At 51.1% G+C, this 57,671-nt stretch carries 40 protein-coding genes and 1 pseudogene (1 of these 41 only partly in view); 28 read left to right on the plus strand and 13 right to left on the minus strand.

Annotation, left to right across the window (positions count from 1 at the left end; genetic code table 11):
* The first annotated feature begins 129 nt into the window (after positions 1 to 129).
* From M977_RS21305 to M977_RS21330, 6 genes are all read left to right on the plus strand, one after another.
* The gene (locus M977_RS21305) at positions 130 to 2,772 is read left to right on the plus strand and encodes a YdbH family protein (RefSeq protein ID WP_064518748.1); all 2,643 of its coding nucleotides are present in this window, start codon (positions 130 to 132) and stop codon (positions 2,770 to 2,772) included.
* The gene (locus tag M977_RS21310; protein ID WP_064518749.1) at positions 2,769 to 2,969 is read left to right on the plus strand and encodes a YnbE family lipoprotein; all 201 of its coding nucleotides are present in this window, start codon (positions 2,769 to 2,771) and stop codon (positions 2,967 to 2,969) included. Before M977_RS21305 ends, M977_RS21310 begins: the two co-directional genes overlap by 4 nt.
* 5 nt (positions 2,970 to 2,974) lie before the next feature.
* On the plus strand, positions 2,975 to 3,298 hold the full coding sequence (locus M977_RS21315) for a YdbL family probable chaperone protein (RefSeq protein WP_064518750.1): 324 nt from the start codon (positions 2,975 to 2,977) through the stop codon (positions 3,296 to 3,298).
* A 190-nt stretch (positions 3,299 to 3,488) separates the two neighbouring features.
* Positions 3,489 to 3,788, plus strand: coding sequence for a hypothetical protein (locus M977_RS21320; protein ID WP_064518751.1), 300 nt, complete (start codon positions 3,489 to 3,491; stop codon positions 3,786 to 3,788).
* A 626-nt stretch (positions 3,789 to 4,414) separates the two neighbouring features.
* Positions 4,415 to 5,800, plus strand: a complete 1,386-nt coding sequence (locus M977_RS21325) for a diaminobutyrate--2-oxoglutarate transaminase (RefSeq protein ID WP_064518752.1) — start codon at positions 4,415 to 4,417, stop codon at positions 5,798 to 5,800.
* 18 nt (positions 5,801 to 5,818) lie between these two features.
* Positions 5,819 to 7,288, plus strand: a complete 1,470-nt coding sequence (locus M977_RS21330; RefSeq protein ID WP_064518892.1) for a pyridoxal phosphate-dependent decarboxylase family protein — start codon at positions 5,819 to 5,821, stop codon at positions 7,286 to 7,288.
* Between the two features lie 515 nt (positions 7,289 to 7,803).
* On the opposite strand, the gene M977_RS21340 is transcribed toward M977_RS21330, so the two are convergent.
* Complete coding sequence (locus tag M977_RS21340) at positions 7,804 to 9,138, minus strand: aminotransferase-like domain-containing protein (RefSeq protein ID WP_064518754.1); 1,335 nt, start codon at positions 9,136 to 9,138, stop codon at positions 7,804 to 7,806.
* A 114-nt stretch (positions 9,139 to 9,252) separates the two neighbouring features.
* Between M977_RS21340 and M977_RS21345 the strand changes: the two genes are divergently transcribed.
* Entirely contained in the window at positions 9,253 to 10,143 is an 891-nt protein-coding gene (locus tag M977_RS21345; protein WP_064518755.1) for a DMT family transporter, read from the plus strand.
* Positions 10,107 to 10,781, plus strand: a complete 675-nt coding sequence (locus M977_RS21350) for a dihydrodipicolinate synthase family protein (protein ID WP_074392092.1) — start codon at positions 10,107 to 10,109, stop codon at positions 10,779 to 10,781. Before M977_RS21345 ends, M977_RS21350 begins: the two co-directional genes overlap by 37 nt.
* A gap of 157 nt (positions 10,782 to 10,938) precedes the next feature.
* Here M977_RS21350 and azoR read toward each other — a convergent pair whose 3' ends face one another.
* Positions 10,939 to 11,544: an FMN-dependent NADH-azoreductase gene (gene azoR, locus M977_RS21355; RefSeq protein ID WP_064518757.1), complete on the minus strand. Its 606-nt coding sequence runs from the start codon at positions 11,542 to 11,544 to the stop codon at positions 10,939 to 10,941.
* Positions 11,545 to 11,751: 207 nt separating this feature from the next.
* Between azoR and hrpA the strand changes: the two genes are divergently transcribed.
* The gene (gene hrpA / locus M977_RS21360; protein ID WP_064518758.1) at positions 11,752 to 15,651 is read left to right on the plus strand and encodes an ATP-dependent RNA helicase HrpA; all 3,900 of its coding nucleotides are present in this window, start codon (positions 11,752 to 11,754) and stop codon (positions 15,649 to 15,651) included.
* Between the two features lie 63 nt (positions 15,652 to 15,714).
* Positions 15,715 to 16,479: an SDR family oxidoreductase gene (locus M977_RS21365; RefSeq protein WP_064518759.1), complete on the plus strand. Its 765-nt coding sequence runs from the start codon at positions 15,715 to 15,717 to the stop codon at positions 16,477 to 16,479.
* Between the two features lie 63 nt (positions 16,480 to 16,542).
* Here M977_RS21365 and pepT read toward each other — a convergent pair whose 3' ends face one another.
* A complete protein-coding gene (pepT, locus tag M977_RS21370) occupies positions 16,543 to 17,772 on the minus strand; it encodes a peptidase T (RefSeq protein ID WP_064518760.1) in 1,230 nt (409 codons plus the stop codon).
* Positions 17,773 to 17,886: 114 nt separating this feature from the next.
* On the opposite strand from pepT, the gene M977_RS21375 reads away from it, so the two are divergent.
* Entirely contained in the window at positions 17,887 to 19,491 is a 1,605-nt protein-coding gene (locus M977_RS21375; protein WP_157092105.1) for an ABC transporter substrate-binding protein, read from the plus strand.
* Between the two features lie 38 nt (positions 19,492 to 19,529).
* On the opposite strand, the gene M977_RS21380 is transcribed toward M977_RS21375, so the two are convergent.
* Entirely contained in the window at positions 19,530 to 21,920 is a 2,391-nt protein-coding gene (locus tag M977_RS21380; RefSeq protein ID WP_064518761.1) for a glucose/quinate/shikimate family membrane-bound PQQ-dependent dehydrogenase, read from the minus strand.
* A gap of 305 nt (positions 21,921 to 22,225) precedes the next feature.
* On the minus strand, positions 22,226 to 24,523 hold the full coding sequence (locus M977_RS21385; protein ID WP_064518762.1) for an FdhF/YdeP family oxidoreductase: 2,298 nt from the start codon (positions 24,521 to 24,523) through the stop codon (positions 22,226 to 22,228).
* A 247-nt stretch (positions 24,524 to 24,770) separates the two neighbouring features.
* On the opposite strand from M977_RS21385, the gene M977_RS21390 reads away from it, so the two are divergent.
* Positions 24,771 to 26,462 carry a methyl-accepting chemotaxis protein gene (locus tag M977_RS21390; RefSeq protein WP_064518763.1) on the plus strand — a complete coding sequence of 564 codons (1,692 nt, stop codon included), beginning with the start codon at positions 24,771 to 24,773 and terminating at the stop codon, positions 26,460 to 26,462.
* 154 nt (positions 26,463 to 26,616) lie between these two features.
* Here M977_RS21390 and M977_RS21395 read toward each other — a convergent pair whose 3' ends face one another.
* The gene (locus M977_RS21395) at positions 26,617 to 28,347 is read right to left on the minus strand and encodes an ABC-F family ATP-binding cassette domain-containing protein (protein WP_064518764.1); all 1,731 of its coding nucleotides are present in this window, start codon (positions 28,345 to 28,347) and stop codon (positions 26,617 to 26,619) included.
* A gap of 395 nt (positions 28,348 to 28,742) precedes the next feature.
* On the opposite strand from M977_RS21395, the gene M977_RS21400 reads away from it, so the two are divergent.
* Together M977_RS21400 and M977_RS24665 are read left to right on the plus strand one after the other, a co-directional pair.
* Entirely contained in the window at positions 28,743 to 29,999 is a 1,257-nt protein-coding gene (locus M977_RS21400) for a putative acyl-CoA thioester hydrolase (protein ID WP_064518765.1), read from the plus strand.
* Between the two features lie 32 nt (positions 30,000 to 30,031).
* Positions 30,032 to 30,184, plus strand: a pseudogene (locus M977_RS24665) (helix-turn-helix domain-containing protein); the annotation flags it as partial.
* Between the two features lie 28 nt (positions 30,185 to 30,212).
* On the opposite strand, the gene M977_RS21405 reads toward M977_RS24665, so the two are convergent.
* On the minus strand, positions 30,213 to 31,679 hold the full coding sequence (locus M977_RS21405; protein WP_064518766.1) for an aldehyde dehydrogenase: 1,467 nt from the start codon (positions 31,677 to 31,679) through the stop codon (positions 30,213 to 30,215).
* A gap of 83 nt (positions 31,680 to 31,762) precedes the next feature.
* Positions 31,763 to 32,665, minus strand: coding sequence for a LysR family transcriptional regulator (locus tag M977_RS21410; RefSeq protein ID WP_064518767.1), 903 nt, complete (start codon positions 32,663 to 32,665; stop codon positions 31,763 to 31,765).
* Between the two features lie 97 nt (positions 32,666 to 32,762).
* On the opposite strand from M977_RS21410, the gene M977_RS21415 reads away from it, so the two are divergent.
* Positions 32,763 to 33,728 carry an NmrA/HSCARG family protein gene (locus M977_RS21415; protein WP_064518768.1) on the plus strand — a complete coding sequence of 322 codons (966 nt, stop codon included), beginning with the start codon at positions 32,763 to 32,765 and terminating at the stop codon, positions 33,726 to 33,728.
* On the opposite strand, the gene M977_RS21420 is transcribed toward M977_RS21415, so the two are convergent.
* A complete protein-coding gene (locus M977_RS21420; RefSeq protein WP_064518769.1) occupies positions 33,718 to 34,605 on the minus strand; it encodes a LysR substrate-binding domain-containing protein in 888 nt (295 codons plus the stop codon). The two genes, M977_RS21415 and M977_RS21420, sit on opposite strands and share 11 nt — an antisense overlap.
* A 100-nt stretch (positions 34,606 to 34,705) precedes the next feature.
* Between M977_RS21420 and M977_RS21425 the strand changes: the two genes are divergently transcribed.
* Together M977_RS21425 and M977_RS21430 are read left to right on the plus strand one after the other, a co-directional pair.
* Positions 34,706 to 35,014: a carboxymuconolactone decarboxylase family protein gene (locus M977_RS21425; protein WP_064518770.1), complete on the plus strand. Its 309-nt coding sequence runs from the start codon at positions 34,706 to 34,708 to the stop codon at positions 35,012 to 35,014.
* Positions 35,014 to 35,397: a tautomerase family protein gene (locus tag M977_RS21430; protein WP_064518771.1), complete on the plus strand. Its 384-nt coding sequence runs from the start codon at positions 35,014 to 35,016 to the stop codon at positions 35,395 to 35,397. Before M977_RS21425 ends, M977_RS21430 begins: the two co-directional genes overlap by 1 nt.
* Before the next feature lie 48 nt (positions 35,398 to 35,445).
* Here M977_RS21430 and M977_RS21435 read toward each other — a convergent pair whose 3' ends face one another.
* The 3 genes from M977_RS21435 to M977_RS21445 are packed head-to-tail and all read right to left on the minus strand — an operon-like array spanning position 35,446 to position 41,882.
* A complete protein-coding gene (locus M977_RS21435) occupies positions 35,446 to 37,581 on the minus strand; it encodes a virulence factor SrfC family protein (protein WP_064518772.1) in 2,136 nt (711 codons plus the stop codon).
* A complete protein-coding gene (locus tag M977_RS21440) occupies positions 37,578 to 40,550 on the minus strand; it encodes a virulence factor SrfB (protein WP_064518773.1) in 2,973 nt (990 codons plus the stop codon). The genes M977_RS21435 and M977_RS21440 overlap by 4 nt, the downstream gene beginning before the upstream one ends.
* Before the next feature lie 3 nt (positions 40,551 to 40,553).
* A complete protein-coding gene (locus M977_RS21445) occupies positions 40,554 to 41,882 on the minus strand; it encodes an SrfA family protein (protein WP_064518774.1) in 1,329 nt (442 codons plus the stop codon).
* Positions 41,883 to 42,079: 197 nt separating this feature from the next.
* Between M977_RS21445 and M977_RS21450 the strand changes: the two genes are divergently transcribed.
* The 5 genes from M977_RS21450 to M977_RS21470 all read left to right on the plus strand — a co-directional run bounded on the left by M977_RS21450 (position 42,080) and on the right by M977_RS21470 (position 45,689).
* Positions 42,080 to 42,793 carry a glutamine amidotransferase gene (locus tag M977_RS21450; protein WP_064518775.1) on the plus strand — a complete coding sequence of 238 codons (714 nt, stop codon included), beginning with the start codon at positions 42,080 to 42,082 and terminating at the stop codon, positions 42,791 to 42,793.
* A 172-nt stretch (positions 42,794 to 42,965) separates the two neighbouring features.
* The gene (locus M977_RS21455; protein ID WP_064518776.1) at positions 42,966 to 44,564 is read left to right on the plus strand and encodes an ABC transporter substrate-binding protein; all 1,599 of its coding nucleotides are present in this window, start codon (positions 42,966 to 42,968) and stop codon (positions 44,562 to 44,564) included.
* Between the two features lie 72 nt (positions 44,565 to 44,636).
* On the plus strand, positions 44,637 to 45,137 hold the full coding sequence (locus M977_RS21460) for a GNAT family N-acetyltransferase (protein WP_064518777.1): 501 nt from the start codon (positions 44,637 to 44,639) through the stop codon (positions 45,135 to 45,137).
* 4 nt (positions 45,138 to 45,141) lie between these two features.
* Complete coding sequence (locus M977_RS21465) at positions 45,142 to 45,333, plus strand: hypothetical protein (protein ID WP_064518778.1); 192 nt, start codon at positions 45,142 to 45,144, stop codon at positions 45,331 to 45,333.
* Between the two features lie 122 nt (positions 45,334 to 45,455).
* Positions 45,456 to 45,689 (plus strand): DUF2526 family protein, encoded by a 234-nt coding sequence (locus M977_RS21470; RefSeq protein ID WP_064518779.1) that lies wholly within the window; start codon positions 45,456 to 45,458, stop codon positions 45,687 to 45,689.
* A 68-nt stretch (positions 45,690 to 45,757) separates the two neighbouring features.
* On the opposite strand, the gene dtpB is transcribed toward M977_RS21470, so the two are convergent.
* On the minus strand, positions 45,758 to 47,236 hold the full coding sequence (gene dtpB, locus M977_RS21475; protein ID WP_064518780.1) for a dipeptide/tripeptide permease DtpB: 1,479 nt from the start codon (positions 47,234 to 47,236) through the stop codon (positions 45,758 to 45,760).
* 449 nt (positions 47,237 to 47,685) lie between these two features.
* On the opposite strand from dtpB, the gene atzF reads away from it, so the two are divergent.
* The 6 genes from atzF to urtC all read left to right on the plus strand — a co-directional run.
* On the plus strand, positions 47,686 to 49,482 hold the full coding sequence (gene atzF / locus M977_RS21480; RefSeq protein WP_064518781.1) for an allophanate hydrolase: 1,797 nt from the start codon (positions 47,686 to 47,688) through the stop codon (positions 49,480 to 49,482).
* Between the two features lie 10 nt (positions 49,483 to 49,492).
* Positions 49,493 to 53,113, plus strand: a complete 3,621-nt coding sequence (gene uca / locus M977_RS21485; RefSeq protein WP_064518782.1) for an urea carboxylase — start codon at positions 49,493 to 49,495, stop codon at positions 53,111 to 53,113.
* Positions 53,110 to 53,790: a GntR family transcriptional regulator gene (locus M977_RS21490; protein WP_083962978.1), complete on the plus strand. Its 681-nt coding sequence runs from the start codon at positions 53,110 to 53,112 to the stop codon at positions 53,788 to 53,790. Before uca ends, M977_RS21490 begins: the two co-directional genes overlap by 4 nt.
* Before the next feature lie 28 nt (positions 53,791 to 53,818).
* On the plus strand, positions 53,819 to 55,090 hold the full coding sequence (gene urtA, locus M977_RS21495) for an urea ABC transporter substrate-binding protein (RefSeq protein WP_064518784.1): 1,272 nt from the start codon (positions 53,819 to 53,821) through the stop codon (positions 55,088 to 55,090).
* A gap of 104 nt (positions 55,091 to 55,194) precedes the next feature.
* Entirely contained in the window at positions 55,195 to 56,760 is a 1,566-nt protein-coding gene (gene urtB, locus M977_RS21500) for an urea ABC transporter permease subunit UrtB (RefSeq protein ID WP_064518785.1), read from the plus strand.
* Positions 56,760 to 57,671: the 5' portion of an urea ABC transporter permease subunit UrtC gene (gene urtC / locus M977_RS21505; protein WP_064518786.1), read on the plus strand. It continues 162 nt past the right edge of the window; the window shows 912 of its 1,074 coding nt (coding positions 1-912); its start codon is at positions 56,760 to 56,762; its stop codon lies off the right edge, out of view. The genes urtB and urtC overlap by 1 nt, the downstream gene beginning before the upstream one ends.

Genomic DNA, 57,671 nt, shown 5'->3' on the forward strand with positions numbered 1-57,671 from the left:
TGCTAACTCAAGGTTGGCTACGCTTATACCAGGCACGACCTTCACGCCCGGTCCAAATAATGCAAGAATGATCGCATATGTTGTTTAAATGGGCACATAATTGTCGCAGAATCAGGATATTAACCACCCATGAAGGGTAAATACAAAGCCATTATTGCGTTGGTACTAATACTCATTCTGCTGCCGTTAACGCTTCTGATGACTATAGCCCATTGGCTGCCAACGCTTGCCGGTATCTGGCTGCCGCAAGGGACACGCATTGCTATGGAAGCCAGCCCACGATTTACGCGTGGTGCGATAATCGTTCCTGATTTGCGTTATCTTGCCGGAGATTGCGAACTGGCGACGATAAAAGATGCCACTCTTAGCCACCCCAAACGCTGGCGCATTCACCTTGATACGCTCAATCTTAACGTTGATTGCCTGAGTAAAATTCCTCTCGACGAATCTGGCCCAGCCGCACCGCGCACTTTGGCCGAGTGGCAATCACTGCTGCCTGAAAGCCTGCTTACTATAGATAGGGTCAATGTAACGCCCTTTCAACAGTTCTCGGGGGGGTTACGTTTAACGTTAACGCCGCAGCGGCAAACGGTTCATTACCAAGGCCCATCGCTCAGCGTTGATGCTCAGCTAAACGGTCAAATGCTCGATCTGCAAAAGTTGAAAATTCAGGCGTTTGCGGGCATGGACCCGCTGGAACTTGTCGGCACCGTTACCTTACCTCCACTTACCGATGAACTGCCTGAACAGGGCCATCTCGCGACTAAATTACGCATTCCACAAGAGCCAGAATTAGTCGATGTCATTCTGAACTGGAACGATGATCAGGGTACATTCTCACTGAAGAACCCAGCTGCACCTGAGGCATTAATGACGCTGCCATGGACCATCAGTGAGAACATTTTTGAAGTCAATGGTGGGCAGTGGTTCTGGCCCTATGCTGGGTTCCCGCTGCGTGGTGGCATTGCTTTACGGATTGATGACTGGAAGCAAGGGCTGGAAAAGGCCTTAATCAGCGGGCGTATGAACGTCGTCACGCAAGGTAGCGCCGGGAAAGCTAACGCGGTGCTAAATATTGGTCCCGGTAAGCTCAGCTTGATCAACAGCTCCTTGCCGATGCAATTAACCGGTGAAGCAAAACAAGATGGCATGGTGTTTTACGCAGTGCTGCCGGGTGAAATTAGCGGGGCGATTGCCGATCCTAAATTATTGTTCCGTCCAGGCGCTCTACTGCGTTCGCGTGGGCGTGTCATCGACTCTATCGATGTTGACGAAATTCGTTGGCCACTGGCGGGAGTCAGTGTCACGCAACGCGGTGTTGATGGGCGGTTGCAGGCGATAGTTCGCGCACACGAAAACCAAAGGGGTAATTTCGTGTTGCATCTGGATGGCAAAGCGAATGACTTTTTGCCAGATGCTGGGTTATGGCGGTGGAAGTATTGGGGCAAGGGTGAGTTTACCCCGATGCAGGCAAAGTGGGATGTGCGTGGGCAAGGAGAGTGGCGCGACAGCGTGATTGAACTTAGCTCGCTTTCTACCGGCTTTGATAAGCTTGAGTATGGCTCATTGCTGGTCACTGAACCACGTTTGAAACTGGAGAGGCCTTTACACTGGCAGCGTGCGCAAACAGCTCCTACTTTTGACGGCGCGTTTATCCTCAATGCGGGAGAAACGACTTTCAGCGGTGGCAGTACGTTACCGCCGTCAACATTAACCTTTAGCGTCACGGGCAAAGATCCTTCTTCATTCCAGTATAAAGGTGACCTGCACGCAGGGAGTATTGGCCCGGTACGTGTGAGTGGTCGCTGGGATGGTGTGCGCCTGCGCGGTAATGCGTGGTGGCCACAGCAAGGACTGACAGTATTCCAGCCGCTTATCCCCGCTGACTGGAAAATGACTTTAAAAGATGGCTCGCTCTATTCACAGGTGGCCTTTTCCGCAGCCGCAGGGCAAGGGTTTGAAGCCGGTGGCCATGGCGTGGTGAAAAGTGGCAGCGTCTGGATGCCGGATAACCAAATTAACGGTGTCGACTTTGTGCTGCCATTCCGCTTTGGCAACAGCACATGGCAACTGGGAACAGACGGCCCGGTGACCTTGCGTATCGCGGAAGTTAAAAACCAGGTGACCTCGTCGAATATCACTGCTGACCTCGAAGGCTGGTATCCGTGGAGTGACACGCAGCCGTTGACGCTCAGTAACGTGAATGTCGATATTCTGGGCGGCAAAATGCGTGTGCAACAATTACGCCTGCCGCAACGCGATGCAGCCTTGCTACGCTTAGAAAATATCTCGTCGAGCGAATTGATTACTGCGGTCAATCCCAAGCAGTTCACTATGTCCGGGCGTGTGAATGGTGCCTTGCCGCTGTGGCTTAACCATCCACAATGGATCATTAAAGATGGCTGGCTGACAAACCCGGGGCCACTGACATTGCGGCTGGATAAAGATATGGCTGATGCCATTGTTGAGAACAATATTGCTGCAGGTGTTGCAGTTAACTGGCTGCGTTATATGGAGATTTCTCATTCCTGGACAGATATCAATTTAGATAATCTTGGCGTGCTAACTTTGCGGGCGAATGTGCGGGGCACAAGCCAGGTTGAAGGGAAAAGGAATGAAGTGCGGCTGAACTACAGCCATCAGGAAAACCTCTTTACGCTTTGGCGCAGCCTGCGTTTTGGGGACAATTTGCAATCCTGGCTTGAGCAACATACCGAACTGCCGGATGTGCGCTGCCAGACTCGCGATAAAGCTTGTGAGGAAACACAATGAAAATCGTCATCGCTATGCTCCTGGTGCCAGGGATTGCTGGGTTAACGGGATGCACGCCGCGTATTGAAGTCGCGGCGCCAAAAGAACCTATCACCATTAATATGAACGTGAAAATCGAGCATGAGATTCATATTAAAGTAGATAAAGACGTTGAAACGTTGCTTAAAAACCGCAGCGATTTGTTTGGCCAGGAGTGAAGCTCATGAGCAAAATCGTTAAGAGTGTTTTACTGGCAAGCATCTTATTTAGCCAACAGACATTGGCATTAACCCTGTCGGAAGCACGCCAGCAAGGGCGAGTGGGAGAGACATTAAGCGGTTATGTTGCGCCAATCAAACAAGATAAAGAGACGCTGGCGTTGGTGAAAAGCATTAATGAAGCGCGGGCGGAAAATTATCAGAAACTGGCAGACAGCAACAATATCTCAGCAAACCAGGTCGCAGAATTGGCCGGGCAGAAGCTGGTGGCAAGAGCACAACCGGGTGAGTACGTGCGCGGCATTAACGGTCAATGGATGAAAAAATAACCCGTGACACAAGGCGCTGGGCTACACTGAAGTTGCTTTGATGACATGGATTGTACACGCATGTATTAGCTATCCCGTTGTTCTGAAATCCGCTCATTTACCTGTATGCGTGAAATAGTATAGGGACAAAAAGCCACTCTTTTATTCCGTACTATGGATACAACTAAGGGTACTGGATGAGGAACAACTGATGAAAAAGATTATTTTGACCGTAGTGCTATCTCTGGTTACCACAGCGGCGTTCGCGCAATTAACGATGAATTCTGGCGCAAGTAATACGAGTTCAGGCAGTTCATCGAGCAGTAGCCAGCAAACAGGCACAGTCGACTTGCTCGGCAGTGATACGGTTGCCGGCCTTGGGACTAGCGATACCGTGGCTGGTCTTAGTGGGAGCGATTCGCAAACTATCAACCCTACATCTTCATCCTCGCCAATGCCGGCTTTTGGGCACACGGGCAACCTCAGGCAACCTGGTTCAATCCGTCATTAAGGAAAAAGTGGATCAGCTGTTGTAGAGCATCAAACGGTTACCAACCAGTGTCTTACGAGAAAGGATGAATGCTGGATATTAACGTAAGGTTGTAACCGTCATACTTTTGAATGTAGGTCTCGTTTAGACGCTATTAACGTATATTTATATAGCATCTGAAATAAAAAGCTTATTTTCTCAGCAGGTTAATTTAAAACCAGTGATTGGTTTTTATTCTATTTAAAATATTCACCCTATATTTTTTAAGTACATTTTCAATTAAGAAAAAAGGCCCTCATAAAGTGTCATATCCGTTAAGTAGGATTTACGTGACAGTACCTGTTTGCATCTCATACTGAAAGTGCGCGCATTGAATCATTTGGCTGTAAAAATGTAAATATGCGAAGTTAATGACCACTCAAAAGCAAATATACAGCACAAGTGGCTGTAGTGTAGATAACGCACTGATTTTCATAAAATAAGTACAAGATAAAAACATTAGGGCAACATACAGACATTCACAAAATAAAATATTGAGTAGAGAGTAAAAAGAACCTATATTGACGGCGTTTTTTACATGGTGCTCAGTTTTTCTACATTCATTAATTCAACTGCCAAATTAACGAACCGGCAGCTGTGGGAGAGATATGATGACGGATAAAGTCCGTATTGATAGTTTAGGTGCAAATTCATTCAATGGTAACAATGAAACCTATTTGGCGCGTCAAGCTGAATTTGAATCGAATGTCAGAAGTTATCCACGTAAATTGCCTTTAGCAATTGCGCAGGCCAACGGTGTTTGGATCACTGATGTTGAGAATAATCAATATCTTGATTGCTTGGCCGGTGCGGGTACGCTTGCTCTTGGGCATAACCATCCTGACGTGCTGCAAAGCATCCAAAATGTCATTACCAGCGGCTTGCCGTTACATACACTGGATCTTACAACTCCGTTGAAAGATCAGTTTTCTGAATATCTTCTCTCTTTATTGCCTGGTCAGGGTAAAGAATATTGCCTGCAATTCACCGGTCCATCCGGTGCGGATGCAGTTGAAGCGGCACTGAAACTGGCTAAGAAAGTTACCGGTCGTTCAGGCATCATCAGCTTCTCCGGCGGCTATCACGGCATGACTCATGGCGCACTTTCCGTAACAGGTAACCTGTCACCGAAAGAAGCGGTTGATGGCATGATGCCTGAAGTTCAGTTTATGCCTTATCCGCACCTGTACCGCTGCCCGCTGGGTATTGGCGGTGAAGCTGGCGTGAAAGCATTAACTTACTACTTCGAAAACCTGATCAACGACGTTGAGAGTGGCGTGCGCAAACCTGCGGCAGTCATTCTGGAAGCGGTTCAGGGTGAAGGTGGCGTGAATCCGGCGCCTGTTGAGTGGCTGCAACGTATTCGCAAAGTCACCAAAGAACACGGTATTCTGCTGATCATCGATGAAGTTCAGGCTGGCTTCTGCCGTACTGGTAAATTGTTCGCCTTCGAACATGCTGGTATCGAGCCGGACATCATTGTTATGTCTAAAGCGGTTGGTGGTGGTTTACCACTGGCTGTTCTGGGTATTAAGAAAGAGTTTGATGCATGGTCACCTGGCCACCACACCGGTACTTTCCGTGGTAACCAACTGGCGATGGCAACCGGTCTGACAACTCTGAAGCATCTGACCGAAAACAAGATTGCTGACAAAGTTGCAGCACAGGGCGAGTGGCTGAAAGGCCAACTGGCTGAGCTGCAAAAACGTTACCCGGTCATTGGCCAGGTTCGTGGTCTGGGCTTGATGATCGGTATTGAGATCGTTAAACCAAACGAAGCCAAAGATCATATGGGTTGCTACCCAGCTGATGCTGAGTTGTCCGCATTGCTGCAGAAAAACTGCTTCAAAGCAGGGCTGATTCTGGAGCGTGGTGGCCGTAATGGCGTCGTGCTGCGTCTGCTACCATCTTTGCTTATCACTAATGATGAGCTGGCTATTTTCCTCGATAAGTTTGAGCAGGCGCTGTTAGCGGCTGGCATCAAGCCTGTTTGAGTGGAGTTAATGACCTCGATGTCTGAATTAAATCCTATCCTGGCAGGCTCAGCGCAAAGCACTGAAGCCTACCAGCAGGCCATTGCACAGACCAGCGCGGCTGTTGTGCAATGGTTGCAGCAACCTGAGATGTATCAGGGTAAATCTGTTGCTGAACTGCGTGAACGCATTCAACTGGATTTTAATCCTCAGGGCCTGGGCAACCAGGTCGCTATTGAGCGTGCGATCGAATACTTCTTAAAAGACAGCCTGTCGGTGCATCACCCGCAGTGTGTCGCGCACTTGCATTGCCCAAGTCTGGTTATCAGCCAGGCTGCAGAAGTGTTGATCAACGCCACTAACCAGAGCATGGACTCATGGGACCAAAGCCCGTCTGCGACCATCATTGAGATGAAGCTGATCGAATGGCTGCGTGCTCAAGTGGGTTATCAGGCAGGCGATGCTGGCGTGTTCACCAGTGGTGGCACCCAGAGCAACCTGATGGGCCTGATGCTGGCTCGTGACGCGTTCTTTGCGCGCCAGGGCCACTCCATCCAGCAAGATGGCCTGGTCGGCAACCTGAAAAAGATTAAAGTCCTGTGTTCTGAAAACGCGCACTTCTCAGTGCAGAAGAACATGGCTTTAATGGGCCTCGGTTACCAGTCAGTGACGTTGGTGAAAACTGACGAATTCGCGCGTATGGATATTAACGATCTGCGCGAGAAACTGGCGCAGGCTCAGGCTAACGACGAACAGATCCTGGCGATTGTTGCAACAGCGGGTACTACCGATGCTGGCGCAATTGATCCGTTGCGTGAAATCGCCACCCTGGCAGCAGAGCACCAGATTTGGGTGCATGTTGATGCAGCGTGGGGCGGTGCGTTGTTGATGTCCGAGAAATATCGCGACTATCTGGACGGTATTGAGTTAGTGGACTCCATCACCCTGGACTTCCACAAACAATACTTCCAGACCATCAGTTGCGGTGCTTTCTTGCTTAAAGAAGCGCGCCACTACGAGTTGATGCGCTATCAGGCGGCTTATCTGAACTCCGAGTTCGATGAAGCCGCTGGCGTGCCAAACCTGGTATCTAAATCTTTGCAGACGACGCGCCGTTTCGACGCACTGAAACTGTGGATGGGTCTTGAAGCCTTAGGTCAGAAGCAATACGCCGCGATCATCGATCATGGTGTGACACTTGCACAAGAAGTTGCGCAGTACGTTACTGACGAGCCGTCTCTGGAACTGGTGATGAAACCACAACTGGCGAGCGTTCTGTTCCGTTTCCGTCCTGAGCAAATGGCTTCTAATAGCGACGCAGAAATAGCACTGCTGAACCAGAAAATTGGTGATGCGTTGCTGGACTCCGGCCGTGCAAACGTAGGTGTGACTGAGCATAACGGCGTGACTTGCCTGAAGCTGACTCTGCTGAATCCGACCGTTACGCTTGAGGATATTAAAGTCCTGCTGGCGTTGGTGGAGAAAACAGCACAGCCGTTAATTGGCTAAGTCGTTGGCTGAAGTGTAAGAAAATGGGCGGTGTGATACCGCCCATTTTATTTTTAACTCCCTTATAAAACCCGCATAGATAATCTGATTTCCATATATATAAATGTAATTACATTCATCAAAATTATTGGTTGTATTCGGGTAAACCCTAACCTATTGATAAGCGTTGATTGTTTTTATTAAATCGCACTAATTGCAAAAGAATATCCATAGGGTTAATATTGCCATTCATTTATTCCTGGACGGAATGAGATTTAACTTATCTCATTTATTGAGAGTGCCTGCGTTTCACGGATGATAACGTTATGATTATTCTTACAACGATCACTATTTTTATTTTGAAGATTTGCTATCCGCAATATGACTGGAATGGTTTGCGTAAACGTATTTTCTTTTGGTGGGCGATGAACTGCCTATTTGCATTTGCATTAGTGTATACAGAATGGTTTGGGCTTTCTTTTTTGGTTTCTTCTTTTTTATTAATATTTATGCTGCTGTAATTATTCTGTTTTTGTTCAGCGATATTGTTCATATTCAATGGTTTCACGCACGGTAATTAACGCTTGGCGAAGATTTTCTTCGCTCACTGAACCCAGAGCCAATCGAATGGCATGTGGCACGTTTTGTGAGGTGCTAAAAGGCTCTGCGGTGGAAATTGAAATATTTTTATCCAGCAGTCTGCGTACCACACTTTCTGCACGCACTTCTTCTGCCAGCGGCAGCCAAATAAAATAGGAGGCTGGATGACTGATGTACGCTAGCGGTGCAAGCAGCTCACGAGCCATGCTCTGACGTTTTTGGGCATCCTCCCGTTTTAGTGATTCCAGTCTGCTGACCGTACCTTCCTTTATCCAGCCACAAACAATACTCGTCATCAGCAATGGCGTGTTCCAGGTCGTGGCACGAATCGCACGTTCCAGGCTCGCATGGTAGCGGGGAGGGCAAACCACCGTTCCTACACGCAGCCCCGTTGCAATGTTTTTGGAAAAACCCGTGATGTAAATCGTCCGTTCCGGTGCAAAGCAGGCTAATGGTCGGGGTGCGTGGCTGACAAGGTAAGCGTAGGCAGCATCTTCCAGCAGCAGAAAGTCATATTCTCGGGCAATGTCGGCCAGATCCTGGCGCTGCACATCATCAAGAACCCAACCTAAAGGGTTATGCAAAGTGGGCATAGTATAAAGCGCTCGCACACGCCTGCGCTGGCACAATTTCCTTAATGCATTCAGGTCAGGCCCATGGGCTGAAACAGGAATCGCTTCCAGTTCGAGGTTAAACGTTACCGCAAGCGTTTTAAATCCTGAGTAAGTCAACGCATCGACAGCCACGACATCACCTGGCTTGAGAAGCCCCATGATGCTTACGGCCAGGCCATGCTGGGCGCCGTTTACAATCAGGATATCAGCGGCATCAGGCGTCATTCCTGTGCCTGCGAGATGTGTCGCTATTGCTTCCCGGTCGCTGTGTCTGCCCGCATGTGGCTGGTAACGAAGCAACGCTTCGAGGTCACCAGAAGTCGTAAGCTGGCGCAGCGCCTCGCGCAGCAGTTCAGTCTGTTCAGGAAGTGCGGGGTAGTTAAAGTTGAGATCAAGCATATCTGTTGCAATGCCTTGCTGATCAATACCGTGGCCGGTTGGCAACGATATTTCCCTGACAAAAGTCCCGCGCCCCGTTTCGCCACTGACCAGCCCCATGGACTCCAGTTCTGCATAAACCCGTGTTGCCGTCGCGAGCGATATGCGCTTTTCAGTCGATAACGCCCGGTGTGTAGGCAGACGTGTTCCCGCCGGTAATGTGCCTGACCGAATCGCCGTTGCGTATTCATCAACCAGCGCTTTATATCGTGCTTTCATTGAATGTATCCATGACAATATTTTGATTGTCATGGATTGTGGCGATTATCATCCACTCTGTCTATGAAACAAGAATCGTTGTTTCTCTTTTCTCCTGAGAGCATGAGGGTAAGTGTGGTCAATTCAGCAATGAGTAAAGCAAGGTCCGGAGCATTATCAGGATGGCTACACGGCCTGATTGGGGTAATTATTTTCAGCGGTTCTCTCCCTGCAACTCGTCTGGCCGTGATGGATATCAATCCATTTTTCCTGACCTTTATCAGAGCCTCTATCGCGGGCATGTTGGCGCTAATCCTTATTTTGATCTGCCGGGAAAAGCGTCCTCAGAGAGCACAGATTTTTTCATTGGTCATTGTCGCATTTGGCGTAGTTATCGGTTTCCCACTGCTGACAGCCGTGGCACTTCAATATGTAACATCTGCTCACTCCATCGTTTTTCTTGGCCTTTTGCCACTGGCTACGGCCATCTTTGGTGTTATTCGTGGTCATGAACGCCCACAGCTGGCGTTTTGGGTTTTTTCCATCATGGGGAGTCTGATGGTGGCGGGCTTTGCCCTTTATCAGAATGCCTCCCTGTCGATAACGGGGGATTTATTAATGCTGGCTTCTGTACTGGTGTGTGGGCTTGGTTATGCGGAAGGGGCGATGCTTTCGAGGGAATTGGGGGGCCGGCAAGTTATCAGCTGGGCTTTAGTTATTTCGCTTCCCTTTATGCTGATAGCGTCAATCATGACGATGCCGGACACGTTTAGTACTATTGGTGCTCAGGCCTGGATGGGGCTCGGTTACGTGTCTGTTTTTAGCATGTTGATTGGTTTTATCTTCTGGTACAAAGGGCTGGCAATCGGCGGTATCGCGGCGGTTGGACAGCTACAATTGCTACAGCCATTCTTTGGCCTGGCGCTTTCGGCGACACTGCTTCATGAGACAGTGAGTCAGCAAATGGTGATGGTGACTTTTGGAGTCATTTGCTGCGTGATAGGCTCTCGAAAATTCGCGCGTTAGCTATCGATACTGTGCAAAAGGCTGGAGTGAGTGGTGTGTTGCTGGCTCCATTGTCTTACCAGCCACTCAATGGCGACGAAGTTTACGAACTGTACCATCGCGTAACCCGTGAATTATCCATTCCACTTTGTGTTTATGACAACCCAGCGACCACCGGGTTTTCGTTTACCCTTGAACTGCTGATATCCATCGCCAGCATGCCGAAAGTAGGTTCGATAAATCTCGGGAATTTGCCGGGCGAATATGACGGTGCAACCAGGCAGATAGCCACAATACGCAGTAAAATTCCCGCCAGTGTAACGATTGGGATAAGTGGCGATGCTCATTCTGCTCGCGGCTTGCTTTGCGGTTGTGAAGTTTGGTATTCCGTTTGGGCCGGGCTATTCCCGCAATATTCACGCCTGATTACCTGTGCGGCTCAGGCAGGTGATGAAGTCAGAGTGAAGCAGCTTGATAGCGCACTTGAAGCACTGTGGGGTTTTTATCGCCGTTACGGAAGTTTGCGCGTGATAGCTACTGTTGCCGAACTACAGGGGCGTGTACAAACGCCATGCTTGCCTTTTCCACTGCGAACAATACAAGGTGAGGAAAGGGTGTTGCTTGAACAAAAATTGCTTGAGTTGAATTTTCTGGCATAAAGATTAAAAGCGGAAGTTGCTGACAAGGGATATTAAAGCGGTATTGAAAGGTGGATTAGCGTGAGCAAAATCCACCTTTTGTGGCTATGGCGTCGGATGTCGCTGGCGCGAGTCCGACTGACAACAAATGATTGCCATCAGCCTCGTTGTTTCGAAATCAGGCAGTAACAATACTATCAATTGCCGCTTTCGCGTCAGTTTGCGCTTTAGTCGCCACTTCTGGGCCGTAAGCAATACCTTCAGCAAATACATAGTTCACATCGGTAATACCGATGAAGCCCAGGAACAGGTTCAGATACGGAACCAACAGATCGGTTGGGGTATCTTTGTGAATACCGCCACGGCTGGTCAGAACCACAGCACGTTTGCCGGTTACCAAACCTTCTGGGCCTTTTTCGGTGTAACGGAAAGTCACGCCAGCACGGGCTACTAGGTCGAAATAGTTCTTCAACTGTGTTGGAATGTTGAAGTTGTACATTGGTGCATTGATAACAATCACGTCGTGAGCTTTCAGCTCAGCGATCAGTTCGTCAGACAGCGCCAGAGCTTCTTGCTGACGTGGTGACAGTGGCGCATCACTTGGGCGCAACGCACCGACCAACTCGCCATCCAGTACTGGAATTGGGTTAGCAGCCAGATCACGCACGGTAATCTCATCTGCGCTATGCTCTTCACGCCATTGCTCTACAAAATAGTCAGACAGCTGATTTGACTGTGAGTAACCTGCCAGGATGCTGGACTTCAGGACTAATACTTTGCTCATGGGTGATTCCTTTGTTGTGTTCATTCGGGACTGATTGCCCGTTCGCTGTGAAGTACTTTATTCACAATCCGATTGCAGTGATAGCGCAATATATCGAACTCAATGTTCGATTTTATTGAACAAGGCGTCAAAAGGCGTGATGTGCTAATCTAGCGCTAATTGACGATACAGACTTACCAGGCAGTGCGCTGCCGTGATGATTACGTAATGGAAAACATAAAACCCTCACTGTCCTCATTATTCTCTCGCCTCGATGGCTTAATGCTACGCGACAGACAACGCTTCTCGCGCCGTTTACATGGTGCGAAGAAGGTGAAAAATCCTGAATCGCAGCAAGCTGTGCTTGATTCACTGGCGCAAGAGATTGACTCCGCCGCCGGTAAGGTTCTGCTGCGTGAAGCTTCGCGCCCAAAAATCACCTACCCAGAAAACCTGCCTGTAAGCCAGAAAAAACAGGACATTTTCGACGCTATCCGTGACCACCAGGTTGTTATCGTGGCGGGTGAAACCGGTTCGGGTAAAACTACGCAGCTGCCAAAAATCTGCATGGAACTGGGGCGTGGCGTTAAAGGGCTGATCGGCCATACGCAGCCTCGCCGCCTTGCAGCGCGAACTGTTGCCAACCGTATTGCCGAAGAGTTGCAAACAGAGCCGGGCGGCTGTGTTGGTTATAAGGTGCGTTTTACTGACCACGTCAGTGAAAACACCATGGTCAAACTGATGACCGACGGCATTCTCCTGGCGGAAATTCAGCAAGATCGCCTGCTGATGCAGTACGACACCATCATCATCGATGAAGCGCACGAACGTAGTCTGAACATCGATTTCCTGCTGGGTTATTTGCGTGAGTTATTACCGCGTCGCCCGGATCTGAAAATCATCATCACTTCTGCGACCATCGACCCGCAGCGCTTCTCGCGCCATTTCAACAACGCGCCAATCATCGAAGTGTCTGGCCGTACTTATCCGGTGGAAGTGCGTTATCGCCCGATAGTTGAAGATGCTGACGATACCGATCGCGACCAGTTGCAGGCTATTTTCGACGCAGTTGATGAACTCGGCCACGAAAGTGCCGGAGATATTCTGATTTTCATGAGCGGCGAGCGCGAAATTCGTGACACCGCTGATGCATTAAACAAGCTGAATTTGCCGCACACCGAAGTGCTGCCGTTGTATGCACGTTTGTCGAACAGTGAGCAAAACCGCGTCTTCCAGTCGCACGTCGGGCGGCGTATTGTGCTGGCGACCAACGTCGCGGAAACCTCGCTGACGGTGCCTGGCATTAAATACGTTATCGACCCGGGTACCGCGCGTATCAGTCGTTACAGCTACCGTACCAAAGTGCAGCGCTTGCCAATTGAGCCGGTTTCGCAAGCTTCGGCCAACCAGCGTAAAGGCCGCTGTGGACGTGTTTCTGACGGGATCTGTATTCGTCTGTATTCAGAAGACGATTTCCTGTCACGCCCGGAATTCACCGACCCGGAAATTCTGCGTACTAACCTTGCGTCCGTTATCTTACAGATGACGTCGCTTGGCCTTGGCGATATTGCCGCGTTCCCGTTTGTGGAAGCGCCGGATAAACGCAATATTCAGGACGGTGTGCGCCTGCTTGAAGAACTTGGCGCGATTACCAGCGAAGCCGATCTCAGCGTCTACAAGTTGACGCCTTCTGGCCGTCAGCTTGCACAACTGCCCGTCGACCCGCGTCTTGCGCGTATGGTGCTGGAAGCGCAGAAATTTGGCTGTGTGCGTGAAGTGATGATCATCACCGCTGGCCTGTCGATTCAGGACCCGCGTGAACGCCCGATGGACAAACAGCAGGCGTCGGATGAAAAACACCGCCGCTTCCAGGACAAAGAGTCTGATTTCCTTAGCTTTGTGAACCTGTGGAATTATCTTGGCGAGCAGCAAAAAGAGCTGTCGTCGAACCAGTTCCGTCGCCAGTGCAAACTCGATTATCTGAACTACCTGCGTGTGCGTGAATGGCAGGATATTTACACCCAATTGCGCCAGGTGGTGAAAGAGCTGGGCTTGCCGATTAACAGCGAACCTGCGGATTTCCGTTCCGTTCACTGTGCCTTGCTGACCGGTTTGCTTTCCCATATCGGCCAGAAAGATGCCGATAAACAGGAATACACCGGGGCGCGTAACGCCCGTTTCTCTATCTTCCCTGGCTCCGGTTTATTCAAGAAACCGCCAAAATGGACAATGGTCGCCGAACTAGTAGAAACCAGCCGCCTATGGGGGCGCATCGCCGCCCGCATCGACCCGGAATGGGTAGAGCCGCTGGCGCAACATTTATTAAAACGTTCATACAGCGAACCGCACTGGGAGAAATCGCAGGGCGCGGTGATGGCAACCGAAAAAGTCACACTCTACGGTTTGCCAATTGTTGCGGCGCGCAGCGTCAATTACAGCCAGATTGACCCGGCACTGTGTCGCGAGCTGTTTATTCGCCATGCGCTGGTGGAAGGTGACTGGCAGACGCGCCACGCGTTCTTCCGCGACAATCTTAAGCTGCGCAATGAAATTGAAGAGCTTGAGCATAAATCCCGTCGCCGCGACATTCTGGTCGACGACGACACGATGTTTGAGTTTTACGATCAACGCATTTCGCATGACGTCATTTCTGCACGTCATTTCGATAACTGGTGGAAACAGGCCAGCAAAGAAACGCCGGATCTGCTCAATTTCGAAAAGAGCATGTTGATCAAAGAGGGTGCAGAGCAAGTCAGCAAGCTCGACTATCCGAACTTCTGGCATCAGGGCAATCTCAAGCTACGCCTGACATACCAGTTTGAACCAGGTGCTGACGCCGATGGTGTGACGGTGCATATCCCGCTGCCGTTGTTAAACCAGGTCGAAGAGGCCGGTTTTGAGTGGCAAATTCCAGGTGTGCGCCGTGAACTGGTGATTGCGCTGATTAAATCGCTGCCAAAACCGATACGCCGCAATTTTGTGCCGGCGCCGAACTACGCCGAAGCCTTTTTAGGCCGCGCCACACCGCTGGAATTGCCGCTGCTGGAAAGTTTAGAGCGTGAATTCCGCCGCATGTCGGGCATTACTATCGACCGCGAAGACTGGCATTGGGATCAGGTGCCCGATCACCTGAAAATGACGTTCCGCATCGTCGATGAGCACAATAAAAAGCTCAAAGAGGGTAAAGACCTCACCGAGTTAAAAGGCGGCCTGAAAGATAAAGTCCAGCAAACGCTCTCGGCGGTTGCCGATGACGGTATTGAACAAAGCGGCCTGCATATCTGGAGCTTTGGTAAGCTTCCGGAAAGCTACGAGCAGAAACGCGGCAATTACCGCATGAAGGCATTCCCGGCGCTGGTGGATGAAAAAGAGAGCGTAGCAATCAAGTTGTTTGATAACCCGCTCGAACAGCAGCAGGCGATGTGGCGTGGTTTGCGCCGTTTACTGCTGCTGAACATTCCATCGCCGATTAAATACCTGCATGAAAAACTGCCGAATAAAGCCAAACTCGGGCTGTACTTCAACCCGTACGGCAAAGTCATGGATTTGATCGATGACTGCATTTATTGCGGTGTGGACAAGCTGATTGCGAAAGCGGGCGGCCCGGTCTGGAGCGAAGAGGGCTTTGCGGCTTTGCATGAGCAAGTGCGTGCAGAACTCAACGAAACCGTGGTGGAAATTGCCAAACAGGTCGAGCAGATCCTGACGGCTGTTTTCAATATCAACAAGCGGCTGAAAGGGCGCGTGGATATGACCATGGCGCTGGGTCTGTCGGATGTGAAAGCGCAGATGAGCGGCCTGGTTTATCGCGGTTTTGTTACCGGAAACGGCTACAAACGCCTTGGTGATACGCTGCGTTATCTGAATGCTATTGAGAAGCGCCTCGAGAAAATGGCCGTCGATCCACACCGCGACCGTGTGCAAATGTTGAAAGTTGAGCATGTGCAGCAAACCTGGCAGCAGTGGCTGAATAAATTGCCGCCAGCGCGCCGGGTTGACGAAGACGTGCAGGAGATCCGCTGGATGATTGAGGAGTTGCGCGTCAGCTTCTTTGCTCAACAGCTGGGTACGCCTTATCCGATTTCTGATAAGCGAATTTTGCAGGCGATGGATCAGATTACGGCGTAAGCCCAACTCCGCTTCTATACTCCATGAGCGGTCAAATTCTGACCGCTCCACTGGGGTCCTCTCATGAAACGATTAGCCGATAAAGTTGCCATTGTTACCGGAGCCAGTTCTGGCATCGGATATGTCACCGCCAAACTGTTCGCCGCTGAAGGTGCAAAAGTGGTCGTCGGTGCCAGACGAGAAGCCGAACTGGCTCAGCTGGTTGATGAAATCAAGGCTGCCGGTGGTGACGCCGTTGCAGTTAGCGGTGATGTGCGCGAAGAAGCGTACGCCAAAGCATTGGTAGCGAAAGCGGTGGAAACGTGGGGGCGACTCGATATTGCCTTCAACAATGCGGGGACGTTAGGTGAAAATGGCCCGAGCACTGAAGTCTCAGCGGAAGGGTTTGCCAATGCGGTTGCCATCAACCTAACTGGATCTTTCCTCGGAGCTAAACACCAGATTGCCGAAATGCTCAAACACGGCGGTGGCTCAGTGATCTTTACGTCTACGTTCGTCGGCTATTCCTTCGCATTCCCACAAGTCGCCTCATATGCCGCCAGCAAAGCCGGGTTAATTGGGTTGACGCAGGCATTAGCTTCCGAATATGGCCCGCAAAATATTCGCGTTAATTCAGTTTTACCGGGCGCGGTGGATACCGATATGTATCGCGATATGAATGATACGGCGGAATCGCAGGCATTCATTACCGGGTTGCACGCGCTCAAACGGGTAGGGAAACCAGAAGAAATAGCGCGAGCGGTATTATGGCTCGCGTCTGATGAATCTTCCTTTGTGACGGGCACCGCGTCCTTAGTGGACGGAGGGGCATCGATTAACGGCGTATAGCCATTATTCTTTTCGTAAGGTGGATGAATGCGGATTCATCCACCGTGTTGCCAAAGATCAGACTTATTTAGCCGCTAACAAACACAACTTCAGCGCCACGTTATAAGAAGCTTCAAATGCGCGTAGTGATAAAAACTCGAATTTAGAATGGAAATTATGCGCGCCGGTAAAGAAGTTTGGCGTTAATAACCCTTTTGCAGAAAGGGCAGCGCCGTCGGTGCCTCCACGCATTGGAATGATCTTAGGTTCGATATTCAACTCTTTCATGGCGTCAAAAATTAAATCAATTGCCCGACGGTCGTCTTTGATGGCATTACTGATATTGCTGTAGGTATCGCTGATTGATACATCTACTTTTGCGGTTGGATGTTGCGCGGCAATTTTTTCGGCTACATCGCGTAATTGCTGTTTACGCGCTTCAAAATTCTGAGTATCAAAATCACGAATATTGGCTTTCAGTATGGCGTCATTTTGCGTGGTGTTCATGCCGTTAAACCAAATATATCCTTCGCGGCCTTCGGTATTTTCCGGCGTTTGTTGGCGGTCAAAATGGCTGATGAAATCATGCGCCATTAATAGCGGGTTCACCAGGACGCCTTTTGCAGACATCGGATGCGCGGTCACACCTGTAAAACGAATTTCAGCATGTGCGGCATTAAAGTTTTCATATACCACTTCACCTAATTCGCAACAGTCGATAGTCCAGGCAAAATCAACGTCAAAACGGGCCAAATCTAAGGCTTTTGCGCCACACAGACCAATTTCTTCATCAGGTACAAAGGCGACGACAATATCACCGTGCTTCATCTCAGGCGTCAGGTTTTCCAGTAGCGTCATCACCACGGTTACGGCAGATTTATTATCTGCGCCGAGCACACTGGTGCCATCGCTAAAAATGATCTCTTCGTTTGGATAGGCCAAAATTTCCGGGTGTTCAGCGGTGCGCAACCAGATATCTTGTTGTGGGTTAAGGCAAAGATCCTCGCCGTTAAAGCGCAGCACTTGCGGGTGAATATCCGGCGACAGCCCGACATCGACGGTGTCGATGTGTGTGATAAACCCAACGCGTGGCGCGCCGTCAATCGTGCCTTTTTTGACCGCAGTAACAGTGGCATGTTCGTCGATAACCACATCGTCAAGACCGAGTTCGCGGAGTTCACTTGCCAGCAATTGTGCCATTTCATGTTGACCTGGAGTGCTTGGTAGGGTGTTGGCACCAGCCTGGCTTTGGCTGGTGATCGCCAGATAACGGAAGAAACGTTGCGTTAATTGTTCTGAGAGTTGTGATGCCATGACTTCCTCTTTACTGGATATATTCATTTGTTTGAAATCGACTTTTAATGTTATTTATTAAGTCGCTTTGTACAAGCACTATCCTGGGTGAAAATTATAAATAATAGGGCAGGCATGAAAACTTCCATCACAACAACAACCACAAAACTTGCATTGATAATAGCCGCGCTGACAGTCAGTTCTACTGTTGCAGCTAAAACACTAGTTTATTGCTCCGAAGGCTCACCGGAAAACTTTAACCCGCAGTTATATACATCGGGAACCAGTGTTGATGCGAGCGCCGTACCGGTTTATAACCGCTTAGTGGATTTTAAAGTAGGCACTACCGAGTTACAGCCAAGCCTCGCAGAAAGCTGGGATGTTAGCGAAGATGGCAAAGTTTATACCTTCCATCTGCGCAAAGGGGTGAAATTCCAGAGCAATAAATACTTTAAACCAAGCCGTGATTTTAACGCTGACGATGTCATTTTTTCGTTTATGCGCCAGAAAGATCCAAAACATCCTTATCACAACGTTTCTAACGGAAACTATTCCAATTTTGAAAGTCTCGAGTTTGGCAAATTAATTACCTCGATTGATAAAGTTGACGATAATACCGTTCGCTTCACGCTGACTCACCCAGAAGCACCATTTATTGCTGACCTTGGCTGGTATTTCGCCTCGATACTTTCCGCCGAGTACGCTGATTCGATGCTAAAAGCAGGTACTCCAGAGCGTGTGGATATGGACCCTATCGGCACCGGGCCTTTCCGCCTGGCGCAGTACCAAAAAGACTCACGTATTCTGTTCACCGCATTCCCTGAATACTGGCAGGGAAAGGCAAAAATAGACAAGCTGGTATTTTCCATTACCCCGGACGCCTCAGTGCGTCTAGCAAAGCTTGAGAAAAATGAGTGCCAGGTGATGCCATTCCCAAATCCAGCCGATTTGCCGCGCATGAAGGAAAATGCTGACATCAACCTGATGCAAAAAGCGGGGTTGAATACTGGTTTCCTCGCATTCAATACCCAAAAAGCACCAACGGATAATGTGAAAGTGCGCCAGGCGCTGGCAATGGCTATTAACAAGCCGGCGATTATTGACGCGGTATTCCGTGGCACCGGAACGGCTGCAAAAAATCTGCTGCCACCAGGTGTGTGGAGTGCTGATGATTCGCTCAAAGATTACGAATACGACCCGGAAAAAGCCAAAGCGTTACTCACAGAGGCGGGCTTTGCTAATGGCCTGACCATCGATCTGTGGGCAATGCCGGTACAGCGCCCATATAACCCTAACGCTAAACGTATGGCGGAGATGATTCAGGCTGACTGGGCGAAAATTGGCGTCACGGCAAAAGTTGTCACCTTTGAGTGGGGCGAGTATTTAAAACGTGTGAAAAGTGGCGAGCACCAGGCGGCGCTGATGGGGTGGACCACGGCCACAGGGGATCCGGACAATTTCTTCGGCCCACTGTTTACTTGTCGTTCAGCGGATGGCGGTTCCAACTCGGCAAAATGGTGTTATAAGCCGTTTGATAAGTTGATTCTTGAAGCCCGTACTTCAAGCGATCACGAAAAACGCGTCGCACTTTATAAAGAAGCACAGCAGATGATGCATGATCAAATGCCTGCGGTGATGATTGCGCACTCGACGATTTTCGAACCGGTGCGCAAAGAAGTGACCGGCTATGAAGTCGACCCATTTGGTAAGCACATTTTCTATCAGGTGGATGTGAAGTAACTGAAAACGGGTGCGATAAGCACCCGTTTTTTTATGGTTTATTTCGCGTCTGGCAACGCGTAAGCAATGATGTAATCACCACGGTCAGGAGACTGACGTGCACCGCCTGCGTTAATCACAATATATTGTTTACCGGTTTTTGGTGACACATAGGTCATCGGCCCTGATTGGCTACCAACAGGCAGACGGGATTTCCAAATTTCCTTGCCGTTTGCAGTATCAAACGCACGCAGATAGAAATCCTGCGTACCTGCGAAGAACAACAGGCCCGACTGAGTCGACAGCGATGCACCCAGCGTCGGCATCCCGATTGGAATCGGTAAATGCATACGAATCCCGAGTGGCCCGGTGTCTTGTACCGTACCCACCGGAACCTGCCAGACGACTTTCCCGGATTTCAGATCAACTGCCGACATGGTGCCAAACGGTGGTTTCTGGCATGGAATACCCAGTGGAGAGAGGAAACGCTCACGCATTGCGCCGAACGGTGTGCCGTCCATTGGAACGATACCCATCTCGATACCGCTGGCGTTTTTCGCCACGTTGGCGCGTGGAACCATATAGTTCGCCAGCCCCAGACGCATATCGTTGACGAACATCAGGCTGTTATTTGGGTCAACAGAAACGCTGCCCCAGTTCATCCCACCCAGCGAACCTGGATATTGCAAGGAGCGGTCAAGGCCCGGTGGCGTGTAAACCCCTTCGTGGCGCATCCCTTTAAACTCGATACGACAAATCAGCAGATCGATTGGTGTCGCACCCCACATATCCGATTCTGTCAGGGTTTCGTTGCCAATCATTGGCATCCCGACTGAATACGGCTGGGTTTTTGAATAGCGTTCGCCTTTAATATTGCCCTGCGGAACCGGACGTTCTTCGACTTTCGCAACCGGTTCACCAGTCTCGCGGTTGAGCATGAAAATCATGCCCTGTTTAGAGGTCTGCACAATCACTGGCGTAGTGCTGCCTTCACCGTCTGGTAAATCATAAAGCAGTGGCTGTGAGGGTAAATCGAAGTCCCACAAATCGTGGTGGGTAGTCTGGAAATGCCAGCGCACTTTGCCCGTTGTTGCTTCAACTGCAACAATAGATGAGCTGTATTTATCGTCCTGTGCAGTACGCGTACCGCCAAAGAAGTCAGGCGTGGCGTTACCGGTTGGCAGATAAATCAGCCCCAGTTTTGCGTCATAAGACATGGCTGACCATACGTTTGGCGTGCCACGTGTGTAGGTCTGTCCTTCTGGCGGTAAACCGGTAATTGCCGGGTTACCCGGATCCCATGCCCACGCCAGTTTACCGGTGTGAACGTCATAAGCGCGTACCACACCCGGAGGCTCACCGGTGGAGAAGTTATCTGCCACACGGCCACCAACTACCACCACGTTACCTGCAACAAGAGGTGTAGAGGTTTGCTGGTAATAGCCCGGTTTAACTTCACCCATGCCAGCTTTCAGGTCGACCGTACCGTGGTCGCCAAAGTCTTCGCACAGCTTGCCGTTATCAGCGTTGATCGCAATTAAGCGCGCATCGGTAGTAGGCAGGAACAGGCGGCGAGGGCAAGCTGCGGGCTGCGCTGGTTCGGCAAGAGTAGCAGCAGCCTGTTGAGTCGTTTCTTCGAAATAGCCTAAACCACGGCAGCGCTGCCAGTTTGGTGCAGTGGCTTTGCTGTCATAGCGCCATTTTTCTTTACCTGAGTCGACATCCAGCGCCAGAACCTTGCTGTACGGTGTGCAGACAAAAAGTGTGTCGCCAACCTGTAACGGTGTGTTCTGGTCTTCAGCGCCTGAGCCGTTACTTTGGGGTATATCACCCGTGTGCGCAGTCCAGGCTACCTGCAACTCCGAGACATTACCCTTGTTGATTTGATCAAGAGCGGCAAAACGATCGCCATGGGTTGTGTTACCCCAATGCTTCCAGTCTTTTTGTACTTCATCAGGTGCGACGGGTTTTACCGGGACGTCTTCATTGGCGGCAACCTGCACCTGCGGCACAAACATCCAGCCTGCGCTTACCAACATACAAACCGCGAGCAAAGCGGCAATGCCATAGGCCGGCCCTTTTTTTACCGGAACCGTGCTTTTGGCTGTGCGTAAAATGGGCCACGCAATGGCAGCCAGGAAGGCGAGCACCGCAAAGGTAAACAGGCGCGAGAACAGCGGCCAGAAGTCCCAGCCGGCATCGCTAATCGCCCAAAATATTGAGCAGACGAATGCCAGGCTATAGAGCACCACCCCGGCGATTTTCTTCTTGATAATCAAAATGGCGGAAATGAGCATCACAATGCCCATCAGCAAGAAATACCAGCTGCCGCCAAGGGCAACTAAATAAGCCCCGCCAATACCGATCGCGAGGCCAATAAGTGCCATTAACCCGCCAAGAACCCACAGCAGCCCAAGAGCCAGGCCGCGCGGGGGATTAAGATTTGCCATAACATTCTCCTGTTGAAGCGTGTTCCTTCAGCTTCATATGCAACAACGTCTCCTTGTTGCAGGAGATCGTCTGATTTGTACCTTTTGGTATAAACAAAAACGCATATGGTGACTGTGCTTAGCGTTAACTCGAAAGCAATCTACGCATAATGAACCAAATGGTTAATGCTGGGGTATCATAATCTTCCGTTATGGTATTGCAAAGTTGTTAATGGAAAATCTCGCATTTATTGCGAGTTGGTAGCGTAATGGGTTGAGAGGTCGGGTGGCGTGGGCTACCCGACAAATGCACAGGAACTGGAGGTTTAAGCTATACGCAGGCTTTCAACAGGAGCAGTACGGCAAATTTTTACCGGTACTGATTTCGACGTTGGTGTCCCGGTGCCGTCGCCGACGCTGCTCAGAGGAACCAATGGGTTCGTTTCAGGGTAATAGGCTGCCAGATTGCCGCGTGGGATGTTGTAAGGCACGATTTTAAAACCGCTGACTTTGCGCGAGATGCCATCGTTCCATATCGTTTCGATATCTACCAGGTCACCCTCGTGCAACTCAAGTGCCGCAAGATCTTCCGGGTTAATAAACAGGACTTCACGCTGGCCGTAAACACCGCGATAACGGTCGTCCAACCCATAAATTGTGGTGTTATATTGATCGTGCGAGCGTAAAGTTTGCAGCGCAAACGGGGCTTTTAAATCACCAAATAATGATTCTGGAAGAGGGGCCGCGCTGAATTCTGCTCTCCCCGTTGGGGTATTAAAACGTAATTCCGCCGCTGCGTTACCAAGGTAGAAACCACCTGGTTTTTCACATTGTTGGTTAAAATCTTTAAAGCCTGGAAGGGTGGCCGCAATATGGTCGCGAATCAGATTGTAATCCGCTGATAATGCCAGCCAGTCGAGCTTTTCTTGCCCCAGAACCGTGTTAGCAATCCCGCAAACAATGGCGGTTTCTGAACGCTGTGTTGCAGCAATCGGTTTCCCGATACCTTCAGATGCGTGCACCATGCTGAATGAGTCTTCAACGGTGATGAACTGCCGCCCACTGGCCTGCATATCTTCTTCAGTACGCCCAAGCGTTGGCAAAATTAGTGACTCTTTGCCGGGTACGACATGGCTGCGGTTAAGTTTGGTGCTGATATGTACCGTCAGGCCGCAACGTTGCAGAGCTTCCTCGGTGCGAGGGCTATCTGGTGCGGCTGCTGCAAGATTGCCACCAAGTGTAATCAAGACTTTGACTTCATCACGTAGCATTGCCGCAATAGCTTCAACGGTGTTATGGCCTTGCGCGCGCGGAGGTTCAAAACCGAAATGTGCGGCAAGACTATCAAGTAATGCAGCCGATGGTTTTTCATCAATGCCCATCGTGCGGTTGCCCTGCACATTACTGTGACCGCGCACTGGGCACAGGCCCGCACCAGGTTTTCCGAGATGGCCACCCAGAAGTTGCAGATTAACGATTTCACGTACGGTGTTCAGGGAGTGTTTGTGCTGGGTAATGCCCATTGCCCAGGTGCAAATCACACGTTCGGCCTGCTGCCAGATAGTCGCGGCATCACGTAGTTGCTGTTCGCTCAATCCAGATTGATGGGTAATGTGCTCCCAGGATGTGTTGTCGATTTCAGCAAACCATGCGTCCACGCCATGAGTGTGTTCAGCAATAAAGGTTTCATCGAAAATACCCGTGCCACCGTTCTCAAATTTCTGACGATGGGTTTCCAGCAGCGCTTTTGCCATACCGCGAATCGCTGCCATATCACCGCCCAGATTCGGCTGGTAATAGTAGCTACTGATTTTACCGGCCAGTGGTGTCACCACTTCTAATGGCTTTTGCGGATCGGCAAAACGTTCAAGACCGCGTTCACGCAGGGTATTGAAGGTCACAATTTGTGCGCCATTTTCAGCAGCGTGACGCAAGCTATGCAACATACGTGGGTGGTTAGTACCGGGGTTTTGGCCAAACACAAAAATGGCGTTGGCCTTATCAAAATCATCTAAATGAATGGTGCCTTTGCCGACGCCAATGCTGCGTTTAAGCCCGCTGCCGCTGGCTTCATGGCACATATTCGAGCAGTCTGGGAAATTATTGGTTCCCATCATGCGACCGAATAGCTGGTACAGATAAGACGCTTCGTTACTGGCGCGTCCTGAGGTGTACAGTTCCATCTGGTCGGGATTATCCAGTGCTTTAATATGCCGACCGATAAGCGCCAGTGCGTCATCCCAGCTAATTGCTTCGTAATGGTCAGTCTGCGGGTTGTAACGCAACGGCTCAGTCAATCGTCCTTGATACTCAAGGAAATAATCGCTCTGCTGATACAGATTGCTGACACTGTGTTTAGCAAAAAACTCGTTATCGATAAAACGGCGAGTTGCTTCCCATGTCACTGCTTTCGCACCATTTTCGCAGAAGCTAAAAGTACTTTTATTGTCATCGCCCCATGCACAGCCTGGGCAGTCAAACCCTTTGGCTTTGTTCATGCGCATCAGGTTGCGCAGGTTTTTTATGGCATGTTTGCTGTCGATAACAAAGCGGGTAGTTGCTTCAAGAGAGCCCCAGCCACCGGCTGCAGCGCGATAGGGTTTGATTGCAGATTTAAATTTCATAACGCTTAATTGTTGTCCTTTGAGCGACCGCACGCGGTTACGCCATTTACTGTTACAGTCAGTTTACTCCGGTTTAACCTGAATGTAAGCCTTACTAATTTCAGGGCTAAACTGTGATCTGTATAACTATTCATCGATGATTTGTTAACCCCTCCACAAAACGACAACTTTTTGTTCAATCTTTTGTATTTCATGGCCGATGACTCTTTTACAGAAACACCTTTTTACAAAAAGAGAAACCAAGGACATGGCAACTACAAAAATCTCCCCACAAGGGGCTGTTCGTTTCTGGCACAACATCCGATTAGTGCCGCTGTTTACCTCTATTCTGGTTGGAATTTTAGTGCTGTTCGCTTTATGTGTAGGGCTTGCGAGCTATTTTTTGATCCAGAGCGACAAAGCGCTACAGGACGTGACCAACGAAATCCAGGTGCGGATTGGGCTTTCGGAAAGCTCTACCAATTTGCGTAGCGCGCGACTGAATATCATTCATGCAGGGGCCGCTGGGCGTGTGGCCGACATGGATGATATGAAATTTAATATCGCTGAGGCAGAAAAGCTGATTAAACAAGCACAGGCCAGTTTCGATATTTATATGGATCGTGCCGACAAAGTGGAGGCGGGTGAAGCACTGGATAGTCAGTTGCGCGCACGCTTTGATGACTACCTGAATAAAGGTATGGCGCCGATGATGAAATATGCCAAAAACGGCATGTTTGAGGCCATCATCAATCATGAAAATGAAGAAGCCCGCAAGCTGGATGCCGACTACAACAAGGTGTTAGAGCAAGCGGCGAAGATTCGTACCGAGCGTGCAGTTGCACTTCATGAGCAAGCCCTGGCCCGCTCACATTTAAGTGTGATGGTTATGGCATGCGCATTTGCAATCGCGCTGCTTCTGACGATATTTACCTTTGTCGTGTTACGCCGCGTGGTTATTCAACCTCTGCAACAGGCAGCAACGCGCATCGAACATATCTCCAAAGGTGATTTAACCCAGCCATTGCAATCTTTCGGCAAGAGTGAAATCGGCAAACTGAATCAGAACTTGCAGGATATGCAGGTTTCATTGGTGAATACGGTTGGCGAAGTGCGTATGGGGGCCGAGGCGATTTATCAGGGCACCAGCGAAATCTCTGCCGGTAATACCGATTTGTCGGCGCGTACTGAACAACAAGTAGCGGCACTTGAAGAAACGGCGGCCAGCATGGAGCAGTTAACGGCCACGGTGAAACAGAATGCAGATAACGCCCATCACGCGACCAGGCTTGCCGAAGAAGCCTCCCACAAAGCCGGTGACGGTGGGCGCATTGTCTCAAGTGTTGTGAAAACCATGACCAATATCTCTACCAGTTCGAAGAAAATTTCCGAGATAACTGCGGTCATCAACAGCATTGCTTTCCAGACCAATATCCTGGCGCTCAATGCAGCGGTTGAAGCGGCGCGGGCTGGCGAGCAGGGGCGCGGATTTGCGGTAGTCGCAACCGAAGTACGCACCCTGGCACAGCGCAGTGCACAAGCTGCCAAAGAAATTGAGGGGCTTATTAGCGAATCGGTATCGCTCATTGATAGTGGCTCAAGCCAGGTCGCTCATGCAGGCGAAACTATGACGGATATTGTCGGCGCGGTGCGACGTGTCACCAATATCATGCAAGAAATTGCGGCGGCATCGGATGAGCAAAGCCGTGGTATTGAGCAGGTCGGAATCGCGATAAACGAGATGGATAATGTGACGCAGCAAAATGCTGCACTGGTTGAAGAAGCAACCGCTGCGGCGAATTCCCTCGAGGAGCAGGCGGCACGCCTGACTACCGCTGTAGGAACATTTCGTTTAAGCCGTCAGCCCAACGTTGTAAAAACTCAGCCTGAAAAGCCAAAATCTACCGCTAAGGCGGCTAAAACGGTTATAGACGAAGACGATAACTGGGCAACATTTTAGATGATGTGAATCGGTGGATGTCGCTTGCGCTAATCCACCCTACAAACCCTCAAAAAAGGCCGTTCGTAGGTCGAATTAGCGCAGCGACATCCGACACAACGATTGCACAGACCTCAATAGGCCGGATTAGCCCAACGCTGTCCGGCCCCAACCCTTACTCCATTTCCAGCCGCAGATTAAGCGCGGCAATCTCCATCCGCCATTGCTGCTGAAGCGCTGGTTTCTGATGACTTTGCTTGCGCGCTAAATCCTGCGCAAGCTTCTCCTCCAGCTCAACCAAGCGTTCCAACCAGCTTTCAGTTTCCGAATGAACCTGAACCGCCGTTGATGACTCGTCATTCTGTGACGTTGTCACAATGTCGGCATTGTCATTCTTCAGCTGCGCATACAGCCCCTCAAGTGAGTGCCACTCGCTGAGTTCGCCATTATCAATCAACCAGAAGCGGTTACAGCTTTTAGCGATTAATGTCCGGTCGTGTGTAACCAGCAACACGCCACCCTCGAAACTTTGCAGTGTTTCCGCCAGCGCCTCTTTGCCTTCCATATCCAGGTGGTTGGTTGGCTCATCAAGCAGTAGCAGCGAATAACGCGCAAGAGTCAGCCCAACAAACAGCAATCGTGATCGTTCGCCTCCGCTCAAAGTGCTCACCGTTTGCCCATGGCGTAACCAGGCAAATCCGGCGCTGATTAACGCCATTTTGCGATCGCGCTCAGATAACGGCGCAAAAGGTTCGAGTGCTTCGATCAAGGTGTCACCGTCACGTAACTGATGAAGTGTCTGGTCGTAATAACCCATCTCTACGCGTGGATGCAGGCGGATTGTGGAGTCATCTTGCGACTGCTGATAATGTTGCCACAGCAGGCGTAATAAAGATGATTTTCCGCAGCCGTTCTTGCCGATTATTGCCACCCGATCACCACTTTTCATGCGCTGCATAGCCAGGTTAAACAGTGGAGGACAATCTGGTGCCGGACTCACCGACAGGTTTTCCATTTCCAGCAGGCGATTAGCGGGTAATGCCTCGCCTTTGAGTATCAGTTGCCATAGGTTCGCAGCACTTAACTCAGTTTGGCTGTCCTTAAGTTTGTCGACGCGTTTTTCCATTTGCTTAGCTTTACGGGCAAGGTCTTCGTTGTCGTAGACTTTGCCCCAAATTGCCAGACGTTTCGCACTGGCCGCTATGCGGTCAATTTCCTTTTGCTCGGACTGATGGCGGTGTGCATCGGTACGGTCACGCTCTTCAAGCGCTGCGCGGGCCGCAGAGCAGGGTAGCTGGAAGAAACTGAGTCCGTGGTCACGCAGGATCCATGTTCCGTTGGTGACGTTATCCAACAGATGTTGATCGTGAGAAACCAGCACAAAGCTGCCGTTCCAGTTACGTAAGAACTGCTCCAGCCACAGTAGCGTGGGTAAATCGAGGTGGTTGCTTGGTTCATCAAGCAACAAGAGGTCCGGCTCGGTGATCAACGCGCGCGCCAATAATAAACGTGTGTGTTGCCCGCCGCTTAACGTTCCGGCGGTGAGTTGCCATGCACTTTCATCAAAACCCATGCTGGCTAAGAGCGCCTGTGCTCGCCAGCCATCGGTATGTTGTTGTGCTTCACTCAGTCTCGCTATCACGGCTTCAAGTAAGGTGAGTGAATGTAAATCTTCAGGTAAATGCTGTTCGACACGCGCCAATAAGCAGTGATGCGCGCGCGTCACGCTGCCACTATTGGGTTCGATTGTGCCATCAAGCAATTTAAGAAGGGTGCTTTTACCACAGCCGTTGTGGCCGATTAAGCCCAGGCGATCGCCTTTTTTAAGCGTAAAAGTGATGTCAGCCAGCAGAGGGCCGAAAGCAGTATCAAGACTAAGGGATTGTGCGGTTAATAATGTGCTCATTGTTGCTTACTCAAGAGTTACAGGCGCGAAAACGCCTCGTCAAATATGGCTGACGATAACCCGGTAAGCCCGAGGGAAGGGATTGCAGTTGGTTGCTTCGCTCAAGCCGGATTATCGCAGTGCGATATCGATAACGCTTGAGCTATGACGATCACCAAAGGTATGTGAAATAAACAAAATTTCACGAAACAGCAGCATGGGTTCCTCCTTATATATTCAGTTGGTTGATGAATAAACAAATCCTGGCAGAAAACAGAAATAAATACCAGCTACCGATATTTCCCAGGGAGCAATTGCGAAAATGCCGCGCTCCTCATGTTTTTAAAATGATGTTTTATTTAAATTGGCCTTTGGTTTTTCAAATAAAACATTAATAAAAGACAGGGGCTTAACGTATGTCATTACCTCGCTACTCTGCTCTAGCTGTGCTTTGTATCCCTCTGGTACTGCAAGGATGCAGTTCACCAAATCTCACCTCTCACAAGGCACCAGGGAGCAGCACTCGCCCGGTTCTTAGCCAGAGCGAGGCGGATCATTTTACGGAACAAAACGTCTTCGCCCGTGGCGGAATAATTGCGATGGCGAAAAATGAGCCGTGGCAACCGGAGGCGTTGAATTTAAAAGATATTGATACGCCATGGGTTGTCGGCAAAGATGCGCCGTACCACACAGTGCAGCAGGCGGTGAATGCCGCATTAAAGGCTACGAAATCGAACCAGCGCGTTGTGATAAAAATCCTGCCAGGCGTCTATGAAGGCACGGTTTACATTCCGATGAATGCACCGCCAGTCACGCTGTTTGGCGCAGGTGAAAACCCGCAGCATGTAACGATTCAACTGGCGCTCGACTCAATGATTTCACCGGAAGTCTGGCGCAAAACCGTCAACCCGAGCGGGCAATATCAACCGGGTGATCCGGCCTGGGAGATGTACCAATCCTGTGCTAACAAAACCACGCCGGTGGTCGCCACCACGTGCGCAGCCGTTCTCTGGTCGCAAAGTCATGGTTTCCAGCTTGCCAATCTGACGGTGGTTAATTCCTTACTCGACACCGTGGATGGTAACGCGCACCAGGGCGTGGCCCTGCGAACCGATGGCGACAAAGTGCAGATTGAAAATGTACGTTTGATTGGCCGCCAGGATACTTTTTTTGTTAATACCAGCGATGAGAAAAACCGCTACGTAACAGACAGAGTCAGCCGCGTATTCATCAAAGACAGCTACATTGAAGGCGATGTGGATTACGTGTTTGGTCGTGCGAATGCAGTGTTTGATAACGTGCATTTCCATACTGTCTCATCGCGACAGTCGCAGGAAGCCTTTGTGTTGGCACCTAACACGTTGCCGGATAACCCTTACGGGTTCCTGGTGAAAAACAGCCGCTTTACCAGCGATGGCGGTTTCAAAAACGGCTACTTCGCAAAACTTGGACGGGCCTGGGATCAAGGGGCCAAAACGACCGGATATTTGCCGGGTAAAACCTCGAACAGTCAGGTGGTGGTGATGAACTCAACGATTGATAGCGGTTATGATTCTCTGTCGCCGTGGGGAAGTGCTGCCACGACCGCACGGCCATTTAACGGTAATAATGCCGCCGACAGAAATTTGAATGATGTAAATTTCAACCGCTTGTGGGAATTTAATAATCACTGAGCGTTTGGCACAAAATGAAATCATAATGGCACAAAGAGGTGCGCATGTCGTATGCGCTGTCTCAGTTGCAAACCACCGCGCTGCCGATTGGCGAAATTGCCTAACGCAGCGGGTATCTTTCAAGTTCACGATTTACAGCCCGATCTCAGCAGCATTACGGCTGTTTGCCGAAAAACGTACGCTAGAATAGGTTAACGTACGTTTCTTACCGCATCAGAATGGTAACGGTCGTGGCTGGGTTTGCATGGTGATCCAGCGCAGTTCGGTAAACTCTCGTACCCCTGCCTGCCCACCAAAACGTCCGTAACCTGAGTCTTTAACCCCGCCGAATGGCATCTGCGCTTCGTCGTGCACCGTTGGGCTATTGATGTGGCAGATTCCGCTTTGAATGCGGCTGGCAATATTCCATGCGCGAGCGGTATCGCGACTGAATACCGCAGCAGACAAGCCAAGATCGTTGTCATTGGCGATAGCCAGCGCTTCTTCATCACCTTTTGCACGAATAATCCCTTTTACCGGCCCGAAGGATTCTTCGTGGTAAATGCGCATTTCATTAGTGACAAAATCCAGCACTGTAGCGGGCATGAGGGTGGAATCCGCTTTGCCACCGGCAACCAGTTTTGCACCTTTTGCCAATGCGTCATCAATCAAATCATTGCAGCGCGAAACCGTCTGTACATCGACAACTGAACCCAACACGGTAGGGCCAAGGCGTGGGTCGCTGCATGGCAAACTCGTCGCTTTAGCTGCAAATTTTGCTACAAATTCATCGGCTATCCGTTCGTCAACGATAATGCGCTCGGTTGACATGCAGATTTGCCCAGAATTGGCGAAGGCTCCGAACGCCGCACAGTTCACCGCCAAATCAATGTCAGCATCATGCAGAACCAGCAAAGGTGCTTTGCCGCCCAGCTCTAAAACCACAGGTTTGAGATAACGAGCACAAGTTTGCGCGATAATTCTTCCGACGTGCGTTGAACCGGTGAAGTTCACTCGGCGCACTGCGGGATGAGCAATCATCGTCTCCACTACGGTTCCCGCATCTTGTGGCGCATTGGTGACAAAATTGACTACACCCGCCGGGAATCCGGCTTCATTGAGTGCATCAATAATCAAACCATGTGTTGCGGGGGCGATTTCGGAACCCTTCAGTACTACGCAGTTACCGCAGGCCAGAGGTGTGGCAATAGCCCGCACGCCAAGGATCACGGGCGCATTCCACGGTGCCATTCCCAGCACGACACCCGCAGGCTGGCGTATTGCCATTGCCAGGTTTCCTGGCACATCTGATGGGATAACTTCACCATTAATTTGCGTGGTGAGAGCTGCGGCTTCACGCAGAATCCCGGCGCCTAAATGCACATTAAATTCAGCCCACTGAGCGGTAGCACCTGTCTCGGCCGCCATCGCGGCGACAAATGCAGCTTGTTTGGCTTCCAGCGCATCAGCGGCTTTGAAAAGCAAAGCCCGGCGCTGGTTTGGCGGAGTTTGTGACCAGGCGACAAATGCCAGGCTTGCGGCTTCGACTGCTGCGCGAGCGTCATTGACGGTGGCAGCAGGCGCGATAGTCGCGACGTGTTCATCTAGCGGATTGCGGCGTTCAAAAGTTGCCTGGTTTTGTGCATCAACGGACAGTCCATTGATCAGCATCGAAATAGAGACAGGGGATGTTCGTGGCATATGACACCTCTTTTGTTATTTAAATGTTAAGGTGTCATCGAGTGTAGTGAGGATTAAATGCATTTCCCAGCAATTTAACGTGGTTACGTGGGCGATATGATCTGTGCAATCAACTCTCTAACCCAGCGATGACCAGCGTGCCCGTGATTGCGTTCGTGCCAGACCAGACTCACGTCAAACTGCTCTGCAAGCCATGGTAATTCAGTGACCCTCAATTCTTGCGGCTGCGTTAGTAATAAGCGGCGCGGAACCAAAGCCACCAAGTCACTCACCGAGACGATTTGCGGTACGAACATAAAGGTTGCCGCCGACATAACCACATTTCTTTTGTGCCCGAAGGTTGCTAGCGCGTCATCAACAGGAGTCGTAAAACTGCCTCCGGTGGGTGACACAACCACATGTTCCAGCTCGACAAACTCCTCGATGGTGAGGTTTTCTTTCAGTGCCGGATGGTCGCGCCGCCCAATCAACACGTAAATTTCATCAAACAAATGGTACGAACGCAGGTGCGGTTTCGAATCATCCTGTGACGCAATGGCGATATCAACTTCACCGCTCGCCAACTGTTGTTCAAATTGCGCAGGATTATAGGCACGCACGGCAATACGCACACCTGGAGCCTGTTGCCGCAGAGCCAGTACCAGCGGCATCACAATTGCGGCCTGGGTGTAATCGGTGCAGCTAATCGTGACGGTCAGGTTCGCGCGTTCAGGGTGAAAATCTTTGTGCGATTGCAGCGTGTGCCGCAATTGTTCGAGGGACTCGCGCACAGGGATAATCAACTCAAGCGCCTTGGCCGTCGGTGTCATTCCTCGCCTGGCAGGAATCAGCAGCGGGTCATCAAACAGATCGCGCAGGCGGTTAAGTTGCGCGCTAACCGCAGGCTGGCTGAGATGCAGTCGTACAGCCGCTTTGGTCACATTCTGTTCGGCAAGTAGCGCTTCAAGTGTGAGCAGTAAGTTCAAATCTATGCGTGTGGTATCCATCGGGTGGATTCCTTAATATAAATCATTCGATTTCTCTTATCCCTCAGATGTCCTGATAATTCAAGCCAGACACGTAAGAATGATCAGGAGAAGGGCCATGTCAGTAAAGAACAAACCATTAATCACCGTGGTAGGCGCGTTGAGCAAACAAGGGCGCAGCGTTGTGCGCACGTTGCTGGAAAGCAAGCGCTATCAGGTGCGTGCATTAACCCGGCGGGTAGATTCACCGCAAGCACAGGAGCTCGCGCATTTAGGGGCTGAGCTCATTAATGTGCCGCTGGATTTGGGGCACAAAGACGAGTTTATTCAGGCTTTTAAAGGCGCACATGGGGTGTTTATGCTGACGCCCGGCATCACCCCGGAAGCAATTAACGCGCAGACGCATGAAACCGCATTAGGCAAAGAAATCGCTGATGCGGCAATTGAAGCAGGTGTACAGCACTTGGTTTTCAGCAGTCTGGAAAACGTCGGGAAAATTACTGAGGGTAAAAAATGGGTGCCGCACTTTACCGATAAAGGCCAAGTTGAGGAGTACATCCGTACGCTGCCTATTTCCAGCTCATTTATTATGATGGCGTTTTTCTATACCAATCTGCTTGAGTATTACCAGCCGCGTAAGGCCGACGATACGTTAATTTTCCCCATCTATTTACCGGAAGATTTTCGTGCGCCTTTTGTCGATCCACTGACTGCAACAGGCCCGGCGGTACTGGAGATTTTTGATAATCATGACAAATACGCAGGCCGTACTTTGCCGGTGATTGGTGAAATGCTCACGCCTGCTGAGATGGTCGAAACCTTTATCCGTGTCACGGGAAAAAAGGCGGTGTATAGCTCGGCTGTGACGCGTGAGGAACTGCTAAACCATTTCCCGGCATTTGCACAAATGGGCGGGTTGGTAGAAGAGGTTATTGGAATGGCAGAATACGCCGTTGAACAGGGTTATTACCGCCCGGACCGCGATCTCTTGTGGAGCAGGCAGACTAACCCACACGCGTTGACGTGGGAGCAATTCCTAAAAACTACCGGCTGGCAGGGTGATGGGTGCTCTTTCAATAGCTGAGCGTAGATAACGCCTCTTCCATTAACTGTGCGAGGCGAGTTTGTACACTGTTATCGACGCCTGATATTTTCAGCTGTTTAAGCGTGATACCCAGCGATCCTGGTGAAGGCAGAAGATGAGATGTCTTATGTAGATTGCTGGGCATACCAATGTGGGTCCGTACCGTCAACCCAAGTCCGGCCTGAACTGCCGCCCAAATACCACTGAGGCTATGGCTGACAAATATAACCCGCCAGGCAATACCCGCCAGGTCAAGACATTCGGTTGCTCTTGAACGCATCAGACATGGGTTTTCAAACATCACTAGCGGCAAGGGTTCACCACTTGCCAGCAGTGCGGAAATGTCTAAGTCCGGATGATGGATCCATTCCAGTTTGCACTGCCCAAGAAGCTTGCCCTGGCTGGATGCTGTTGCAGGCTGCCACATCAGCGCCATATCGAGTTGGCTGTTATCAAGTGCAGTCTGTAGGGCTTGGTTGCGGTCGACTTTTGCCACAATCCTGACACCGGGATGATGGCGTTTGAACTGGCCAAGTATTCCTGGCATCAGTGATTCACCAAAATCTTCCTGCATCCCAATGCGAATTTCACCCTTCAGCAATTCATCTTTCAGGGCGCGCAGAGTTTCATCGTTAAGCTCCAGAATTCGCCGCGCGTAGCCCATCAACATTTCGCCATGACGGGTGAGTTCAAGGTGCCGTCCTTTTTTTACCACCAGAGCGACATCACACTGTCGTTCCAGTTTTTTCAATTGCGCGCTAACTGCCGAAGTTGAACGGGACAAGCGAGTCGCCGCCTGAGCAAAACTGCCGGACTCAATGCCGGTAACAAAACTTCGTAGTGCATCCAGATCGAGAGTCGGGGCCAGTTTGTTCATTATTGCCCTTAAAATCGGGATGGTTAGTTTTGAATTATGCGATTTTGTGGACGTAACTATTGCGCCATGATGAGTTCACTGTCAATCAGGAGCGAACTACATGAGCAAAACACTCGATAAAAATACGCTTTCCCGCCTCTCCCCGAAGCTTGCTGAGCTGAGCAATAACGTGCTTTTTGATGATATATGGACGCGCGAACAACTGTCGCCACGCGATCGCAGCTTAATCACGGTGGCAACTCTGGTCGCTCTTGGGCGCATGCAACAATTGCCATGGCATCTGAACTTTGCCCGGCAAAATGGTTTGAGCAATGAGGAACTGACGGAAGTTTTCACCCATCTGGCATTTTACGCAGGTTGGCCTGCTGCGGTCTCCGCGCTAAGTTGTATGGATGAGGAGACTCTCTAATGCCTTTTACCCGAATCACCCTTGGTGAACATTATGATGATGAACAGCTGGCAAATATTTCTGAGATTTTGCATCAGAGCCTGACTGGGCAATTTGCGGTACCGCTAAAAGATAAATTTCAGGTTTTCGAGCGATTGCCCATCAGCCAGCGCGTATTTGACCGTGAATATCTGAGCGGTAAACGCAGTGATAACTTTATTTTGTTCCAGATAACTGCCGGGAAAGCACGTACTAGCGAACAAAAGCAGAGCTTTTACCACCAACTTAGCGAGCGTTTGCATCAGGAATTAGCTATCCATCCTGATGATGTGATGGTAGTTATTCAATTTAATCAGACTGATGACTGGAGTTTTAGCAACGGTCAGATGTATTGCCCGCTATGATGGTTCTGTCGGGTGGATAAGCGCAAAAATTATCCACCCGTTGCAGGGTTACAAATTCAACAACGCTTTCAGTTTCGCTTTCTGAGCATCGCTCACATCCAGCGGATGGCGATAGCCGATGTTTTCCACCGCGCGGGTATATAGCGCCACCAACCAGTCATAGACATAAAGCGTGTTGCCGCGCGCGGGTTGCTCGCCCAAGCGCACCAGGCGGTTGCTGGCTGTCGCCTGTTTTTGTGGTGCAAACACAGGTGAGCCTTTATTCACCCGACTTGCCGGGCGCAAAGCTGGATCAACATGGGCATAACCCAACCAGCTAACAAAATCACCTAATACAGCTGTCACACAGGTGATTTCCTGCGCCATGCTGCCATCACCGTGGCGCAATGCCGACTCTAGCTGTTCAGGTAATTTCAGGCGATAACTGGCGACAATCAACAACTGGCAAAGTGCCTGGAGTTGGGTGTTATCCAGCCCGGAAAGATGAGCAACCTCGCGGTGAGTTGCCAACTGACGCAAATGATTAATCCACAACAGATGTACTACGTTGGCAAAACTGTTGGGGCTGCGCGTTTGCGTTTCACTGCTGTCTACTTCTGCAAACAGATCGATATCCAGATGGAAACCCGCCGGCTGGTGGCTACGTAATTGCTGATGACTTACCCAACGTTGCTGTAAGACATGGCGCTCCGGCAGCAGGCTTGCCAGCAGTTCACCATAAAGGGCCGCGTGGGATTGCAGCGCGCGCACCAGACCTTCAGCCTGAGAACGTGCGTGTTCCGGTGTAAGGTTTTCGTCTTCAATCATATGGGTGAATAGGGCGCTGACTTCCGCATTCAGCGCGGCCTGCAACATCTCAATACGCAGTGTCCGCTGTGCCGGAACCAGCGCATCGGCAAGCCACTCCAGCAAACGGTGCATATTACGGCTATCCAGTGCTTGCAAAGTCCCCCAACGTTTACCTGGCAGACCTATAACACGTTGCACGCCTTCATCAAGGTTAGCGCCGCTAAAACGGGCATCGCGCGGAGTAATCGCCCAAATCAGACCTGGTGTTGTGGCATTACTGGCCTGGGTTTTATCGACCCAACGCGCCAGCATTTTACCTGCTGCATTTACTCCCCGACGCTCGGCTGCCGCATTGCATACCACTAATTTATCGGGCTGTAGATATTGTGCGTAATCATCAAGCTGCGCGAGGGGAATATCGACCACTTCAACCTGCGCCAGTCGTGGCTGGTAGTTAAGCGAAAGCGTAATTTCAGCGCTCAACTGCTGTAAATCATGCTGAGCCAGGCTGGTATGTGTCCCGGCTTGTTGATTGACCAGAGGGCAAACCAGAACATCCGCGTTCATTTCTGGTTCGTCAGGCGTGGTGGGGATCAAAAAGCCTTCTACCGGAATCAGGAAGGTATCCACCAACAGACTGGCGGGAGCTAAAACCTGATGGGCGTAACCTAAATGATTCAACGTCTGCGCAAGATGCTGCCATTGAGCGGTAATAGTGGCGTTATCTCCCCAGAGTGGTGCCAGCAATGTGGCTTGATCGGCGCAGCTTAGCCACGGCAGAAGATCGGCCATTTGCTGCCACAACGTATTATCCAGATGATGTTGGCGGCGAACCACTTGCTGGTAAGTTTGTGCAATATCAGAGAATTGCAGCGGTGTCAGCCCAGGCATCGGTTGTGCCTGGCGGCGAGACTGTAACTCTTTGAGCTTTAATGCGATCACCTCAGGCTGCGCAAAACGGGTAGCACTATTGGCGTGATACTGGCGAATCATACGCTGAGCAAGCGTACTTGTACTGCACAGCGTGATGAGCAACGGGTAATGTTCCGCAACCGGCAGTTCGCGGCGAGTAAAACGCACGGCAATACCGGGCGCATGCCCCGGGTTAATGTGCGTCAGATAATCCAGCACTTTTCCGCCGAGCATAATCTCGATACGTTCATGATTATCGCCCAGTAGCGTGGTCAGTAGGTGATGCTTGCCCGCGACAGAGTGGCCATATAAGCCAATTGTTAGCGGTTGCTCCGCCTGTAAGTCAAGCTGATGCTGACGCTGGTGGAGTGTGGCCAGTTTATGCAGCAGGCCATTGGCTTCATTTTCCACCAGGGGAACAGTCTGGCGAGTCTGTTGTACCCAGTCCACTAAAGGGTGCAGCGTTGAGGTTATTTGATTCATTTTTGATACACGCTCCCGCTGTCAATCCAGTAATGGCTGGCTCCGCTGTAGCTTCCAGCCAGTGTATTCAATTTAAAACTGAGCTGGTTAAGTGGCACTTTGCTGCCATCCTGCAACCAGGCTTCCGCCAGCACAAAAGCATCGGCTTCGCGAGTTTGTTGCAGGCGTACATTTAGCACACCTTCACCGGCTATCTCTTTTGCCAACTGTGGTGAGTTAATCGCCAGTGTATACAGCGGCGTGGCAGGCCAGCGGGCATCATCAAGCTGGCGGAAACCGAGACAAGCATTGCCGCGCAGTGGGAAATGCAGACGGGTATCAAGCGTTGATTTCGGATCGTCGAGATCGATATCGCGATACCAGACGTTTTTCTCAACTAATGTGTTGTTGCCATCGAGCATGCCCAGATAGCGCACAGTGGAGTAAGCCTGAATGTCAGAGGCTTTGAAGTTAAAGCCCGGCAGGCGCAAGTCCATCGCCAGGCTGCACAGCATGGCACCAACAGCGGCGGTAGATTTCGGGTTGCCAATACGGCCTTGCTGGCTAAATGGATACCATTCATGAGTCTGATAATTATCCAACCAGACGATGCGGTTCACTGGTACCGGTTGTTGGTAGCGCAATAATGCCTGCACGCCTGGTAAGCAGGCCGGGCGTCCGGTCATCAACAGCACATCGCAGCAATAGTGGCTTATCACTTCACACAGCGCCTGAAGCGGGGCGCTCAGAGTGAACTGCCCTGCAAGTAACGCCTCTTGTAGTGATGCCAGTTCAACCTGTAATGGCACGCTGAACAGATCAAACGCCGGTGCATCAGCAGGCAGTGCGTGCTGCACAGCCTGTTGAACATAATTAATCACGTTATCTGTTGGGCGTTGGGCCAACAGTTCGCCAAATGTCGCTTCGAGTGTTGCGTGGTGATCGTCGGGATCGCTATTTTCCCAGTAAGACAGCACTGCATGCCCAAGAGGGATAAACAGTTGCAGCGCGGTTTGCTGGCGCAGCGTACCTCGCGTGTCCATGCGCCCGGACTCACCAAACAACGTGGTCATCAGGCCGGTGGTATCAACCACACCTGCCTGATGAATTTGAGCCTGTAATGCAGGGAGCACACAGCGCTGGATAACATCCAGCAAAATGTCATCACCCGCGACTTTAAAGCCTTCGCGGAACAGTAGACGCGGAGCAATTTTCACATTGCTACCGACACCATCATCAAGATGATACTGGGTGATAGCCATATCGGTTGTGCCACCACCGATATCAATGGATGCGACGCGCAGCGTTTTACCCGGTAGTTCATCAGCGGTTAACTCGCGGTCAGGGCGAGCGAGGCTTTTAAAGAAGTTGCCCGTTTGCCCGGCATAGTTGACCAGAGCTTCGTTATACAGCCAAACCAGTTGCCCGCAGGTGGCTTCGTCCCATTCCATCTGCACATCTGGGACCGGGACGACACTTTTCTGGAAATCACGCTCGCTGGTGAAACCATCGTCTGTCGGGTGCCATTCCATTGCTTTCCACACCAGACCTACCGCTTCCTGCATCCGCTGGCGGAAGATCTCACGCTCCTGTTTTGGCATCGCCGAAGGCAGTGTCAGGATCAGATGGCGTAGCTGACGTGGCGCATTAAGGTGCCCCATGCTCTGGCGTGAGCCGACACTGTTAATCTGCATCAGCGCCTGCGCCAACAATTCACACAGCATCAGCGTCATTAACGAACTGCGGCTGTACTGTGGCGAAAACACCGGCAGCCGGTCTTCCAGCGGTAATGAATAGAGCGGTTGCCCGTCGTCATTCATCAGGTTCATCAGGGGATATGCGGTTGCCAGCGGTTCACGCTGAGTTTTCACACCCATCTGGCTAAAACGCCAATCCTGGTTGGCCGGAGTTTCATCCCATAGATAACGGCGCGGGCTGGATATGCCACTTGCGCCATCGGTCCCCAAACGGGCAGAAGCCATGCTGCGAGCTTCATCGCCAACGCGGGCAATCGACGGCCAGACAAACGCATCGTCACGGCCACTTTCCACCGAGAAATGCTGTTTGCCGAATTTGGCTTCTGAGAATTCGAGGCGGCTGGTAAACATCGCTTCGTTGATGGTTTGCGGTTCGCTGAGCGAGCGAATTTCCAGCTCGGCAGTCTGGCGCAGGCCGTCATTGGCTTCGCCGTGGTCTTCAATTAATACGCCGCAAGTGTGGGTATTGCCGACATCCAGCACCAGATCAACAGGGATCGCCGGGGCTTGCAGCGTTGCGGTGACAATTTTCACTTCTGGCACCGAAAGCTGTGCGCCGAGCATCTCGATAATATTGAGATAGTGCGCCTGGTACTCGAAGGTTTTCAGCGCGTTGCTGATCTCACGTTCTGTTCTGGATTCGTGGCGAGTGGCGAATTGTGTGAACACTTCACGCAGCCAGCCATCAACCCAGGTTTGATCGATAAAGTCGTTAATCTCTTCGTTGTGCCACGCAAGGGCAAAACGGGCTCCGTTACGGACATCATTTTGCGTGGGGGCCAAATGGGCCGCAGGGTTATCATCAGCCAGGATTTTTGTATCCAGTGCGATGGTAATGCGTACCGTGTTTCCAGCCGAATCAGGTGTTTCAAGGCAACGAATCTGCACTCGAGCCCAGTTATCCGGGCCGCCCACAAAAGTTCGTGGCGGGTTAAAACGCAGGAATGGCAGCGGCAGCCAGGTTTTATCCAGCAGTTTCAGAGAATGGCCAAGGGTGATGGTGCTTTCCGGTTTCACTACCTCTGGAGCAGAACCCTGCGTGCCTGGCAGAGTAAATTTGCCCGGTATCACATCGTAATCAAGGCGCAAAAGCGGGCCGTTCGCCGTTTTACGCACAAAGCGCCCGGTATGCGGAGCATTAGGCTGAGGAGCAAGGCCGAAATCCAGAAACTGAATGCCGCTGTCTTTAATGAGCGTCACGCTCGACTTATAGGGATACAGAGTGGCAAACATTGATTAATCACCCACTTTTTTAAATGTCACAGGAACCACGGTGTCCTCCTCGTAGCGCCCACTGCACTCGGCGACATCATTCTCGCCAGGTTTGCAGGATATTTCCGGCAGCGGATAGCGTGAGCCATCGCTACAACGCGCATTGCCACGGGTTTTAATCATCAACGTACCGGACTGCATAAGCCCTGAGAATACTTCTGCTTTGCAGACAATATTGTCGCCATGCACCAGCCGCACATTGCCTTTGTTGTTAGCAATTTGATAACGCAGCGTAGGCGGTTTGCCGGTGATGGAATCTTTAACGTTGATGGCCACACGCCAGTTACCGTTGAGGAATTTAGTCGAGCCAATTTTTAGCGAATCAGCTGGTAATACCAGCGTGCCTTTAGGTATCTCAGCTGCCGGTGTAGTTGTTGCCACTACAGCAGGTTCTGGTTCCGCTGCTGGTGGTTCAACGACTGCAGCCTGTGCGACAGGCAACGTTGAAACATGGGCCACAGGTGCTGCCTTAATGGCTGCCGGAGCGATGGTCTGAGGTTTAACTTCCGCTTGTTTCTGGGCTAAAGGTTCGGCATGTGGTGCCGATACCAGATAATAAGAGAGCGGGGCGGCGATACAGGCGATGATGGCGGCTGCAACAGGTAGCAACCAACGCTTCGGCTTTTTCGTGACGGGAGTTTCACGCACGACTTCAGGCTCTGGCGCTGATACCAATGGCTCATCATTTTGGGGTGCCACAGAAGTGAGTGCCGCCACGGAATAGAGGGGTTCATCGGGTTCGCTTAACACCATGACAGGTGGCGCAGCAGGCGCCGGTTCTGGCAGGAATTCAATAACCGGCTCGTGTTCTTCAGCAATGCGTAAGCATTCAAGTGGATCAGGGCGGGCACTACTATTTAGCGTCACAAAGCCCCAAAAAGTGATGACTGGCTTCCCGTCTACCAGATAAACATGCTGGCTACCCGGAAACTGCAATGTATTGGCGAGCAACGAGCCAAAAAGTTGGATGGACGTTTTTTCCGCCTGTTGGCAACGCTGAATCAGCGAGGCGATGTTGGCCTGGCAGTTATCGAGATAGCGCAGGGCTTTTTTGCGTTGCTCATCACTGGCGGCAGCCCAACTGACAACGCTACCTTCAAAGGGGGCGTACCAGTCAACACGATCGCCTTCATCGTTTGGCTGAGGTATCGCCAGGCTATCGACCACTGCTTGCTGTTTGCGTAAGCGTAATGTTTCGCGAATTTGTAGTGCTGAGTCGAAAACCGTTTGCCCGTTTTCGCCAAGCGAAAGGAAGTCATCTAAGCATCCGCTGCGCAATAATGTTTTTGCCACGTCATCAATCCTGCTGTTTTCAGCTCCGCTTGAGCCATTTTCACACTTTCCATTTTACGGATTCCTGGCACAGGCAAACGGCGGAAGAGATGGCACTTTTTTCTAATTATCGGGCGATTGCACTTAAGTCTTTGGGGCGTTCGCAGGTTTTGTGCTACTGATTAAAGTCATCCCAAAATCAATAGGGCGTTCAATCAATGTCAGAAACACTACCGTTATTGCTAGTTCAAATGGGCCACCCTCCCGCTGATATTCGCGCAGCTGTTGGCGAACAACCTGACTGGTTTAAAGCCGCGTTAGGTGATGTTGGCCCAATTAAAGTTGTTTGCCCCTTCGAAGGTGAACGACTGCCAGCGGCGGGTACGTTTAGCGGTGCGGTGATTTCGGGTTCATGGGCGATGGTCACCGACCATGAAGAGTGGAGTGAGCGTACGGCCAACTGGTTGCGTGAGATTATCGGCGCGGGAGTTCCGGTATTAGGTGTCTGTTACGGGCACCAGTTAATGGCTTACGCGCTGGGTGGAAAAGTGGATTACCATCCGCAAGGCAGCGAAGTGGGGCAAATTGCCGTCAGCTTGAATGATGCAGCACGTCATGACCCGTTACTTGAAGGTTTGCCAACATCTTTTGATACGTTTTTAAGCCACGAGCAAAGCGTGCTCACGTTACCGTCATGTGCCGTGGTACTTGCAGCATCCAGTCACGATCCGCACCAAATTATCCGCTATTCATCGACTGCACTTTCGGTGCAATTCCACCCAGAATTTAGTGCGCCAGTGATGAATAAAATCATTACCAGCCGTAGTGAAAGAGTGGCGATGAAAGGCAAGGACCGTGATGCCTTATTAGCCGCAGTGAGCGATACGCCTTTTTCGCGAGCGATCTTACAGCGGTTTGTTGCGTCATTGTAAATGAGTGTGGTGGTGTATTGTGCTGCCGGTGGCGTAAAAACGCACGAATATCACTATTAATGAATAACCTGAGAGCCTTTTGTTATTTGTCAGAATATAAGAGCTATGGTGTTATTGACGCTCAAAATTATAAGTTCACTTTTCATTTGGCAAGCATACAAAAGGCACAACTATGTCGACAGGGAAAACACTTCTCACACTGTTGCTCAGCAGTTTCTTACCCGCAACGGCTGCATTGGCTGCAGCGAATAACACGCTAGTTTATTGTTCAGAGGCCTCACCAGAATCCTTCAACCCACAAATTGCCAGCTCCGGCCCTACGTTTGTTGCCAGTTCGCAGACGCTCTATAACCGCCTGGTTGAATTTCGCCCAAGCGATAACTTACCGGTACCGTCATTGGCTACCGAATGGAAAATCAGCCCGGATGGTAAAACGTATACTTTTACCCTGCGTAAAGGCGTGAAGTTCAATAGCAATAAAGAGTTTAAGCCGACCCGCGATTTCAATGCTGACGATGTCGTTTTCTCAGTCATGCGCCAGAAGGACCCGAAAAACCCGTACCACAACGTGTCGCAGGCGACTTACGAATACTTCAATGATGTCGGGCTCGATAAGCTGATAACCGAAGTTAAAAAACTTGATGATAACCACGTTCAGTTCACCCTGAGCGAACCTAACGCGGCATTCCTTGCAGACTGGGGTATGGATTTCGCTTCAATTCTTTCCGCAGAATATGCTGATGCGATGCTAAAAGCGGGCACACCTGAAAAAGTGGATACTGCGCCAATCGGCACAGGGCCGTTTGCGTTGCAGGAATATAAAGTAGATTCGTTGATTCGCTATGTGGCGAACCCGAACTACTGGAATGGTGAAGTGCCAACCAAACATCTGATCTTCTCCATTACACCAAACGTCCAGACGCGTATGGCGAAATTGCAGAAGAACGAATGCCAGATTATTCCAGCCCCGGCTCCGGTGCAATTTGACGTCATTAAAGCCGACAAAGATCTGACTTTACACACGGTAGATGGCCTGAACGTCGGTTATCTGGCGTTTAACACCACCAAAAAGCCATTTGATAACGTGTTGGTACGCCAGGCGTTGAATTACGCCGTAGATAAACAAGCTATTATCAATGCAGTGTTTATGGGGTCGGGTACGATTGCTAAATCTCCAATCCCGCCAACAATGTTGGGTTTCAATAAAGATCTCAACGATCGCACCTATAATCCTGAAAAGGCCAAAGCACTGTTAAAACAAGCAGGACTTGAGAAGGGCTTCGATACGGATTTGTGGTCAATGCCGGTGCAGCGTCCATATAACCCGAACTCCCGTCGTATCGCCGAGATGATTCAGCATGACTGGGCAAAAGTGGGTGTGAACGCGAAAATCGTCACCTTTGAGTGGGGCGAATACCTTTCAGGCATGCGTAAGGGTGAGCACTCCTCCGCACTGTTTGGCTGGATGAGTGATAACGGCGACCCGGATAACTTCGCAGATACTCTGCTTGGTTGTGGCAGCATCAAGAGTGGTTCTAACGCCGCACGCTGGTGCGACAAAGATTACGATGCGTTAACGCAAAAAGCGAAACTGATCAGCGACCCGGCTGCGCGCGCTAAACTCTATGAGCAGGCGCAAGAAGTGTTCTATCAACAAGCGCCGTGGATCCCACTGGCAAACGGTAAAACTTTCTACGCAACACGCAGTAATGTTACGGGTTATAGCGTTAGCCTGAATGGCAGTGATTTCTCGAAAGCGAAATTGAATTAATCTCGACGGACGCTTCCTGATTTGGGAAGCGTCATATTTTGGACTCGGTAAATACACAAACAAGGATGAAAAATGGTTACGTTCAGACCTATGTTACGCCATGATTTTCTGGCCTTTATTGATTACTTCGTTGTGGATTATGCAAGTGAGATAGCCAGTAGTTATCGACTATCCGAAGCGGATGCTTTGTTACAGGCGCGACGTGAGACAGAGGCAAGTTTCCCGGACGGTGAAAAGAGTGCCGGGCAGGTCGTGTTATGCATTACACAAACCCATTTGGGTGAAGAACAGCATATTGGCTATCTATGGTATAAGCCGGACTCAGAACTAAAATCTGTTTACATCAACGACTTTTATCTCTTTCCTCAGTTTCGTGGCCTGGGGCTGGGTAGTGAGGCGATGAAAAGTCTGGAAGAGCGGCTAATTCAGCAAGGCTATAACCAGATCAAACTTCGGGTGGCTGCTGATAACCGCAGAGCCAGACAGGTCTATGAAACTAACGGTTTTGCTGTCACCGGTATCAATATGAACAAAATATTGGGTGTTTCTTCCCATACTGCTTCTGAAGATTAATGGTATGGAATCGTTTTTCTCCTCTATCGCAAACTGCCGCGTTCGCTGGCTGGACTTGCCCGATAGCGATTTCACTAAAGTTCAAACCCTGAAAATCACGACTACAGTATTACCAGACTGCGGGCATTCAATGTCGTGGGAAAATCCGTCTGCGTTGTCCGATGCTCTGGATGCATTCTGCAAAATGCATGAGTGAATGGGCAGGACGGTGATGCTTATGCTTGAAAAATTGCTGCCGAGTCATAGCGATAGAGATAAATTTATTGATTCCTCACCTGAAAAGGTTAGGGTGTCGGTACAAAAATTAAGGAGATTGTTATGGCGCACCTTGAAGACGTAATTGCCCGCGTAGACGCAGCGGTAACTGAAAATGTGATTGAGCATATGAATGAGTTGCTGATTGAACTGAGCGACGATGCTGAATTAACCCGCGAAGACCGTTACGCACAGCAGCAGCGTTTACGTAACGCCATTGCGCAGAAGGGCCATCATCACAAAGCGGAAGTGGAACAGCGCCGTGATGATTTAACTAAAGGCGGCACCATTATTTAAGTTTCAGAAAGTGTTATCACAAACCGCCTTCGTTGAAGGCGGCGTGATAAGAAACAAAGACGAAGAAGTTAAGCGGTTTTCACTTCCGGTTGCATATTCATCATACGGTTTAGCCACGGCACCATTGCGGCCATAATCAGCGCGATAACAAAGGTTGTGATGCCAATTTTGCTGAACACACCAGTATAAATCGGCAGCGTTTGCAGCGGATCGTTAAGGGATTCTGGCACTGCCGTGAAGGTGGCAACGTAGCCGCCGAGCAGGAAGGCCGCGGCCTGGGTCAGGAACCACATCCCGAGAATAAAGCCCATCATAGTTTGCGGCACCAGCGCTGCAACCATTGCTAAACCTAACGCGCTTATCATCAGTTCACCCAAACTCTGGAACAAATACACCAGCACGATAAACCAGGGTGAGGTCAGTCCTTGCGCATCAGCAAACCACATGCCAGCAGCGGCGGCAGTTAAAAAACCTAACGAACACAGGAACATGCCAAGAGTGAATTTGGCCGGCATCGTCAGATCTTTGCCTTTGGCACCAAAACGGGTATACAGCGAAGCCAGAATGGGGCTGGCGAACACCACCCAGAATGGGTTCAGAGCCTGAAAACTGACGGGGTTAATAGTAAAACCGAGAATTTCATGGCGCACGTTATTGATAGCAAAGAAGTTCAGCGACGTCGGCATCTGGGCATACAGAATGTAAAACAGTACCGCTTCAATCATCAGCACAAAAGCGACGTACATGCGGTTGCGATCGCTTTTGTTTTGCTTCGCGGCCTCACGGAAGAAGAGGAAAATCACGATGATGGACAGCACAATTAACACAATATTGGCCACTTTTACGTTATGCATCAGCCAGGCACAAACGTAAATCATCAGCACAGTTCCCGCTAAAACCAGCAGTAAGTTTTTGTAGCTCATCGGCTTGCTATCGGGTTCCGAGCCAATGTCGCGCACCATGCCACGGCAGCAGAAATAAACCAGCAATGCGAAGACTAAGCCAATGCCGCACAGGTTGTAGGTAACGGCGTAGCCATATTTGTTGGCAATGACAGGAGCAAGAGACAAAGACAACAAAGAACCGATGTTGATAGACATGTAAAAGAGGGTGAATGCGCCGTCCAGACGGGGATCTTTTGGCGGATAACATTTCGAAAGCAGACTGGCCGGGTTGGCTTTAAATAGCCCGTTGCCCACCGCAATGGTGCCCAGGGCAATAAAGATCATATCAGGATTATGCAGCGACAAACCGGTCATAAAGTAGCCCAGCGCCAGTACCACGGCACCAAGAACCATCGTGCGTTTTGTTCCTAATAAATGATCGCCAACGTAACCACCGATTGAGATCAGCCCGTAAACCAGAGCGGCAAAGGCACCAAAGGTTACAAAGGCCTGTTCCTGTGAAAAACCGAGCTCTTGAACGAAGAAAACGGCCAGAATACCTTGCACGCCGTAGTATCCAAAACGCTCCCATAACTCAACAAAAAAAATCATAAAAAACGGTTTAGGTTGCTGCAATAAACCGGTAGGGACGGGCTTATTCATTTTCGTTTGCCTTTAGACATTTTAAGGAAGTATAAGCAGCTATTGGCGCTACACCTAAGTTCGATCTGTGATGGAATCGTATTCTATTTTGCGCATTCGTATTCGGTGTTAATGCCATATTTAAGCCGATACTTAGGGTATTGTATGGCTAATTTGCTTTACTGGTGGTTGATCACACTATCAAATCATGAGCATGACATTTTTTATGTGTGCCGCGGTTATCTACTCTACAAAACGACCGATTTATTAATAAACATAAGAAAATAATATGACATTGTTTATTTGCACCTTTCTGGATAAATAACTTAATCCTTCGCTCTATAAGAGTGCGAAAAATGAATGATGCGTTCTTAGGTATATTTAAATCTCTTGATTATCAGCGCTGTAAATACCTGGCACGGTAAATGCTTTATTCATCTCATCTTGTATACCAGATGGGATTCCAGTTTATGTCAGTAGCGACTTTGTCTGAATGGGTAGCCAGTTACCGCCAGCATCCGCAACAACTTGTGGCGGCATATCAGCAATTAGATGCAGATTTATCCCGTGATGATAACGCCTGGATATATATTGCGACGAATGACGAAATCTATGCGCAATTAACCACAATTTTTCAGGCGATTAATTCTGGTGAAAAACAAGCGACCGACTTTCCTTTATTAGGCGTTCCTTTTGCGGCGAAAGATAATATTGATGTCGCCGGAATGCCCACCAGCGCCGCATGTCCTGCTTTTACCTATACACCAGAAAAAGATGCAACGGTAATCGCTCGTCTGAAAGCGGCTGGTGCAATTGTGGTAGGTAAAACAAACCTCGACCAGTTCGCGACCGGGTTAGTTGGCACACGTTCACCCTTTGGGGCGGTGAAAAATACCTTTAACCCGGAATATGTCAGCGGTGGCTCAAGCTCTGGCTCCGCATCGGTGGTGGCGCGTGGACTGGTGTGCTTCTCGCTGGGAACCGATACCGCAGGCTCCGGGCGCGTCCCGGCCGGGTTTAACAATATTGTTGGCCTGAAACCCACCAAAGGCTGGATTTCTACCGCAGGCGTCGTCCCTGCATGTCGCCTGAATGACTGTGTTTCGGTGTTCGCGCTAACCGTTGACGATGCACAAACCGTAGCCGCCGTTGCTGGTGGCTACGATCCACAAGATCCGTACTCCCGTTCAAACCCGCAAACTGCTCCGGCACGCTTTAGTGAAAAACTCCGTTTTGCCATTCCCGACCGTCTTGAATTTTTCGGTGACACCTTAAGCGAAAACGCATTCGCCAAAACCTTGCTGCGTTTGCAGCAGCAGGGCGCGGAACTGGTGCCGATTGATTTCACGGCCTTTAACCAGTTGGCCGAGCAGCTTTATTACGGCGCGTGGGTGGCAGAGCGCACCGTGGCGGTTGGCGAGATTTTTAAAAACAAGCCTGAAGCGATGGACCCCACCGTGCGCGGTATTGTGGCAAACGGTCTGAATTACACGGCTTGCGATGCCTGGCAGGCGGAATACACCCGTGCTGAGCTGGCGCAAAAAATTAACGCACAGCTCAGCGAGTTTGACGCGCTGGTGGTGCCAACGTCACCGACCATTCATACCCTCGCTGAAATGGCGCAGGAACCGGTGCGCTACAACTCGCAATTTGGCACTTACACCAACTTCACGAACCTGGCTGACCTTTGTGCTTTAGCACTGCCGGGTGATTTCCGCGCCGATGGAATCCCTGCCGGGATAACGCTTATCGCACCCGCATGGCATGACCAGGCGTTGAGTCACTTCGGGAACAGCTGGCAGCAGGCATTGAATTTGCCATTAGGCGCCACCGATAAAACGCTGCCTGCGAGTAATGCCGAAAAACCATCAGCCAATCACGTTCGCGTTGCTGTCGTGGGCGCACATCTGCGCGGAATGCCGCTCAACCACCAGCTCACCACCCGTAATGCGGTGTTTATCGAAGAATCCTTTACTGCCGCCAATTACCGCCTTTACGCGCTGGCTAATACTCAGCCGCCGAAACCGGGCCTTGCACGCAGTTCCGAAGGGCAACCGATTGCAGTTGAGCTGTGGGATATCCCGCTGGCGCGCTTTGGCGAGTTTGTGGCGGAAATCCCGGCTCCACTGGGGATCGGCACATTGACGCTTGAAGATGGTCGCAACGTGAAAGGGTTTATCTGCGAACCAGCAGCACTCTCAGATGCCACGGATATCACCGCGTGGGGCGGCTGGAAAGCCTGGCTTGCCCGCCACCATAGCGCTTAAGGAGACGACAATGTTTAGCTCTGTATTGATAGCTAACCGCGGTGAAATTGCCGTTCGGGCAATTAAAACGCTCAAAAAAATGGGTATCGGCAGTGTTGCTGTTTACTCCGACCCTGATGCTAACGCGCAGCATGTGATTGATGCCGATGTGGCGATTGCGCTCGGTGGCGAAAAAGCAGCGGACAGTTACCTCGATATTGAGAAGATCGTTGCCGCTGCTAAAGCGAGCGGTGCGCAGGCGATATTCCCGGGCTACGGTTTTTTATCGGAACGCGCGGAGTTTGCCCAGGCCTGTGCTGATAACGGGCTGGTGTTCATCGGCCCAACCGCCGAACAAATTCGGGATTTCGGCCTGAAACACCGCGCTCGTGAACTGGCTTTTAAAGCTGATGTGCCGATGACACCGGGAACGGGCTTGTTGCTGACCCTGAAAGAAGCGCAGCTGGCGGCGGCTGAAATTGGCTACCCGGTGATGCTGAAAACCACCGCAGGTGGCGGGGGAATTGGCCTAACGCGCTGCGAAGATGAAGCGAGCCTGATTGATGCCTGGTCGAGCGTAAAACGTATGGGCCAGCAGTTTTTCAGCGATGATGGCGTGTTTATCGAGCGCTTTGTCGACCGTGCGCGCCATCTTGAAGTGCAGATTTTTGGCGATGGCAAAGGCAAGGTGGTCGCGCTGGGCGAACGTGATTGTTCGTTGCAACGTCGCAACCAGAAAGTGGTGGAAGAAACCCCGGCACCCAACTTGCCGCAAGCCACGCGTGAAGCGATTCATGCCGCAGCCGTGGCACTCGGTGAATCAGTTAATTACCGCAGCGCCGGCACCGTGGAATTTATCTACGACGCCGCCCGTGATGCGTTCTATTTCCTTGAAGTGAACACCCGTTTGCAGGTCGAGCATCCGGTCACCGAAATGGTCACCGGGCTGGATCTTATCGAATGCATGATTAACGTCGCCGCAGGCGTCACGCTTGACTGGCAGCGTTTAGCGCATCCGCCAAAAGGGGCCGCCATCGAAGTGCGTATTTACGCCGAAGATGCGCTGAAAAACTTCCAGCCAAGTCCTGGCGTGTTGACTGACGTTTACTTCCCGCAGGATGTGCGGGTCGATGGTTGGGTCAGTACCGGCAGTGAGGTCAGTGCGTTTTACGATCCGATGATCGCCAAAGTGATCGTTTACGGTGGCGATCGTCAGCAGGCGTTAAGTAAACTGAACACGGCACTTGCCGCCACGCGTTTACACGGTATTGCGACCAATCTCGATTACCTGCGTCAAATTGTGCAACTGGCGGAATTTAAAGCTGGAGTGATGTGGACCCGCCTGCTGGATGACGTGGTTTACCAGGCTCATGCCATTGAAGTGCTGGAACCCGGCACCTGGAGCAGCGTGCAGGACAGCCCTGGCCGCCTGGGTTACTGGGATATTGGCGTGCCGCCGTCCGGCCCAATGGATGATTTTGCGTTCCGTCTTGCCAACCGCATTGTTGGCAACCATCCGTCTGCCGCAGGTCTTGAATTTACCTTGCAGGGGCCGACGCTGCGTTTCCATAGCGCCGCAACTATCGCGTTAACCGGTGCAGATTGCCCAGCAACGCTTGATGACGAAGAAGTCCCATATTGGCAGCCGGTGATCGTCAAGGCGGGGCAGACGTTAAAACTGGGGCGTGCAACCTCGGGTTGTCGCACTTATCTGGCGGTACGCAATGGTTTCGACGTGCCGGTTTATCTCGGCAGCCGTTCTACATTTGCCCTCGGGCAGTTCGGCGGTCATGCCGGGCGCACTTTGCGCGTGGCAGATGTGCTGGCGATCTCCCAACCGTGCTTACCGGCGTGCACCACGCCTGCGCCGATTTCACTGCCGCAAACGCCGGAACCGGCAGTTATCCCGCAATACAGCGATGTCTGGGAAATTGGCGTGTTGTACGGGCCGCATGGCGCACCTGATTTCTTCACCCCTGAATCCATGCAGACGTTCTTTGAAGCCGAGTGGCAGGTTCACTACAACTCAAACCGCCTCGGCGTGCGTTTGGTCGGCCCTAAACCTGAATGGACGCGGGCTGATGGTGGCGAAGCGGGGCTTCATCCTTCCAACGTTCATGATTGTGAATACGCGATTGGCGCGGTGAACTTTACCGGCGACTTCCCGGTGATCCTGACGCGTGATGGCCCAAGTCTGGGCGGGTTTGTCTGCCCGGTGACCATTGCCAAAGCAGAACTGTGGAAAGTCGGGCAGGTGAAGCCGGGCGACCGCATTCGTTTCCACGCGATCACCTTTGAACATGCGCAGTCGCTGGAAATTGCACAAGATGTGGCAGTTACCAATTTGCTACATGTGTTAAATCTGCCGGATTTGCACCCGTCGATTACACCGACCACCACCTCAAGTGCGGCAATTCTCGCAGAACTGGATGCTCAGAGTGATTTACCTGCCGTGGTTTACCGCCAGGCGGGCGACAACTATGTGCTGATCGAATACGGCGACAACGTGCTGGATCTGGCGCTGCGCCTGCGTATTTATCTGCTGATGAAAGCCATCAAACAGGCCGGAGTTTCCGGTATTGAAGAGCTTTCGCCGGGTGTGCGTTCGCTGCAAGTGCGTTATGACAGCCAGCATATTTCCCAGTCGCAATTACTGACTTTACTGCTGGGTCTGGAAAAACAGCTGGGCGATGTCACGAAACTCAAAATTCCGTCGCGTATTGTGCATCTGCCGATGGCCTTTGAAGACAGCGCCACGCTTGCGGCGGTTGAACGTTACAAAGAAACCGTGCGCGCCGAAGCGCCATGGCTGCCCAATAACGTCGATTTCATTCAGCGCACCAATGGCCTGGCGCACCGTGACGAAGTACGGGACATCATCTTTAACGCCAGTTATTTGATTTTGGGATTGGGGGATGTATATCTCGGCGCCCCTTGCGCGGTGCCACTTGACCCGCGTCACCGCTTGTTGAGTTCGAAATATAACCCGGCCCGCACCTGGACTGCCGAAGGCACCGTCGGTATTGGCGGTATGTATATGTGCATCTACGGCATGGATTCGCCGGGTGGCTACCAGTTGGTTGGGCGTACGTTGCCTATCTGGAACAAATTCCTTAAGAACGAACAGTTTGGTGATGAGCCATGGCTGCTGAAGTTCTTCGACCAGGTGCGTTTCTATCCGGTCACCGAAGACGAACTGACTGAATTTCGTAGCGCCTTCCGTGAAGGACGTGCCGAGGTGCGTGTTGAACAGGTCGAGTTCGATTTTGCCGCTTACACCACCTTTCTTGCCGACAACGCCGACGACATTGCTGATTTCCGCTCGCGCCAACAGCGTGCGTTTGTCAGTGAAGTGGCGCACTGGAAGGAGCAGGAAAGTGCTGCGGTCGAGAGCGCGATGCTTGCGCAAGAAGAGTTGGTTGAAGATCAGCCAGGTCAGCTGGTGAGCGCGGATCTCAACGGCAATATCTGGAAGATCCTCGTGGAGCCAGGACAGGCTGTGAAGCAGGGCGAGCCGTTGATCGTGGTGGAAGCTATGAAAATGGAGCTGATGGTGAGCGCACCTTGCGATGGCACCGTTATTCGTATCAGTTGCCAGCAGGGTCGCCAGGTAGGGCCCGGTGATGCATTGCTGTGGCTGGATGCGGTGTGAATAAGAAACCCGAAGGTATCGCCGAGCGTATCCACCGCTTGTTGAAGCAGGAAATCTTTGATTTCCAGCTTCTGCCGGGTGACAGATTTAGCGAAAACGACATCGCAGTGCGCATGGCCGCCAGCCGAACTCCGGTGCGCCAGGCATTGTATGCCCTTGAGCAAGAAGGGTATGTCGAGGTACAGCCACGCAGCGGTTGGCAGATAAAAGCGGTGGATTTCGATCATCTGGAGTCGCTCTACGATCTGCGCATTGTGCTGGAGCTCGAAGCCGTAAAACGGCTGTGTATGTTGCCCACAGAGGTGAGTCCGCTGCCGCTTCAGGCGCTGAAACAGTTTTGGATTGATGCGCCACAACTGGCCGATGGCGCTGAAGTTGCCAGCCACGACGAGGAGTTCCATATGACGCTGGTTGAGGCCACAGGAAACCCGGAAATGGCGCGGGTCCATCGCGAAATCACCGAAAAAATTCGTATTGTGCGGCGGCTGGATTTCACCAAACGTCCGCGCGTAAGTGCCACATATCTCGAGCATGGACAGATTTTGCTCGCCATTTTGAACCGTCAACTTCAGGAGGCGCAGACCCGCTTACACGACCATATAGCCGCAAGTCAGAAAGAGGTCCGTCAAATTACTCTCCATATGCTTCATCAGGCGAAGCATGGGGTTATTCGCTAATTCGGGTTAAATCTGGGGTATACACACTATGCAACGTCGCACCTTCATTAAAGCTTTCGCGCTTTCCGCATCGGTAGTCAGCATGGGGCTGGCCTTCAGCGCACAAGCTGCCGACACCATCAAAGTGGGCATCATGCACTCGCTGTCCGGCACTATGGCTATCTCTGAAACGCCGCTCAAAGATGTGGCGCTGATGACCATCGCTGACATTAACGCCAAAGGCGGCGTACTGGGTAAACAGCTCGAACCGGTGGTGGTTGATCCGGCCTCCAACTGGCCGTTGTTCGCTGAAAAAGCGCGCCAACTGTTAAGCCAGGATAAAGCGGCGGTGGTGTTTGGTTGTTGGACATCGGTATCGCGCAAATCTGTGTTGCCGGTATTTGAAGAGCTGAACGGGCTGCTGTTCTACCCGGTGCAGTATGAAGGTGAAGAGATGTCGCCAAACGTATTCTACACGGGGGCTGCACCTAATCAGCAGGCAATTCCGGCAGTGGAATACCTGATGAGCGAAGATGGCGGAGCGGCGAAACGTTACTTCCTTTTGGGCACCGATTACGTTTATCCGCGCACCACCAACAAGATTCTGCGCGCTTTCCTGCATTCCAAAGGCGTGCAGGATAAAGACATCGAAGAAGTTTATACCCCGTTTGGTTATAGCGATTACCAGACCATTGTTTCCAACATCAAGAAATTCTCCGCAGGCGGCAAAACCGCGGTTATCTCCACCATTAATGGTGACTCCAACGTGCCGTTCTACAAAGAACTCGCCAACCAGGGCCTGAAAGCAACCGATGTGCCGGTGGTGGCGTTCTCGGTCGGTGAAGAAGAGTTGCGCGGGATTGACACTAAACCACTGGTCGGCAACCTGGCGGCGTGGAACTACTTTGAATCGGTTGATAACCCAACCAACAAAGCGTTTGTCGCCGAATGGAAAGCGTACGCCAAAGCCCACAAACTGCCGAATGCTGACACCGTTGTCACCAACGACCCGATGGAAGCAACCTACGTTGGCATCCATATGTGGGCACAGGCGGTGGAAAAAGCCGGAACTACGGATGTGGACAAAGTACGCGCGGCGATGGCAGGGCAAACCTACAAAGCGCCATCTGGTTTTACGCTCACCATGGACGCCACCAACCACCATCTGCATAAGCCGGTGATGATTGGTGAAATTGAAGGCAACGGCCAGTTCAACGTGGTGTGGCAGACCGATGCACCAGTACGCGCTCAGCCGTGGAGCCCGTTCATTGCAGGCAACGATAAGAAGTCTGAAGAGCCTGTGAAAATGGCGAGTAACTAAAGTAAAACCTGCGTCGGATGACGCTAGCGCTTATCCGACCTACGATTTGGATTTTGTTGGGGGATAAGCGCAGCGTCATCGACCAAAAATTCCAGGAGACGCCCATGAAATATGTACGCTGGCTGTTAATCATGGCCTGGCTGCTGCCGTGCTTCGCCCGCGCCGGAGATGCCGAAGATTTTGCCGCGGCGAACCGCACGCAACAGGCGAAACTGCTGCAAACCTGGGCGGCGGCACCGGATGCAAAACGTTTACCGCTATTAAGTGCCCTCGGGGCTGAAAGTCTGGTGGTTGACGAACAACATCATGCTTTTGTGCAAAACAGTTCCACACTCACACCGCTGGGTGATGCAAAAGCGCCAACGGGTGAGGTTAAAAAAGTCCGGCTGACTAATCGTTTACGCATTCTTGCGGGCAGTGCACTCGCCAGTCATCGACTAATAAGTGACAATGTCACTGAACGTATGCAAGCGGCAAAGACCCTGCAACGCGATGCGCAGCCTGATTTGCTGCCACTGTTACAACAAAGACTTAAAGCCGAAACAAACGAAGATGTTCGCAGCGAGCTTGAGGGTGTTGTGGCACAACTACAACTCACCAGCAGCGACGCAAAAGTGCGCCTGAATGCGGTGGAGTTACTTAGCCATTCTGCTGACCCCGATACGCAAGCATTACTCAAACCGCTGAGTGATGCGCAGACCGAACCCGATGCGCAGGTGCGCAAAGCCGCCAATGAAGGACTGCAAAAAATTCAGCACCGTTTGATGCTGGGCGACATCCTCGGCCAGGCATTTATGGGGATCTCGCTGGGTTCCATTTTGCTGCTGGCCGCCCTGGGGCTTGCGATAACCTACGGTTTGCTGGGCGTGATTAATATGGCACACGGCGAAATGCTGATGTTGGGAGCTTACTCCGCGTGGCTGGTGCAAAGCGTATTTCAGCATTACGCGCCATCATTGCTGACGTTTTACCCGATTGTCGCCTTGCCCGTCGCCTTTGCTATCACCGCTGGAATCGGTATGGCGCTGGAGCGGACGGTGATTCGCCATTTGTACGGTCGCCCGCTGGAAACATTGTTGGCGACATGGGGCATCAGCCTGATGTTTATCCAAATTGTGCGCATGGTGTTTGGTGCGCAAAACATGGAGGTCGCTAACCCTTCGTGGTTGTCTGGTGGCATACAAGTGCTGCCGAACCTGATTTTGCCGTGGAACCGCCTCGTTGTGATTGGCTTTGTGATGCTGGTATTGCTGTTTACCTGGTTGCTGCTGAACAAAACTCGTCTTGGCATGAATGTGCGAGCCGTGACGCAAAACCGTGCCATGGCCGCCTGCTGCGGCGTGCCAACCGGACGTGTGGATATGCTGGCGTTTGGGCTGGGTTCAGGCATTGCAGGTCTTGGCGGCGTAGCGCTCTCGCAGCTTGGCAATGTCGGCCCCGAGCTGGGACAAGGCTACATTATCGACTCCTTCCTTGTGGTGGTACTCGGCGGTGTGGGCCAACTGGCGGGAACCGTGGCTGCGGCATTCGGTCTGGGTATCTTCAATAAAATCCTCGAACCGCAAATTGGCGCGGTGCTAGGCAAAATCCTCATCCTGGTGCTGATTATTCTGTTTATCCAGAAACGCCCGCAAGGTCTGTTCGCCCTGAAAGGGAGGGTTATTGACTAATGAGCCAGCCGCTAACGTTAACACTCACCCGCAAAGCGCCGCGCATTTCTCTGGTACTGGGTTCACTGATTGTGGTGCTGATGCTGACATTGCCGTTTTTAACGCTGTTGCCAGCCAGCCATCCACTGAGCCTTTCGACTTACACGCTGACGCTGGTCGGCAAAATCCTCTGTTATGCCACGGTAGCCGTTGCGCTGGATTTGGTGTGGGGCTACGCCGGACTGTTGTCTCTTGGACACGGCATTTTCTTTGCCCTTGGCGGCTACGCGATGGGAATGTATCTGATGCGCCAGGCCGCAGGCGACGGGCTGCCCGCGTTTATGTCGTTCCTTTCCTGGGATCAACTGCCGTGGTTCTGGTGGGGAACCCAGCATTTTGCCTGGGCGCTGGCCCTGATTGTATTGGTACCAGGTCTATTGGCGCTGGTGTTTGGCTTCTTTGCCTTTCGCTCAAAAATCAAAGGCGTCTATTTCTCGATAATGACCCAGGCGCTGACCTACGCCGGAATGCTGCTGTTCTTTCGTAATGAAACTGGCTTTGGCGGTAATAACGGTTTCACCGGTTTCACCACTATTCTAGGCATGCAAATTACCGCCACGAGCACGCGCATCGGGTTGTTTATCGCCACGGTTTTATTACTGCTGGCAAGCCTTGGGATAGGTTTTGCACTCGCGCGCAGTAAGTTTGGCCGTGTGCTGACAGCGGTACGCGATGCAGAAAACCGCCTGGTATTCTGCGGTTACGACCCAAAAGGATTCAAGCTGCTGGTGTGGACCTTATCTGCGGTACTTTGCGGGTTGGCAGGGGCATTGTATGTGCCGCAGGTTGGCATCATCAACCCTGGCGAAATGTCGCCAACCAACTCTATCGAAGCCGCTATTTGGGTGGCGTTGGGTGGACGCGGTACGTTG

It is taken from the genome of Buttiauxella gaviniae ATCC 51604, assembly GCF_001654835.1.
In the GTDB taxonomy this organism is placed as follows: Bacteria; Pseudomonadota; Gammaproteobacteria; order Enterobacterales; family Enterobacteriaceae; genus Buttiauxella; species Buttiauxella gaviniae.

Bases quoted from the DNA above. Each gene is read 5' to 3' on its own strand.
- M977_RS21305 (WP_064518748.1), top strand. From the start codon at position 130: ATGAAGGGTAAATACAAAGCCATTATTGCGTTGGTACTAATACTCATT.
- M977_RS21310 (WP_064518749.1), top strand. From the start codon at position 2,769: ATGAAAATCGTCATCGCTATGCTCCTGGTGCCAGGGATTGCTGGGTTA.
- M977_RS21315 (WP_064518750.1), top strand. From the start codon at position 2,975: ATGAGCAAAATCGTTAAGAGTGTTTTACTGGCAAGCATCTTATTTAGC.
- M977_RS21320 (WP_064518751.1), top strand. From the start codon at position 3,489: ATGAAAAAGATTATTTTGACCGTAGTGCTATCTCTGGTTACCACAGCG.
- M977_RS21325 (WP_064518752.1), top strand. From the start codon at position 4,415: ATGATGACGGATAAAGTCCGTATTGATAGTTTAGGTGCAAATTCATTC.
- M977_RS21330 (WP_064518892.1), top strand. From the start codon at position 5,819: ATGTCTGAATTAAATCCTATCCTGGCAGGCTCAGCGCAAAGCACTGAA.
- M977_RS21340 (WP_064518754.1), bottom strand. From the start codon at position 9,138: ATGAAAGCACGATATAAAGCGCTGGTTGATGAATACGCAACGGCGATT.
- azoR (WP_064518757.1), bottom strand. From the start codon at position 11,544: ATGAGCAAAGTATTAGTCCTGAAGTCCAGCATCCTGGCAGGTTACTCA.
- hrpA (WP_064518758.1), top strand. From the start codon at position 11,752: ATGGAAAACATAAAACCCTCACTGTCCTCATTATTCTCTCGCCTCGAT.
- M977_RS21365 (WP_064518759.1), top strand. From the start codon at position 15,715: ATGAAACGATTAGCCGATAAAGTTGCCATTGTTACCGGAGCCAGTTCT.
- pepT (WP_064518760.1), bottom strand. From the start codon at position 17,772: ATGGCATCACAACTCTCAGAACAATTAACGCAACGTTTCTTCCGTTAT.
- M977_RS21375 (WP_157092105.1), top strand. From the start codon at position 17,887: ATGAAAACTTCCATCACAACAACAACCACAAAACTTGCATTGATAATA.
- M977_RS21380 (WP_064518761.1), bottom strand. From the start codon at position 21,920: ATGGCAAATCTTAATCCCCCGCGCGGCCTGGCTCTTGGGCTGCTGTGG.
- M977_RS21385 (WP_064518762.1), bottom strand. From the start codon at position 24,523: ATGAAATTTAAATCTGCAATCAAACCCTATCGCGCTGCAGCCGGTGGC.
- M977_RS21390 (WP_064518763.1), top strand. From the start codon at position 24,771: ATGGCAACTACAAAAATCTCCCCACAAGGGGCTGTTCGTTTCTGGCAC.
- M977_RS21395 (WP_064518764.1), bottom strand. From the start codon at position 28,347: ATGAGCACATTATTAACCGCACAATCCCTTAGTCTTGATACTGCTTTC.
- M977_RS21400 (WP_064518765.1), top strand. From the start codon at position 28,743: ATGTCATTACCTCGCTACTCTGCTCTAGCTGTGCTTTGTATCCCTCTG.
- M977_RS21405 (WP_064518766.1), bottom strand. From the start codon at position 31,679: ATGCCACGAACATCCCCTGTCTCTATTTCGATGCTGATCAATGGACTG.
- M977_RS21410 (WP_064518767.1), bottom strand. From the start codon at position 32,665: ATGGATACCACACGCATAGATTTGAACTTACTGCTCACACTTGAAGCG.
- M977_RS21415 (WP_064518768.1), top strand. From the start codon at position 32,763: ATGTCAGTAAAGAACAAACCATTAATCACCGTGGTAGGCGCGTTGAGC.
- M977_RS21420 (WP_064518769.1), bottom strand. From the start codon at position 34,605: ATGAACAAACTGGCCCCGACTCTCGATCTGGATGCACTACGAAGTTTT.
- M977_RS21425 (WP_064518770.1), top strand. From the start codon at position 34,706: ATGAGCAAAACACTCGATAAAAATACGCTTTCCCGCCTCTCCCCGAAG.
- M977_RS21430 (WP_064518771.1), top strand. From the start codon at position 35,014: ATGCCTTTTACCCGAATCACCCTTGGTGAACATTATGATGATGAACAG.
- M977_RS21435 (WP_064518772.1), bottom strand. From the start codon at position 37,581: ATGAATCAAATAACCTCAACGCTGCACCCTTTAGTGGACTGGGTACAA.
- M977_RS21440 (WP_064518773.1), bottom strand. From the start codon at position 40,550: ATGTTTGCCACTCTGTATCCCTATAAGTCGAGCGTGACGCTCATTAAA.
- M977_RS21450 (WP_064518775.1), top strand. From the start codon at position 42,080: ATGTCAGAAACACTACCGTTATTGCTAGTTCAAATGGGCCACCCTCCC.
- M977_RS21455 (WP_064518776.1), top strand. From the start codon at position 42,966: ATGTCGACAGGGAAAACACTTCTCACACTGTTGCTCAGCAGTTTCTTA.
- M977_RS21460 (WP_064518777.1), top strand. From the start codon at position 44,637: ATGGTTACGTTCAGACCTATGTTACGCCATGATTTTCTGGCCTTTATT.
- M977_RS21465 (WP_064518778.1), top strand. From the start codon at position 45,142: ATGGAATCGTTTTTCTCCTCTATCGCAAACTGCCGCGTTCGCTGGCTG.
- M977_RS21470 (WP_064518779.1), top strand. From the start codon at position 45,456: ATGGCGCACCTTGAAGACGTAATTGCCCGCGTAGACGCAGCGGTAACT.
- dtpB (WP_064518780.1), bottom strand. From the start codon at position 47,236: ATGAATAAGCCCGTCCCTACCGGTTTATTGCAGCAACCTAAACCGTTT.
- atzF (WP_064518781.1), top strand. From the start codon at position 47,686: ATGTCAGTAGCGACTTTGTCTGAATGGGTAGCCAGTTACCGCCAGCAT.
- uca (WP_064518782.1), top strand. From the start codon at position 49,493: ATGTTTAGCTCTGTATTGATAGCTAACCGCGGTGAAATTGCCGTTCGG.
- urtA (WP_064518784.1), top strand. From the start codon at position 53,819: ATGCAACGTCGCACCTTCATTAAAGCTTTCGCGCTTTCCGCATCGGTA.
- urtB (WP_064518785.1), top strand. From the start codon at position 55,195: ATGAAATATGTACGCTGGCTGTTAATCATGGCCTGGCTGCTGCCGTGC.